The 57,073-nt window shown below is 60.8% G+C and carries 53 protein-coding genes (2 of these 53 cut by a window edge); 8 read left to right on the top strand and 45 right to left on the bottom strand.

The window, feature by feature from the left end; all coding sequences use genetic code 11:
- From aspS to OX459_RS15550, 14 genes are all read right to left on the bottom strand, one after another.
- Positions 1 to 1,675: the 5' portion of an aspartate--tRNA ligase gene (gene aspS / locus OX459_RS15485; protein ID WP_180278639.1), read on the bottom strand. The gene continues 128 nt to the left of window position 1, outside the view; 1,675 of the gene's 1,803 nt are visible here — the first part of the coding sequence; its start codon is at positions 1,673 to 1,675; the stop codon falls past the left edge of the window.
- Positions 1,676 to 1,738: 63 nt separating this feature from the next.
- Entirely contained in the window at positions 1,739 to 2,380 is a 642-nt protein-coding gene (locus OX459_RS15490) for a DUF502 domain-containing protein (protein WP_077398981.1), read from the bottom strand.
- Between the two features lie 40 nt (positions 2,381 to 2,420).
- Positions 2,421 to 2,729 (bottom strand): FmdB family zinc ribbon protein, encoded by a 309-nt coding sequence (locus OX459_RS15495; RefSeq protein ID WP_289905717.1) that lies wholly within the window; start codon positions 2,727 to 2,729, stop codon positions 2,421 to 2,423.
- 79 nt (positions 2,730 to 2,808) lie between these two features.
- Entirely contained in the window at positions 2,809 to 3,411 is a 603-nt protein-coding gene (locus OX459_RS15500) for a methyltransferase (RefSeq protein WP_289905718.1), read from the bottom strand.
- 19 nt (positions 3,412 to 3,430) lie between these two features.
- On the bottom strand, positions 3,431 to 5,002 hold the full coding sequence (gene ubiB / locus OX459_RS15505; RefSeq protein ID WP_099665676.1) for a ubiquinone biosynthesis regulatory protein kinase UbiB: 1,572 nt from the start codon (positions 5,000 to 5,002) through the stop codon (positions 3,431 to 3,433).
- Positions 4,999 to 5,637: an SCP2 sterol-binding domain-containing protein gene (locus OX459_RS15510; protein WP_251349342.1), complete on the bottom strand. Its 639-nt coding sequence runs from the start codon at positions 5,635 to 5,637 to the stop codon at positions 4,999 to 5,001. Before OX459_RS15510 ends, ubiB begins: the two co-directional genes overlap by 4 nt.
- Before the next feature lie 152 nt (positions 5,638 to 5,789).
- The gene (locus OX459_RS15515) at positions 5,790 to 6,734 is read right to left on the bottom strand and encodes a Tim44-like domain-containing protein (protein ID WP_289905719.1); all 945 of its coding nucleotides are present in this window, start codon (positions 6,732 to 6,734) and stop codon (positions 5,790 to 5,792) included.
- 42 nt (positions 6,735 to 6,776) lie between these two features.
- Positions 6,777 to 7,511, bottom strand: coding sequence for a bifunctional demethylmenaquinone methyltransferase/2-methoxy-6-polyprenyl-1,4-benzoquinol methylase UbiE (ubiE, locus tag OX459_RS15520; protein WP_034753359.1), 735 nt, complete (start codon positions 7,509 to 7,511; stop codon positions 6,777 to 6,779).
- Positions 7,512 to 7,540: 29 nt separating this feature from the next.
- Positions 7,541 to 8,782, bottom strand: a complete 1,242-nt coding sequence (locus tag OX459_RS15525; RefSeq protein WP_289905720.1) for a sigma-70 family RNA polymerase sigma factor — start codon at positions 8,780 to 8,782, stop codon at positions 7,541 to 7,543.
- Positions 8,783 to 8,784: 2 nt separating this feature from the next.
- The gene (locus tag OX459_RS15530) at positions 8,785 to 9,129 is read right to left on the bottom strand and encodes a YciI family protein (RefSeq protein ID WP_289905721.1); all 345 of its coding nucleotides are present in this window, start codon (positions 9,127 to 9,129) and stop codon (positions 8,785 to 8,787) included.
- Positions 9,130 to 9,224: 95 nt separating this feature from the next.
- Positions 9,225 to 9,677 carry a DUF971 domain-containing protein gene (locus OX459_RS15535; RefSeq protein WP_289905722.1) on the bottom strand — a complete coding sequence of 151 codons (453 nt, stop codon included), beginning with the start codon at positions 9,675 to 9,677 and terminating at the stop codon, positions 9,225 to 9,227.
- A 9-nt stretch (positions 9,678 to 9,686) separates the two neighbouring features.
- Complete coding sequence (locus OX459_RS15540; protein WP_289905723.1) at positions 9,687 to 10,136, bottom strand: HIT family protein; 450 nt, start codon at positions 10,134 to 10,136, stop codon at positions 9,687 to 9,689.
- A complete protein-coding gene (locus OX459_RS15545; RefSeq protein WP_289905724.1) occupies positions 10,136 to 14,176 on the bottom strand; it encodes a DUF3683 domain-containing protein in 4,041 nt (1,346 codons plus the stop codon). Before OX459_RS15545 ends, OX459_RS15540 begins: the two co-directional genes overlap by 1 nt.
- Positions 14,177 to 14,445: 269 nt before the next feature.
- Positions 14,446 to 14,937: a YqaA family protein gene (locus OX459_RS15550; protein WP_077398959.1), complete on the bottom strand. Its 492-nt coding sequence runs from the start codon at positions 14,935 to 14,937 to the stop codon at positions 14,446 to 14,448.
- Positions 14,938 to 15,138: 201 nt separating this feature from the next.
- On the opposite strand from OX459_RS15550, the gene ilvA reads away from it, so the two are divergent.
- From ilvA to rapZ, 5 genes are all read left to right on the top strand, one after another.
- Positions 15,139 to 16,674, top strand: a complete 1,536-nt coding sequence (ilvA, locus tag OX459_RS15555; RefSeq protein ID WP_099665685.1) for a threonine ammonia-lyase, biosynthetic — start codon at positions 15,139 to 15,141, stop codon at positions 16,672 to 16,674.
- Between the two features lie 82 nt (positions 16,675 to 16,756).
- Positions 16,757 to 17,599: an NADPH-dependent 7-cyano-7-deazaguanine reductase QueF gene (gene queF, locus OX459_RS15560; protein ID WP_289905725.1), complete on the top strand. Its 843-nt coding sequence runs from the start codon at positions 16,757 to 16,759 to the stop codon at positions 17,597 to 17,599.
- Positions 17,600 to 17,932: 333 nt separating this feature from the next.
- Positions 17,933 to 18,415 carry a PTS sugar transporter subunit IIA gene (locus OX459_RS15565; protein ID WP_096233534.1) on the top strand — a complete coding sequence of 161 codons (483 nt, stop codon included), beginning with the start codon at positions 17,933 to 17,935 and terminating at the stop codon, positions 18,413 to 18,415.
- A gap of 36 nt (positions 18,416 to 18,451) precedes the next feature.
- Positions 18,452 to 19,387: an HPr(Ser) kinase/phosphatase gene (gene hprK, locus OX459_RS15570; RefSeq protein ID WP_034753337.1), complete on the top strand. Its 936-nt coding sequence runs from the start codon at positions 18,452 to 18,454 to the stop codon at positions 19,385 to 19,387.
- Positions 19,388 to 19,607: 220 nt separating this feature from the next.
- A complete protein-coding gene (rapZ, locus tag OX459_RS15575) occupies positions 19,608 to 20,471 on the top strand; it encodes an RNase adapter RapZ (RefSeq protein ID WP_289905727.1) in 864 nt (287 codons plus the stop codon).
- Here the strand turns inward: rapZ and OX459_RS15580 are convergent, their stop codons facing one another.
- The 8 genes from OX459_RS15580 to OX459_RS15615 form a co-directional block, all read right to left on the bottom strand.
- A complete protein-coding gene (locus OX459_RS15580) occupies positions 20,472 to 21,557 on the bottom strand; it encodes an enoyl-CoA hydratase/isomerase family protein (protein WP_289905728.1) in 1,086 nt (361 codons plus the stop codon).
- Between the two features lie 128 nt (positions 21,558 to 21,685).
- Positions 21,686 to 22,048 (bottom strand): ribosome-associated translation inhibitor RaiA, encoded by a 363-nt coding sequence (gene raiA / locus OX459_RS15585; RefSeq protein ID WP_034778388.1) that lies wholly within the window; start codon positions 22,046 to 22,048, stop codon positions 21,686 to 21,688.
- 69 nt (positions 22,049 to 22,117) lie between these two features.
- Positions 22,118 to 23,596, bottom strand: coding sequence for an RNA polymerase factor sigma-54 (locus tag OX459_RS15590; protein ID WP_289905729.1), 1,479 nt, complete (start codon positions 23,594 to 23,596; stop codon positions 22,118 to 22,120).
- Positions 23,597 to 23,600: 4 nt separating this feature from the next.
- Complete coding sequence (gene lptB / locus OX459_RS15595; RefSeq protein WP_077398949.1) at positions 23,601 to 24,356, bottom strand: LPS export ABC transporter ATP-binding protein; 756 nt, start codon at positions 24,354 to 24,356, stop codon at positions 23,601 to 23,603.
- The gene (gene lptA, locus OX459_RS15600) at positions 24,356 to 24,937 is read right to left on the bottom strand and encodes a lipopolysaccharide transport periplasmic protein LptA (RefSeq protein ID WP_077398947.1); all 582 of its coding nucleotides are present in this window, start codon (positions 24,935 to 24,937) and stop codon (positions 24,356 to 24,358) included. Before lptA ends, lptB begins: the two co-directional genes overlap by 1 nt.
- A gap of 25 nt (positions 24,938 to 24,962) precedes the next feature.
- On the bottom strand, positions 24,963 to 25,574 hold the full coding sequence (gene lptC / locus OX459_RS15605) for an LPS export ABC transporter periplasmic protein LptC (protein WP_289905730.1): 612 nt from the start codon (positions 25,572 to 25,574) through the stop codon (positions 24,963 to 24,965).
- Between the two features lie 42 nt (positions 25,575 to 25,616).
- A complete protein-coding gene (locus tag OX459_RS15610; RefSeq protein ID WP_077398943.1) occupies positions 25,617 to 26,150 on the bottom strand; it encodes an HAD hydrolase family protein in 534 nt (177 codons plus the stop codon).
- Entirely contained in the window at positions 26,150 to 27,160 is a 1,011-nt protein-coding gene (locus OX459_RS15615) for a KpsF/GutQ family sugar-phosphate isomerase (RefSeq protein WP_099665691.1), read from the bottom strand. The genes OX459_RS15610 and OX459_RS15615 overlap by 1 nt, the downstream gene beginning before the upstream one ends.
- Before the next feature lie 108 nt (positions 27,161 to 27,268).
- On the opposite strand from OX459_RS15615, the gene OX459_RS15620 reads away from it, so the two are divergent.
- Positions 27,269 to 29,248 (top strand): monovalent cation:proton antiporter family protein, encoded by a 1,980-nt coding sequence (locus OX459_RS15620; RefSeq protein WP_289905731.1) that lies wholly within the window; start codon positions 27,269 to 27,271, stop codon positions 29,246 to 29,248.
- Here the strand turns inward: OX459_RS15620 and OX459_RS15625 are convergent, their stop codons facing one another.
- From OX459_RS15625 to OX459_RS15635, 3 genes are all read right to left on the bottom strand, one after another.
- The gene (locus OX459_RS15625; protein ID WP_289905732.1) at positions 29,249 to 30,409 is read right to left on the bottom strand and encodes a DUF484 family protein; all 1,161 of its coding nucleotides are present in this window, start codon (positions 30,407 to 30,409) and stop codon (positions 29,249 to 29,251) included.
- Positions 30,410 to 30,443: 34 nt separating this feature from the next.
- The gene (locus tag OX459_RS15630) at positions 30,444 to 31,295 is read right to left on the bottom strand and encodes an MOSC N-terminal beta barrel domain-containing protein (RefSeq protein ID WP_289905733.1); all 852 of its coding nucleotides are present in this window, start codon (positions 31,293 to 31,295) and stop codon (positions 30,444 to 30,446) included.
- A gap of 128 nt (positions 31,296 to 31,423) precedes the next feature.
- A complete protein-coding gene (locus OX459_RS15635; RefSeq protein WP_099665695.1) occupies positions 31,424 to 32,518 on the bottom strand; it encodes a type II asparaginase in 1,095 nt (364 codons plus the stop codon).
- Positions 32,519 to 32,651: 133 nt separating this feature from the next.
- On the opposite strand from OX459_RS15635, the gene OX459_RS15640 reads away from it, so the two are divergent.
- Together OX459_RS15640 and OX459_RS15645 are read left to right on the top strand one after the other, a co-directional pair.
- The gene (locus OX459_RS15640) at positions 32,652 to 33,146 is read left to right on the top strand and encodes a hypothetical protein (protein WP_289905734.1); all 495 of its coding nucleotides are present in this window, start codon (positions 32,652 to 32,654) and stop codon (positions 33,144 to 33,146) included.
- Positions 33,143 to 33,979, top strand: a complete 837-nt coding sequence (locus tag OX459_RS15645; RefSeq protein WP_289905735.1) for a MipA/OmpV family protein — start codon at positions 33,143 to 33,145, stop codon at positions 33,977 to 33,979. Before OX459_RS15640 ends, OX459_RS15645 begins: the two co-directional genes overlap by 4 nt.
- Before the next feature lie 12 nt (positions 33,980 to 33,991).
- Here OX459_RS15645 and OX459_RS15650 read toward each other — a convergent pair whose 3' ends face one another.
- The 20 genes from OX459_RS15650 to OX459_RS15745 all read right to left on the bottom strand — a co-directional run.
- Positions 33,992 to 36,445, bottom strand: a complete 2,454-nt coding sequence (locus tag OX459_RS15650; protein ID WP_289905736.1) for a TonB-dependent receptor — start codon at positions 36,443 to 36,445, stop codon at positions 33,992 to 33,994.
- Positions 36,446 to 36,551: 106 nt separating this feature from the next.
- On the bottom strand, positions 36,552 to 37,535 hold the full coding sequence (locus OX459_RS15655) for a siderophore ABC transporter substrate-binding protein (RefSeq protein ID WP_289905737.1): 984 nt from the start codon (positions 37,533 to 37,535) through the stop codon (positions 36,552 to 36,554).
- A 1-nt stretch (position 37,536) separates the two neighbouring features.
- Positions 37,537 to 38,307 carry an ATP-binding cassette domain-containing protein gene (locus tag OX459_RS15660; RefSeq protein ID WP_289905738.1) on the bottom strand — a complete coding sequence of 257 codons (771 nt, stop codon included), beginning with the start codon at positions 38,305 to 38,307 and terminating at the stop codon, positions 37,537 to 37,539.
- On the bottom strand, positions 38,304 to 39,254 hold the full coding sequence (locus tag OX459_RS15665; protein ID WP_289905739.1) for an iron chelate uptake ABC transporter family permease subunit: 951 nt from the start codon (positions 39,252 to 39,254) through the stop codon (positions 38,304 to 38,306). Before OX459_RS15665 ends, OX459_RS15660 begins: the two co-directional genes overlap by 4 nt.
- Positions 39,251 to 40,207, bottom strand: coding sequence for an iron chelate uptake ABC transporter family permease subunit (locus OX459_RS15670; RefSeq protein WP_289905740.1), 957 nt, complete (start codon positions 40,205 to 40,207; stop codon positions 39,251 to 39,253). Before OX459_RS15670 ends, OX459_RS15665 begins: the two co-directional genes overlap by 4 nt.
- A complete protein-coding gene (locus OX459_RS15675) occupies positions 40,204 to 41,997 on the bottom strand; it encodes an ABC transporter ATP-binding protein (RefSeq protein ID WP_289905741.1) in 1,794 nt (597 codons plus the stop codon). Before OX459_RS15675 ends, OX459_RS15670 begins: the two co-directional genes overlap by 4 nt.
- Complete coding sequence (locus OX459_RS15680) at positions 41,991 to 43,757, bottom strand: ABC transporter ATP-binding protein (RefSeq protein WP_289905742.1); 1,767 nt, start codon at positions 43,755 to 43,757, stop codon at positions 41,991 to 41,993. The genes OX459_RS15675 and OX459_RS15680 overlap by 7 nt, the downstream gene beginning before the upstream one ends.
- A gap of 103 nt (positions 43,758 to 43,860) precedes the next feature.
- Positions 43,861 to 44,841, bottom strand: a complete 981-nt coding sequence (locus OX459_RS15685) for a FecR domain-containing protein (protein WP_289905743.1) — start codon at positions 44,839 to 44,841, stop codon at positions 43,861 to 43,863.
- A gap of 3 nt (positions 44,842 to 44,844) precedes the next feature.
- Positions 44,845 to 45,363, bottom strand: a complete 519-nt coding sequence (locus tag OX459_RS15690; RefSeq protein ID WP_289905744.1) for a sigma-70 family RNA polymerase sigma factor — start codon at positions 45,361 to 45,363, stop codon at positions 44,845 to 44,847.
- A 121-nt stretch (positions 45,364 to 45,484) separates the two neighbouring features.
- The gene (locus OX459_RS15695; RefSeq protein ID WP_289905745.1) at positions 45,485 to 46,897 is read right to left on the bottom strand and encodes an oligosaccharide flippase family protein; all 1,413 of its coding nucleotides are present in this window, start codon (positions 46,895 to 46,897) and stop codon (positions 45,485 to 45,487) included.
- Between the two features lie 21 nt (positions 46,898 to 46,918).
- Entirely contained in the window at positions 46,919 to 47,470 is a 552-nt protein-coding gene (locus tag OX459_RS15700; protein ID WP_305056630.1) for a dTDP-4-dehydrorhamnose 3,5-epimerase family protein, read from the bottom strand.
- Between the two features lie 56 nt (positions 47,471 to 47,526).
- The gene (locus OX459_RS15705) at positions 47,527 to 48,555 is read right to left on the bottom strand and encodes a glycosyltransferase family 2 protein (protein WP_289905747.1); all 1,029 of its coding nucleotides are present in this window, start codon (positions 48,553 to 48,555) and stop codon (positions 47,527 to 47,529) included.
- Positions 48,556 to 49,017: 462 nt separating this feature from the next.
- Complete coding sequence (locus OX459_RS15710; RefSeq protein WP_289905748.1) at positions 49,018 to 49,950, bottom strand: DNA adenine methylase; 933 nt, start codon at positions 49,948 to 49,950, stop codon at positions 49,018 to 49,020.
- A gap of 12 nt (positions 49,951 to 49,962) precedes the next feature.
- The gene (locus OX459_RS15715; protein ID WP_289905749.1) at positions 49,963 to 51,444 is read right to left on the bottom strand and encodes a hypothetical protein; all 1,482 of its coding nucleotides are present in this window, start codon (positions 51,442 to 51,444) and stop codon (positions 49,963 to 49,965) included.
- Positions 51,445 to 51,750: 306 nt separating this feature from the next.
- Positions 51,751 to 51,978 (bottom strand): hypothetical protein, encoded by a 228-nt coding sequence (locus tag OX459_RS15720; RefSeq protein ID WP_289905750.1) that lies wholly within the window; start codon positions 51,976 to 51,978, stop codon positions 51,751 to 51,753.
- Between the two features lie 343 nt (positions 51,979 to 52,321).
- On the bottom strand, positions 52,322 to 53,635 hold the full coding sequence (locus tag OX459_RS15725) for a type II secretory pathway protein (protein ID WP_289905751.1): 1,314 nt from the start codon (positions 53,633 to 53,635) through the stop codon (positions 52,322 to 52,324).
- Between the two features lie 14 nt (positions 53,636 to 53,649).
- The gene (locus OX459_RS15730; protein ID WP_289905752.1) at positions 53,650 to 54,762 is read right to left on the bottom strand and encodes a zonular occludens toxin domain-containing protein; all 1,113 of its coding nucleotides are present in this window, start codon (positions 54,760 to 54,762) and stop codon (positions 53,650 to 53,652) included.
- A 3-nt stretch (positions 54,763 to 54,765) separates the two neighbouring features.
- On the bottom strand, positions 54,766 to 55,077 hold the full coding sequence (locus tag OX459_RS15735) for a DUF2523 family protein (RefSeq protein WP_289905753.1): 312 nt from the start codon (positions 55,075 to 55,077) through the stop codon (positions 54,766 to 54,768).
- A 7-nt stretch (positions 55,078 to 55,084) separates the two neighbouring features.
- A complete protein-coding gene (locus OX459_RS15740; protein ID WP_289905754.1) occupies positions 55,085 to 56,758 on the bottom strand; it encodes a hypothetical protein in 1,674 nt (557 codons plus the stop codon).
- A 163-nt stretch (positions 56,759 to 56,921) separates the two neighbouring features.
- A protein-coding gene (locus OX459_RS15745) for a hypothetical protein (RefSeq protein WP_289905755.1) crosses the window boundary here: on the bottom strand, positions 56,922 to 57,073 show its 3' portion. Its footprint extends 76 nt past the window's final position; only the last 152 of its 228 coding nucleotides appear in the window; its start codon lies beyond the right edge, outside the window; its stop codon occupies positions 56,922 to 56,924.

The raw sequence follows: 57,073 nt of genomic DNA on the forward strand, positions 1-57,073 counted from the left end.
CGCGGATCGATTCGGAACCCGTCATCATGGTCACGATACGGTCCAGGCCGAATGCCAGGCCGCCATGCGGTGGCGCGCCGTATTGCAGGGCGTCGAGCAGGAAGCCGAATTTCAGCTGCGCTTCTTCGGCGTCGATCTTCAACGCGCGGAAGACCTTGCTTTGCACTTCTTCGCGGTGGATACGGATCGAACCACCACCCAGTTCCCAGCCGTTCAAGACCATGTCGTAGGCCTTGGCGATGCAGGCGCCCGGATCGCTTTCCAGCATGTCTTCATGGCCGTCTTTCGGCGCCGTGAATGGATGGTGGGTCGCCGTCCAGCGGTCCGCTTCTTCGTCGTGCTCGAACATCGGGAAGTCGACCACCCACAATGGCTTCCACACGTCTTCGAACAGGCCGGCTTTCTTGCCGAACTCGCTGTGACCGATTTTCACGCGCAGCGCGCCGATGGCGTCGTTGACGACCTTGGCCTTGTCCGCGCCGAAGAAGATCAGGTCGCCGTCTTGCGCGCCCGTCTGCTCCAGGATCGTGGCCAGCACGTCGGCAGGCAGGAACTTGACGATCGGCGACTGCAAGCCTTCAGGACCCTTGGCTTTCTCGTTGACCTTGATGTAAGCCAAACCCTTGGCGCCGTAGATGGCGACGAACTGGGTGTAGGCGTCGATTTCCGAACGGGGCATGCTGCCGCCTTGCGGTACGCGCAGGGCGACCACGCGGCCGCCCTTCATGTTGGCGGCGCCGTTGAAGACCTTGAATTCGACCGACTTCATGACTTCGGTCAAGTCCGTGAAGGCCAGCTTGACGCGCATGTCCGGCTTGTCGGAGCCGTACAGGCCCATCGCTTCGGCGAAATCCATCACCGGGAACGGGTTCGGCAAGTCGATGTTCAGCGTGTTCTTGAAGACGACGCGGATCATGTCTTCGAACAGGTCGCGGATTTCCTGTTCCGTCAGGAACGAGGTTTCGCAATCGATCTGCGTGAATTCAGGCTGGCGGTCAGCGCGCAAGTCTTCGTCGCGGAAGCACTTGGTGATCTGGTAATAACGGTCGAAGTTGGCGACCATCAACAGTTGCTTGAACAACTGTGGCGATTGCGGCAAGGCGAAGAAGCTGCCCGCGTTCACGCGCGACGGCACCAGGTAGTCGCGCGCGCCTTCTGGCGTCGACTTGGTCAGCATCGGCGTTTCGATGTCGATGAAGCCCAGCGCGTCGAGGTACTTGCGCACTTCCATCGTCACCTTGTAGCGCAGGCGCAGGTTGTTTTGCATTTGCGGGCGGCGCAGGTCCAGCACGCGGTGCGTCAGACGCGTCGTTTCCGACAGGTTGTCATCGTCCAGCTGGAACGGCACGGGCACGGAAGGGTTCAGCACTTCCAGCTCCGAGCAGACCACTTCGATCTTGCCCGATTTCAAGTTGTTGTTGATCGTGCCTTCGATACGGTTGGTCACGACGCCAGTCACGCGCAGGCAGAATTCGTTGCGCACGGCTTCTGCGACCTTGAACATCTCCGCTTGTTCCGGGTTGCAAACGATTTGCACCAGGCCTTCACGGTCGCGCAAGTCGATGAAAATCAGGCTGCCGTGGTCGCGGCGGCGATGTACCCAGCCGCACAGGCTGACGGTTTGTCCCAGCATGGCTTCGGTAACGAGGCCGCAGTATTCAGTACGCATAGACATAAAATTCTCAGTTCAGGTTAGTGAGTGTTCAATCCGGCCACGTCCCGCATGGGACGCCTGCCTTTATTCTTTGGCTGCCGGGGCCGGTACAGCAACAACTTCCGCAGGCGCCACCACGCCCATCGAGACGATATATTTGAGCGCCGCATCGACGCTCATGTCGAGTTCGACGACATCGCTGCGCTTCATCATCAGGAAAAAGCCCGATGTCGGATTCGGCGTCGTCGGCACGTACACGCTGACATAGTCGCCCACCAGGTGGTTCGCCGCATCGCCGCCCGGCACACCGGTCAGGAAAGCGATGGTCCAGGAGTTCTGGTGCGGATACGGCACCAGCACGGCCTTGCGGAAGGCATTGCCCGACGGGGAAAACAGGGTATCCGACACTTGCTTGACGCTCGAATACAGGGAATTGACGATGGGTATGCGTTGCAGCAATTTTTCCCACAGTTTCACCACGTAATTGCCGACCAGGTTATTCGTCAGCAAGCCCGTGAAGAACACGATCAGTACCGTCAAGACCGTGCCCAGGCCGGGAATGGTGCTCAGCGCGGGAATCTGGCGGCCGAACCAGACGCTGGGCTGCGTACTGCCGGGCACCAGCAACAGCGACTGGTCCATTGTGCTGATGACCAGATTCAGGACCCAGGCCGTAATGGCCAGGGGTACCAAAATCAGTAATCCGGTAATAAAGTATTTACGCATCGGTTTCTCGGTAAGGGATCGTATCGGCGCGGCGCGCTTTTCAGTCCGCTTTCGGCGCAGCGGCAGCCGGGGCGGGCGCAGGGGCCGCGGCAGGCGCGTTCTCGGCGGCCGAGGCGGGTTTGGCGTTATCGGCCGGGCCCGTCGGAATGGCCGTGGTGGGCGCCGTGCCGCCGCGGAAATCGGTCGCGTACCAGCCGGTGCCCTTCAATTGGAAACCGGCGGCCGTCAATTGTTTCTTGAAACTGGGCTTGCCGCACGACAGGCACACCGTCAGTACTGGATCGGAGATCTTTTGCAAGACGTCCTTGGCAAAACCACACTCGTCACAACGGTAAGCGTAAATCGGCATCTCTACTCCGAGAAAATCATCAAAAACCCTGAATTATAAAGCTTTTCCTTTGTCGCCAGCGGAAATTGCCCCGCCCGCCTCAGTCCGCCCGGCGGCGCCAGCTCATCCAGCGCTCCTTGCCGGCGAAGACGGCGATGGAATCGTCGACGGCGTCGTCGGCCAGGCAATCGAAATGCGGCGCCAGCAATTCCTGCAGTGTCTCACGCGATATGCCGAACGGCGGCCCCTTGGCATTGTCGTCAAAGAAGAAGTAACCGGCCAGCATGGCACCGGGCGCCAGCAGCTGCGTCCAGCGGGCCGCCACTTGCGGCCACATGGCGCGCGGCATGGCGCACAGGAATGCCCGTTCATAGATCAGGTCCAGCGGCGCAACGGGTTCCCAGGCAAAGAAATCCGCTTCCACCACCCGCCCTGCCCGCTCACCCAGCTGGATGCGCGCGGCCGCCACGGCACCGGGCGAAAAATCGATGGCCGTGGCATCCCAGCCGTGTTCCAGCATGAAGACCAGCTCATACGCCGAGCCGCAGCCGGGAATCAGGCAGCGCAGCGGCACCGGGCTGCCGGCAACGAAGCTGCGCAGGCGCGCGGGCACGCCGCCGTGGTCCCAGGGCGTGAATTGCTTCTCGAAACGCTCGTCCCAGAAGGCGGGCGAGAGCGGGTCGCGGGTGTGGAAGTCAGCCATCACTTACGTCCTCAGCCAGTTAAAACGGCAGTTGATGCCAGCGCATGAACACTTGCAAGCCCAGCGCGCCGAGCGCGAAAGCGCCCACGAAGTAGACGATAAAGCTCAGCAGGCGGTTCGTCTGGCGTTGCTCCGCCAGCAAGGTTTTCATCAGTTCCACCTCGTTTTCGCGCGGTTCGCCATGCACCGTCAAGGCCTGGTGCAGCAAGCGCGGCAGTTGCGGGAAGATGTGCGCATAGCGGGGCGCCTCGGCGCGCAGGCGCTCCATGAAGCCTTGCGGCCCCACCTGGTTGCTCATCCATTTTTCCAGGTAGGGTTTGGCCGTTTGCCACAGGTCCAGTTCCGGATCCAGCTGGCGCCCCAGGCCCTCGATATTGAGCAGGGTCTTTTGCAGCAGCACCAGCTGCGGCTGCACTTCCACATTGAAGCGGCGCGAGGTCTGGAACAGGCGCAGCAACACTTGTCCAAAAGAAATATCTTTCAGCGGACGGTCGAAAATGGGCTCGCAGCAGGCGCGCACGGCCGCTTCCAGCTCATCGACGCGCGTATCCTTCGGCGCCCAGCCCGATTCGATATGCGCCTCGGCCACGCGCTTGTAGTCGCGGCGGAAGAAGGCGAGGAAGTTTTGCGACAGATAATCCTTGTCGTAGTCGTTCAGGGTACCGACGATGCCGAAGTCCAGCGCGATGTAGCGGCCGAACGATTCGGGCGCGATCGACACGAGAATATTGCCCGGATGCATGTCCGCATGGAAAAAGCCATCGCGGAACACTTGCGTGAAGAAAATCTCCACGCCATCGCTGGAGAGCTTGCGCAAATCCACGCCGGCCGCCACCAGGCGCTCCGTCTGCGACACGGGAATGCCATACATGCGCTCCATGACGATGACGCTGCTGGAACAATAATCCCAGTGCATTTCCGGCACCAGCAGCAAGTCCGAGTTGGCGAAGTTGCGGCGCAGCTGGCTGGCGTTGGCCGCCTCGCGCATCAGGTCCAGCTCGTCGTGCAGGTATTTGTCGAACTCGCCCACGACTTCCTTGGGTTTCAGGCGCTTGCTGTCGGCCCACAGGCGGCTGGTCCAGTCGGCGGCGATGTGCATCAGGGCCACGTCTTCGTCGATCAGCTTTTTCATTCCTGGACGTAAGACCTTCACGGCCACTTCGCGGCCGTCTTTCAAGGTGGCGAAGTGCACCTGGGCAATCGAGGCGGACGCCACCGGTTCGCGCTCGAAGCGGGCAAACAGCTGGTCCGGGTGTGCGCCCAGGGACTTGGTGATCTGCGCGACGGCCAGGTCGGAATCGAACGGCGGCACCCGGTCTTGCAGGCGCGCCAGCTCTTCGGCGATGTCGAGCGGCATCAGGTCGCGCCGGGTCGACAGCACCTGGCCGAATTTGACGAAAATCGGGCCCAGCTCTTCCAGCGCTAGGCGCAGGCGCAAGCCCCGTGGCGACGACAGGTCGCGCCAGAAAATCAGGGTGTCGATCAATTTGGCGGTGCGGGGAACTTGCAGACCAGAAATCGCTATCTCATCCAGGCCGTACTTGATGGAAACACGGATGATTTTAAACAGGCGCAGGAATTTCAATATCATGTAGACAAATCCGGTGAGGAGGGCTGCGGCTGGACGGCGGCGACCGCCTTTTCCAGCCGGGCAAGGCGCTTGGCCAGGCGTTCGACGTCATCGCGCACGCGCGTCACGCCAGCGGAATACTCTTGCAGGGTAGAAGGACGGATCAGCATGGGCTGTTCGTCGAGGAAATATTCGGCCACGTTTTCCGCCAGCTTTTGCTGGCCCGTGCGCACAAAGGCGGCCGCATCCTTCGCGCCGGAAACGAGGCGCGTGGCCAGCATGGGGCCGACGACCTTTTCCAGGTCGTGCTCGGCTTCCCAGCGCAAGCCCTTGCTCAATTGCGAAATCGCATTGGCAAACTCGGCATCGCCTTCGATCTTGACGTACGAAAACGCCCGCTCGCGGTTTTGCAGGATCAGCGGCACATCGGACAATTTCACGCGGATGGTGACGTTGGCCGGCATGTCGGCCGGCGCTGCTTCCAGCATGCCGGCGCTGTCGACGCGCAGGCGCAAGGCTACGGCGCCCGTGTCGATGCAGGCCAGCTTGCCGGCGTGCACGGCCAGTTGCTGGCGTGCCCACGGCTCCTGCGCCAGCAAGTGGTTGATTGTCGCGATGACGGGCGTCATCAGGGAGAGATCGGAAAGTGGTGCCATCTATATACTGCGCGCCGCGCGCGCCCCCAAAAAGAAAAAACCGCCCATCAAACAAGGTGGGCGGTTTCGATCTTACCAGTTCAGCAGGAAATATCTGTCAAGCATCATGCATTCCGCATGGACTTAAGCCATTATTCAGCAAGTTTTTACAATTAATTCAATTGCTGGATGCCTGCCAGAACCCAGCCGCTATTGCCGCTGACGGGTTTCGACATATTCCACACTTCCGCGAACGGTTCCGCTGCGGCGCCCGGCGCCGAACGGATCAGGCCCGTAAACTTCACGCTGGCCAGGTAGTCGTTGACGCTCGTTTCGATCCCCAGCAGTTCGGCATCGATGGTGACGACATCCGTAAAGTCTGGCTGCGCGCCCCGTTCCTGGATTTGCATGCGCAATTCCGCATACACTTCCGGCGACGTGAATTCGCGGATATCGTTGACGTCCGCCTTGTCCCAGGCCGCTTGCAGGCGAATGAAATTGCTTTTCGCGTGGCGCAGGAAGGCGTCCTTGTCGAAGTCGCTTGGTACGCCCCATGGCGCGGCAGCCGGAACCGGCTTATCCAGGCCTACGCCGGACGAGACGGGTTGCAGCGGCGGCAGCGGCAGGATGCGCGAACCGATGTCAGGCACGTTGCCCGCTGGCGCAGGCTGGTTGCCGCCAAAACCGGCGAACGGCGCATTGCCGCCGGCATTGTTGTCGCGTTTGCCACGTACCATGCGGTAGATGAAGAACGCCACGCCGGCCAGCAAGGCCACCATCAGCAGGGTGCTGATCATGCTGGCCAGGGCGCCGCCCAGACCAAAGTGCGACAGCAAGGCGCCCAGGCCCAGGCCCAGCAAGGCGCCGCCCAGCAAGCCCTTCCAGCGGCTCGGTGCCTTGGCGGCAGGGGCCGGCGCGGGGGCTGGCGCAGGTTGCGCCTGGCGTGGCGCGGCGGCCGGCGCCGGGGTTGGTGCCGGCGCAGGCGCCTGGCGGCCCACGTTTTGCGACTGGCGGCCAAACGAACGGCCACCGCCCATGGGACGGGCCAGCGCCTCGCCCAGCATGGATACCGTGGTCGCGGCCAGCATCATGCCGACCATAAATTTCTTCAATTTCATTCCATCTCCTAAAATCACCGGCTTGGTGAGTTACAGCTTGAATTACATCTTGATGCCGGTATGCAAAGCGGCAATGCCTGCCGTCAAATTGTAGTACTGCACGCGCTCCAGGCCCGCCGTTTCCATCATGGTCTTCAGCGTTTCCTGGTCCGGATGCATGCGGATCGATTCTGCCAGGTAGCGATAGCTTTCCGCGTCGCCGGCGATTTTCTGTCCGAACCACGGCAAGACCGAGAACGAATACAGGTCGTACGGCTTCTGCAGGGGCGCCGCCACCTTGGAAAACTCCAGCACCAGCAGCTTGCCGCCCGGTTTCAGCACGCGGCGCATTTCCGCCAGCGCCACATCCTTGTGCGTCATGTTGCGCAAGCCAAAGGCCACGCTGACCCGGTCGAAATAATTGTCGGGGAATGGCAGTTTTTCCGCGTCACACAACAAGGTGGGGGTGAGCAAGCCGCGATTCAAGAGGCGGTCGCGGCCTACGCGCAACATCGATTCATTGATATCGGTCAACCAGACTTCGCCGGTAGGGCCCGCCTGCTTGGCGAATGCCTTCGACAGGTCACCCGTGCCGCCGGCGATGTCGAGCACCTTGAAACCGGGGCGCACGCCCGCGTTGGCAATGGTAAACGTCTTCCACAGACGGTGCAGCCCGCCCGACATCAAGTCATTCATCACGTCGTATTTGGCAGCGACGGAATGGAACACCTTGGCGACTTCGCGCACTTTGTCGTCTTCTGCAACTGTTTTGTATCCGAAATGGGTCGTATTGGTCATGGTAGGCAGTCTGTTTGAACTTGGGAGCATTATACAAGCGGCAGGCGCATTTCCCCGTGACGCCGGAGAAGGTATTGCCTTTCCACTGCATTCGCAGCCAGCATGGCCGCCCGGGCATACGCCGCCAGCGCCCCCCGTCGGTCGCCCTGGCGGCGCAGCAAGTCGGCCCGGGCCGCGTGCAGATAATGCGAATTGGCAAGGCTGGGCACGGCTTCCAGGCGTTCAAGCCACGCCAGGCCGTGCTCTGCGCCATGCGCCATCGCGCAGGCGATCACGGCATTGAGCAAGATCAAGGGCTCCGGCTTGTGCCGCAACAAGGCGCCATACAGGGCGCTGATCTGGCGCCAATCCGTCTGGCTGGCCGTGACGGCCTTGGCGTGCAAGGCGGCAATGGCCGCCTGCAACTGGTATGGGCCCGGCGCGCGCGCCGGCAAGGCTCGTTCCAGCACGGCCAGCCCCTCGGCGATCAAATCTCCCTGCCACAGGCGGCGGTCCTGTTCTTCCAGGGTCAACAACTGGCCTGCGGGCGAAAGGCGGGCCGGGCCGCGCGACGCCTGCAACAGCAGCAAGGCCAATAGCCCCTGTACTTCCGGCTGGCCGGGCTGCAGGCTGTCGAGCAGCCACCCCAGGCGCAGCGCTTCCGCGCACAGGTCGGCGCGCAGCAGGCTATCGCCGCCGCTGGCGCAATAGCCTTCGCTGAACACCAGGTAAATCACGTGCTGCACTTGCGCCAGCCGTTGCGGCCAGTCTTGCGCTGGCGGCAACTCGAAAGGGATGCGCGCTTCGGCGATCTTGCGCCTGGCGCGCAAGAGCCGCTGCGACAGGGCAGCTTCCGCCACGCCGAAGGCGCGCGCGATCTCGCCCGTAGACAGGCCACACAGGGTGCGCAAGGCCAGCGCCACCTGCGCCTCGGGCGCCAGCGCGGGATGGCAGCAGATGAACAGCAGGCGCAGGCGGTCGTCCTCGATGGCTTGCGTTTCATCAAGCATGGCCGCCGGCAGGCAGGACAGCACGGCCTCGGCCTCGCTGACGCTCTTGCCCGCGCGGCGCACGTGATCGAGGCCAGCGTTGCGCGCCACCGAGCTGAGCCAGGCCGCGGGATTGGACGGGATGCCCGTCTGCGGCCACAGTTCCAGCGCCTTGCGGCACGCCTCCTGCAACACATCTTCCGCCAGGCCCAGGTCGCCGAAACGCCGCATCAGGCCGGCCAGCACCCTGCCCTTTTCCTGGCGAAAGACGTGTTCGACGGCCGCAATGGCGTCACTGGCCATGTTTATGCCGTGACAGGCCGCACTTCGATGGTGCCCAGGGAAGCCGCCGGACAACGCCCGGCCCAGGCCAGCGCCTCGTCCAGGTGGGCGCAGTCCAGCAGGTAATAGCCGCCCAGCTGCTCCTTGGTTTCCGCGAACGGCCCATCCGTGATGACAGGCTTGCCGTTTTGCACACGCACGCTGGTGGCGCTGCGCACGGGCGCCAGCTCGGCGCCGCCGCGCATCACGCCCGCCGCCTCCAGGTCCTGCGTATAGCGGGCAAAGTCGGCCATCAGGCTGGCCATCTGGCCCTCTTCCATGGCGGCATAGCGCGCCTCGTCGGCGTAGATCAGGATCATGTATTCCATAGTCTCTTCTCCAAAAGAAAAATGCCCGCAAGCGCGGGCATCCATACGACGAACGGGGCGGCGGCAATCCGACAAGATTACCGCATTATTTTTAATTAATGCTTATGACCGCAACTGGGTCCATGAACATGACCGCCGGAAGATTGCTTGACCGTCATGTCCGCCTTGGCATCCCGGCCGCTGTCACCCGGGTAGCCGGCGGCTGCCAGGCGATCCAGGTAATCCTGCCACAGGGTCGCTTGCTCGGCGCCCAGCTTGTACAGATAGGCCCAGGTGTACAGGCCGGAATTGTGGCCATCGCTGAAGGTGGGCTGCACGGCGTAGTTGCCGACCGGCTCCAGACCCGTGATGCCGACCAGACGCTTACCTAATTGCAAGGTTTCCTGGCCCTTGCCATGGCCCTGCACTTCGGCCGACGGCGAGTACACGCGCAGGTATTCGAACGGCAAGGCAAATTCGCTGCCGTCGTCGAACGCCACGTCGAGCACGCGCGACTGGTTGTGCACGGTCAAGCCGGTGGGTTGGGGTGTTGCTGCTTTTTCAGTCATGACAATACTTTATGCGGATAAACGTTGAAGGATGGCGTCGCGCAAGGCCGGCAGCAGGGCGCGGCGCGCGGCCAGCACCTGGGGCGCCGTTTCGCGCTGGATCACCGCCCAGCTGGGGTTCGGGAAATGCGCGTCGTCGCGGTAGCGGGGAATCACGTGCCAGTGCACGTGCGGCGTCATGTTGCCGAAACTGGCGACATTCACCTTTTCCGGCTGCATCACTTCGCGCACGGCCAGTTCAACTTGCCACACGACTTCCATGACGTAATTGCGCTCGCCCGGCGTCAGGTCCGTCATTTCCTTGATGTGCTTGTTCCAGATCACGCGGCAAAAGCCGGGGTAGCTTGGGTCGTCGACGGCCACGACGGACAGGCGCTCGCTGCGCCACAGCAAGGTCTCCAGACCCTGCTTGTTGGCGTAGCCGTCCAGCAAGTTGCACAGATCGCAACTCGTGGACATCACACGAGCACCCGTTCGATGCCGCCGTCATTGGCGCGTTTCACGTAATCCGGCATCCAGTTCTCTCCCAGCAAGTGTTTGGCGATCTCGACGACGATGTAGTCGGCCGTCGTGCCCGAATCGTCATTGTAGCGCGACAAGCCTTGCAGGCACGACGGGCAGCTGGTGAGGATTTTCACGTCGCCCGTGAAACCGTCGCCGCGCAGCTTGTCGGCGCCCTTGACCATCTCTTCTTCCTTGCGGAAACGCACTTGCGTGGAAATGTCCGGGCGCGTGACGGCCAGCGAACCCGATTCGCCGCAGCAACGGTCATTCTTCTCGATCTTCACGTTGTCTACCGTGCTGATCAGGGAATTGATGGTCTTGCCCGACTCCTGCAGCTTCATCGGATTGTGGCATGGCTCGTGGTACATATAGCGCGCGCCGTTGACGCCTTCCAGCTTGACGTTTTTCTCCAGCAAATATTCATGGATATCCATGATGCGGCAGCCAGGGAAAATCTTTTCAAACTGATACGTGGCCAACTGGTCGTAGCAAGTGCCGCACGACACGAGCACCGTCTTGATGTCCAGGTAATTGAGCGTGTTGGCCATGCGGTGGAACAGGACGCGATTATCCGTCATCATCTTCTCGGCCTTGTCGAACTCGCCCGCACCCCGTTGCGGATAACCGCAGCACAAATAGCCCGGCGGCAAGACCGTCTGCACGCCCACTTCCCACAGCATCGCTTGCGTGGCCAGACCCACTTGCGAGAACAAACGTTCCGAACCGCAACCGGGGAAGTAGAACACGGCTTCCGTATCGGCCGTCGTCGTCTTCGGATTGCGGATGATCGGAATGACCTTGTCGTCTTCGATGTCGAGCAGCGCGCGTGCCGATTTCTTCGGCAGATTGCCCGGCATCTTTTTGTTAATAAAATGAATCACCTGCGCCTTGACGGGCGGCTTGCCCGTCGATGGCGGCGGTGCCTTGGTTTGCTTCTTGGCAAATTTCTTCAGCAAGTCATGGCCCAAGCGCTGCGCCTTGTAGCCCCAGCCGATCATGACCTTGCGCGTGGCGTTGATGGTCACGGGATCGGTGGCGTTGAGGAACATCATCGTGGCCTTGGTGCCAGGATTAAAGCTCTTCTTGTCCATCTTGCGCAACAAATTGCGCATGTTCATCGACACATCGCCAAAGTCGATATTCACCGGGCAAGGCGTCACGCATTTATGGCATACCGTGCAGTGGTCGGCCACGTCCTCGAACTCTTCCCAATGCTTGATGGAAATACCGCGGCGCGTCTGCTCTTCGTACAGGAAGGCTTCGATCAGGGACGAGGTCGCCAAGATCTTGTCGCGCGGCGAGTACAGCAAATTGGCGCGCGGCACGTGGGTCGAGCACACGGGTTTGCACTTGCCGCAACGCAAGCAATCCTTGACGCTGTCGGCGATGGCGCCGATATCGCTTTGCTGCATGATCAAGGACTCATGCCCCATCAGGCCGAACGATGGCGTGTAGGCATTGCGCAAGTCCGCGCCCATGCCCGGCAGGTTCAGCAATTTTCCCTTGTTGAAACGGCCCTCCGGATCGATGCGCTGCTTGTAGCTGCGGAATTCGCCGATCTCTTCTTCCGTCAAGAATTCCAGCTTGGTGATGCCGATACCGTGTTCGCCGGAAATCACACCATTGAGCGAGCGGGCCAAAATCATGATACGGCCCACGGCTTCGTGGGCGTCCTGCAGCATTTCGTAATTGTCCGAGTTGACGGGCAAGTTCGTGTGCACGTTGCCATCGCCCGCATGCATGTGCAGCGCGACGAACACGCGCGAACGCAGGATGCGCGCGTGGATGGCGGTGGCCTCGTCGAGGATCAGCTTGAACGCGGCGCCGTTGAAGATCTGGCGCAGCTGGGCGCGGATCTCTTGCTTCCAGGTAATGCGCACGGTGCGGTCCTGCACCACGTCGAACAGGGTGGCGTCCGGCTGCGTTTCCAGGCGCGCATCGAACACGGGCAGCAAGCGTTCCATGCCCAGTTCGGCCAATTCACCCTTCACGTCCGCCAACGGACGATCCAGCTGGGCCAGCAGATAGGTCCAACGGCTCGTCACTTGCGCCAACAGCTGCTGCGCCTGCTCGGCGCGGTCGCCCAGCATTTCCGCATCGTCGACCCGGTCGTCGGACGCATCATCGCTCTTGCCTACTGGCAAATTACCCTTGCCAAAGAATTCGCTGAGGGCCTCGGCCAATTGCAGTTTATTCTTGATCGACAACTCGATATTGATGCGTTCGATACCATCCGTGTATTCACCCATGCGATTGAGCGGGATCACGACATCTTCATTGATCTTGAACGCATTCGTGTGCTTGGCGATCGCCGCCGTGCGAGCACGGTCGAGCCAGAATTTCTTGCGCGCTTCCGGGCTGACGGCGACAAAGCCTTCGCCCACGCGGGTGTTGGCGATGCGCACCACTTCCGACGCCGCTTGCGCGACAGCATTTTCATCGTCGCCGACGATGTCGCCGAACAGGGCCATCTTCGGCAGCACGCCCCGCTTCGACTTGGTGGCGTAACCGACGGCGCGCAGGTAGCGCTCGTCCAGGTGTTCCAGGCCCGCCAGGCGGATGGTCGTGTATTGCTCGCCTTTCGCCGGCAAGCCGTCGAGGTAATCCTTGATTTCCACGATCGACGGGATCGCGTCGCGCGCCTGGCCGAAGAACTCCAGGCAGACGGTGCGGGCGAACTTCGGCATCTTGTGCAGAATCCAGCGCGCCGACGTGATCAGGCCGTCGCAGCCTTCCTTCTGGATACCCGGCAAGCCGGCGAGGAATTTATCGGTGACGTCCTTGCCCAGGCCTTCCTTGCGGAACTTGCGGCCAGGAATTTCCAGGATTTCCGTCTTGAACGGCGCGTTCGGTTTCGTCGCGTCGCGCGTGCTCGGGTGACGCCATTCCAGCTGGAAACGTGCCAGTGCGATATCGTGGATCTTGCCCAGGTTATGGTCGAGGCGCGTGACGTCGAGCCAGTCGCCATTCGGGTCGACCATGCGCCACGAGGCCAGGTTGTCCAGCGCCGTGCCCCACAGCACGGCTTTCTTGCCGCCCGCATTCATGGCGACGTTGCCGCCGATGCAAGAGGCGTGCGCCGACGTCGGGTCGACGGCAAACACGAAACCGGCCTTTTCCGCCGCTTCCGACACTTTATTCGTGATCACGCCGGCGCCCGAATTGATGGTCGCGTATTCGTGCGTGAGGCCCGGCAAGACCGTCATTTCCACGGCGCCCAGGGTGATGAGTTTTTCCGTGTTGATGACGGCCGACATCGGCGTCAGGGGAATCGCGCCGCCCGTGTAGCCGGTGCCGCCGCCGCGCGGGATGATGGTCAGCCCCAGCTCGATGCAGCCCTTCACCAGGCCGGCCATTTCCTCTTCCGTGTCGGGCGTGAGCACGACGAACGGGTATTCCACGCGCCAGTCGGTGGCGTCCGTCACGTGCGACACGCGCGTCATGCCGTCGAAGCGCACATTATGCTTTTCCGTATAGCGTCCCAGTACCTTGACCGTGCGCTTGCGCAAGTCGTAGGTCTTGCGGAATTCGTCGCCAAAGTCGGCCACGGCCTTGCTGGCCGCTTTCAGCAGCAGCTCCACATTGGCGCTGCGCGCTTGCGCCACTTCGGGCGCTTCGCCGCTGGCGGCCACGTCGCCGCCGGCCGCGTCGATGGACAGGCGGCGCTTGTCGACTTCGGCCAGGCGGTGATGCAAGGCATCGATCAAGCCCTGGCGGCGCTTCGGATTGTCGAGCAAGTCATCCTGCAGGTAGGGATTGCGGCGCACGACCCAGATGTCGCCCAGCACCTCGTACAGCATGCGGGCCGAACGGCCCGTCTGGCGGGCGCCGCGCAGCTCGTCGAGCAGGCGCCAGGAGTCCTCCCCCAACAGGCGTATGACGATCTCGCGATCGGAAAACGACGTGTAGTTATACGGGATTTCGCGCAGGCGGCTTGCTGCGGGACCATTCGGCGTTTCTGCCAGTAAAGCTTGGATATGTGCGGGAGCGTTCATGGAGTGTGGTGACGATGTGGACTGGACCCTAAAGGCCCATTTTATCTTATTGCGCCGCACCATGCGGGAACAGCCTTATGCCGCCCAAGGTTTAAGCACCGCATCCGTCACCATAGCAAATACGGAAAAGCCCTATTTTGCATGAATAAAAAACCAGTGCTGATCATTTTTTGACGCAAAAATGCCAAGAATCAGAGTCTGCTGCAAACTATCGAACTGCCCAAAAATGGGGCAAAACGGCGTTGCATTACGCCCCGTTTGCGCCCACTTTACGCCAGCATTTGTCCAATCCGGTGCCATACGCCATCGGGCACATACAGCAGCAAGCCCGTCATGGTCAGGTAGCGCGCGCACTTGCCGACGGCCATGTAGGCCACGCTGGGCCAGAACGGCAGCTTGAGCCAGCCGGCCAGGGTGCACAGCGGGTCGCCCACGATGGGCAGCCAGGCCAGCAGCATGGTCTTGGCGCCATAGCGGGCCAGCCAGCGGAACCAGCGCGTATCGCGTTCCTTGGCAAACGCCTGCTTGGCCCGGTAGCCCATCCAGTAGTCGACGACGCCGCCCAGGGTGTTGCCCAGGGTGGCGACGCCGATGGTGGCCCAGAACAGCGCGGGGTTGGCCTTGATGACGGCAAACACGGCCGGTTCCGAGCCGAGCGGCAAGAGGGTGGCGGAAATAAAGCTGATCAGAAAGACCGATGTCAGCCCGACTTCCGGTGCTGCGATCAGCTGCAGCAGCCAGGCGATTGCGGATTCGATCATGGAACACTTCGCGATGCAGTAAGGCTCTCCATTATAATGAAGAGCAGCTTGCGCGCCGCACAATCCGCGCCGGCCGGCAAAGGCCTACCCGCCCGCAGTTCCACAGAGCATTATTGTCGCCAGGCTATCCGCCGCGGCGCCGCCGCTATCGCCCGACACGCTCCAGACCCTTTCTGGCCCAGAATCACTTGCTTGCAGACTATGAACATCGACTACCTCAAGAAAATCCTGACCGCCCGCGTCTATGACGTCGCTACCGAAACGCCGCTGGAACTGGCCCCTGCCCTGTCGCAGCGCCTGAACAACCAGATTTACTTCAAGCGCGAAGACATGCAAAGCGTGTTCAGTTTCAAGATTCGTGGCGCCTACAACAAGATGTCCAAGCTCAGCGAAGCGGACCGCAAACGGGGCGTGATTTGCGCCTCGGCGGGCAACCACGCCCAGGGCGTAGCCCTGTCGGCCGCGCGCATGGGTTGCCGCGCCGTCATCGTCATGCCGACCACCACGCCGCTGGTGAAGGTCGAGGCGGTCAAGGGACGCGGCGGCGTGCACGTGGAAGTGGTGCTGCACGGCGAGTCGTACACGGATGCCTACAACCATGCGCTGACCCTGGAAAAAGAACAGAAGCTGACCTTCGTGCACCCGTTCGACGATCCGGACGTGATCGCCGGCCAGGGCACGATCGGCATGGAAATCCTGCGCCAGCACGCCGGCCCCATCCACGCCATCTTCGCGCCCATCGGCGGCGGCGGCTTGATCGCCGGCATTGCCGCCTACGTGAAACAGATTCGTCCCGACATCAAGATCATCGGCGTACAAAGCGTCGATTCGAACGCCATGGCCCGTTCGCTGAAAGCGGGCGAGCGCGTGACCCTGAACGACGTGGGCCTGTTTGCCGACGGCACGGCCGTGCGCCTGGCCGGCGAGGAAACCTTCCGCCTCGTGCAGGCGTATGTCGATGAAATCATCACCGTCGACACGGACGCCATCTGCGCCGCCATCAAGGATGTGTTTACGGATACGCGCAGCATCCTGGAGCCGTCCGGCGCGCTGGCCATCGCCGGCGCCAAGGCCTATGTGGAACGGGCCAGCCTGACCAAGCACCCCGTCAACAATGAAACCCTGGTCACCATCGCCAGCGGCGCGAACATGAATTTCGACCGTTTGCGCTTTGTCGCGGAACGGGCCGAACTGGGCGAATTCCGCGAAGCCGTGTTTGCCGTCACCATGCGCGAACAGCGGGGCAGTTTCAAACGTTTCTGCTCGCTCATCGGCGCGCGCAACGTGACGGAATTTAACTACCGCATCAGCGATGAAAAGGCCGCGCACGTGTTCGTCGGCATTCAAATTGCCGACCGACATGAATCAAGCGTGCTGGCGAAGACTTTCGAGGAACACGAATTCAAGACCCTGGACCTGACCCACGACGAGCTGGCCAAGTCGCACATCCGCCACCTGGTGGGCGGCAAGAGCCGGCTGGCGCAGGACGAGCTGCTGTACCGCTTCGAGTTCCCCGAGCGCCCGGGCGCCCTGATGCGCTTCCTCGACAGCATGGCGCCGAACTGGAATATTTCCCTATGCCACTACCGCAGCCAGGGCGGCGACGTGGGGCGCATCCTGATCGGCCTGCAGGTGCCGCCCGATGAAATGGGAGAATTCGCCCGCTTCCTCGATACCCTGGGCTACCGTTACTGGGATGAAAGCAGCAATCCCGTCTATAAGCTGTTCCTGGGGTAAGCATCACCTCCCGGCGGCGGCTACTCGCCGTCGGGAGAATTAGGCTACCATGCGTGCTTGACTGAATTCACGCCACACGACCATGACCACCACCAACGACCTCGCCGAACAATCCCCGCTGGGCAAAAGCTCCGCCTACCGCACCGATTACGCGCCGGAACTGCTGTTTCCCATTCCCCGCCAGGGCAAGCGCGACGAGCTGGAATTGCGCGGTACATTACCGTTCTTCGGCCTCGATATCTGGAATGCCTATGAGCTGTCGTGGCTGAACCAGCGCGGCAAGCCGCAAGTGGCCATTGCCAAGGTCAGCGCGCCGGCCGATTCGCCGAACATCATCGAATCGAAATCGTTCAAGCTCTACCTGAATTCGTTCAACCAGACCAGGCTGGACAGCCCAGATGCGCTGCTGGCCCTGCTCAAGCAGGACTTATCGAAGGGTTTCGGCGCGCCCGTGCAAGTGGAACTGACTTTGCAGGAAGATTTCGGCAAGCTGAAAATGGGCGAATTCGACGGCGTGCTGCTCGACCGCCTGGACCTGGAAATCACGCAATACACGCCCTCGCCGCTGCTCTTGAAGGCGGCGCTCGATGAAGCGCCGGTGGAAGAAAAACTCGTCTCACATCTGTTGAAATCGAATTGCCTGGTGACGGGCCAGCCCGACTGGGGCAGCGTGCAGATCGAGTATGCGGGACCGCAGATCGACCAGGAAAGCCTGTTGCGCTACCTGATCGGTTTCCGCGAGCACAATGAATTCCACGAGCAATGCGTGGAACGCATCTTTGTCGATATCTTGCGTCAGTGCAAGCCGCAAAAACTGTCCGTGTATGCGCGCTATACGCGCCGCGGCGGCCTCGATATCAATCCTTGGCGCAGCAACTTCAGCACGGGAGCGATGCCGGGCAATCTGCGCAACGCGCGCCAGTAACGCCAAACAACACCCCGCAACCATGCCAACAGGAATGTTGGCTGTGTTTTAAAACAACGTTGCAGTAGTGCTGCAGAGCATGTCAAAGACGCTGAAAAATCGGAAAATCGGCATTCGGCGGCGGAAAAACCGGCGCACTGCGTGTTTTTAATCAAGAAATAGCCGATACACGCCGATGTTATTTTTTTGCTAAAATGATGACCACGTGGGCTGTAGCGCCCACTGCGCCCGCAGCGGGCGTATACTGTTGAGAATTGGCGTTACAGGCCGCCGAAACAGGCCTATAATTCGGCTCGCAAGCCCTCTGCGCATTGCACCATTTCATTGAGTGTCATGACTAATCTTAGCAAAATATTATCCCTCGAAAACGTCCTGCTGGACCTGGAAGTCTCCAGTAAAAAGCGCGCCTTCGAGCAAGCCGGCCTGATCTTCGAAAACAATTACGGCATCGCCCGCTCTACCGTCTCGGACAATCTGTTTGCCCGCGAACGCCTGGGCTCGACCGGCCTGGGTCATGGCGTGGCCGTGCCGCATGGCAGGGTCAAGGGCAGCAAAACCTTGAAAGCGCCCCTGGGCGCCTTCGTGCGCCTGGCCGAGCCGATTCCATTCGAATCGCCCGATGGCAAGCCCGTCAATCTGCTGTTTTTCCTGCTGATTCCAGATCATGTCACCCAGCAACATCTGGAAATCCTGTCGGAAATCGCCGAAATGTTTTCCGATGACGCCTTCCGCACGGCCTTGGCCACGGATCCGGAACCGAAATCCGTGCATTCGCGCATCGTCAATTGGCAACCCAGTCTGCAAGCGACAGGTTAAACTTCAGGTATTCCTCCACTCCTGAAGAAGACTGCCATGTTGCAAACGCCGCTGACGATACAACGCCTGTACGACGATAATCGTGAAAGTCTGCAACTGGGCTGGTTCGCCGGCTTCCCCGGCGGCGAGCGCCTGATCTCGGGCGACGTCTCGTCGGCCGCCGACCAGGTGGGCCACTTGAACCTGATCCATCCGGGCCGCATCCAGGTCTTCGGCCACCAGGAAATCAATTATTACCAACGCCTGAAGGTCAACACGCGCACCCACGTGATCGGCGAACTGATCGCCGGCGGTCCGCCCGCGCTGATCATCGCGCAAGGGCTGGAAACGCCGCCCGACATCCTCGCCATCTGCGACGAACAAAACATTCCCCTGTTCTCCACCCCGCTGCCGGCCGCGCAAGTGATCGACTTCCTGCGCGTCTACCTGTCGAAAAAGTTGGCGCAGCGCATCATCATGCATGGCGTGTTCATGGACGTGCTGGGCGTGGGCGTGCTGATCACGGGCGACTCGGGCCTGGGCAAGAGCGAGCTGGGACTGGAACTGATCTCGCGCAGCCACGGCCTGGTGGCCGACGATGCCGTCGAATTCTCGCGCATCGCGCCCAACATGATCGAAGGCCGCTGCCCGCCCCTGCTGCAAAACCTGCTGGAAGTGCGGGGACTGGGCTTGCTCGATATCAAGGCCATCTTTGGCGAAACGGCCGTGCGCCGCAAGATGCGCCTGAAGCTGATCGTGCACCTGGTGCGCCGCAACGCGCTGGAAGAAGAAGTCGAGCGCCTGCCTTTCCTGTTCCCCACGGAAGACGTGCTGGGCTTGCCCGTACGCAAGGTGGTCATCCCCGTCGCCGCCGGCCGCAACATCGCCGTGCTGCTGGAGGCGGCCGTGCGCAATACGATTTTGCAACTGCGCGGCATCGATACCCTGCAGGAGTTCATGGAACGGCAGAGATTAGCAATGAGTGGTGACTAGTCTGCAATGGAGTTCGCCCTTGCAAGGGCGAACCGTTGCGCAGGCACGCAGCAGTGCTGCGTGAATTCCCTGCTTCACCAACGACTCGCCATGAGTGGCGACTAGCGTTGCAAGAAGCACGCCCTCTTTTGTTTAACCAATACTACAGTCCAAATTGCAATAATTTGTAAAGATAGTTGCCTTGGGAGCGGAGCGCCGGTCTTTATTGTATGATCGGGTTATGCATATCGTCCTTATCACCGGAATATCCGGCTCCGGTAAATCCGTCGCGCTCAATGTGCTGGAAGATACCGGTTACTATTGTGTCGACAACCTGCCACCGGCCTTGCTGCCCAGCCTGGCGCAGACCCTGCTCGACGAAGGTACACCGCAACTGGCCGTCGCCGTCGATGCGCGCAGCGCCGAGTCGCTGACCAGCCTGCCGCACAATGTGGCCCTGCTGCGCGACCAGGGGCACGACGTCAAGGTCATGTTCCTGACAGCCACCACGCATTCGCTGGTGGCCCGCTTCTCGGAAACGCGGCGCAGCCATCCGCTGTCGCATGAATTGCGTCCGAACCAGAATCCGGCCAGCCGCCGCACCCTGATCGAGTGCATTTCGGAAGAGCGCGAACGCCTGTCGACCATCGAACAGCTGGGCCATGTGATCGACACCTCGGAACTGAGCGCCAACAAGCTGCGTGCCTGGATCAAGGATATCGTCGCCTCCGAACGCGCGCCGCTGACCCTGTTCTTCGAATCGTTCGCCTTCAAGCTGGGCGTGCCGCTGGACGCCGATTTCGTCTTCGACGTGCGGGCCTTGCCGAACCCCTATTACGACCTGGCCTTGCGCCCCCTCGACGGACGCGACGCGCCCGTGATCGCCTTCCTCGACGCGCAGCCCAGCGCGCTGGAACTGCTGGCCGACATCCGCGCCTTCATCGAGAAATGGTTGCCGTCATTCAAGTCCGACAACCGCAGCTACCTGACGGTAGCCCTCGGCTGCACGGGCGGCCAGCACCGCTCCGTGTACATGGCGGAGCGGCTGGCGCAATATTTCGGCCCCAACGAGCGCGTGGTTCTACGCCACCGCGAGCGCAGCTAGTTAATCGAGGTGGCGCAGCGGATGCGCCGCAGCCGGCCAGACGGGCGTAAAGAAGTGAGCCACCATGGCCGAGTCGACTTCGTCCAGGCTGGCGGGGTTCCAGCGAGGGGCATTATCCTTGTCGACCACCAGCGCGCGCACGCCCTCGAGCACTTCGCCATGTTCGAAATTGTGGCGCACGACTGTGCGCTCCAGGCGCAGGCAATCGGCCACGCCCAGGTGGGCGCCCCGCTGCAGCAACTCCAGGGTCACCGACATCATCAAGGGCGAACGCAGGCGCATGGCCGCCAGCGCCTTGGCGGCGAACGCGCCGTCGTCCTGCGCCAGCGAAGCCATGATGGCCGCCACCGAACCGGCGCTGAAATGGCGGTCCAGCGCCGCGCGCGCCGTGGCCAGGGGAGATACCCCCGCCTCGGCCTGGAATGGCGCCGCCAGCGCCTTGATGGCCACAGGCAAGGCCTCGCCCGGCGTCGATTGAAACAGGTCCAGCAGCGCCCCCATCTGCGCTTCGGGCAGGTAGACATCGGCCAGGCCCGTGTACAGGGCGTCGGCCGCGTTGATCGTCAAGCCCGTCAAGCCCAGGTACAGGCCCAGCTGGCCGGCCAAGCGGGACAGGAAATAACTGCCGCCCACGTCCGGAAACAGGCCGATATTGACTTCCGGCATGGCCATGCGCGTGCGGCCCGTCACGATGCGCAAGCGGTTGCCTGGCCCGGCTTGCGCCACACCCATGCCGCCGCCCATCACCACGCCATCCATCACGGCGATATACGGTTTCGGGTAGAAATGAATTAAATGATTTAAAGCATATTCTTCCGTAAAGAAATCTTCCAGCAGGGCGCTGCCGCCTTGCGGCGTGGCCAGACCCGCATCGTAAAAGAAACGGATGTCGCCACCGGCGCACAGGGCCTTATCGCTGCTGGAGCGGATCACGACGGCGTCCACCTGCGGATCGTCGCGCCAGGCCAGCAGGGCCGCGCTCAGGGCGCGCACCATCTCCAGCGACAGGGAATTCAAGGCTTTCGGACGGTCGAGCACGATGTGCCCGGTGCGGTTGCGGATGGAAGTCTGGACGAAGTCGCTCATGGCAGGCTAGAAAGAAGTGAAAGTGCGAATATTCTAATACCTGCGCGGGGAACATTGCGTTCCGCTGGGCGCAAAAAAGGGCGCAATGTGCGCCCTTAGTTGATCACAACTGCTGGAAGCGGGTGGCCTTAGACGGCGACGACGGCTTCTTCCTCGGAGTTGTCTGGCAGATGCTTGATCGCCTCTTTACCGTGCCCTTGCACTTTGGTTTTGTATTTCATCACTTGCCTATCGAGCTTGTCGATCAGGGTATCGATCGCGGCGTACAGGTCGTGCGCCAAGCTTTCCACATAGACAGTCTTGCCGCTCAAACGCAGGTTGACTTCAGCCTTTTGACGTTTTTCTTTCTCTTTGAGGTTATCCACGGTCAGAATCACGGCGATATCGATGACTTGATCGAAATGACGTTTCACGCGCTCCAGCTTCGTTTGTACGTATTCACGGATGGCTGGTGTCACTTCGAGATGATGTCCGCTGATGGTGAGATTCATACACACTCCTAAAGATGATCGGGTTCGTGCGGTCCATCCTATCCGGCCCGCAGAGGAACCGAAAAAAACTTACAAACACTTACGCAGGCTCACTGGCGGAATTTTTAATGCTTCCCGGTATTTGGCAACAGTACGTCGCGCAATCACCATGCCTTGTTCCCCCAGCATGTCCGCAATCTTACTGTCGGATAAAGGATTTTTAGGGTCTTCTGCTCCTGTCAGTTGCACGATCAATGCCCGTATCGCCGTCGATGACGCTTCGCCCCCCGCTTCGGTGGCGACGTGGCTACCAAAGAAATATTTCAACTCGAACATGCCGTGCGGGGTCAGCATGTACTTTTGAGTTGTTACCCGCGAGATAGTACTCTCGTGTAAACCCAGTGTATCAGCTATTTCACGGAGCACAAGGGGGCGCATGGCAACGGCCCCATGCGAGAAAAAGTTCTTTTGTCTTTCTACTATCGCCTGCGCCACACGCAGGATCGTGTCGAAGCGCTGGCGCATATTCTTGATCAGCCACTTGGCTTCCTGCAACTGTGCGCCCATGGCGCCCTCCCCCTTGCCCTGCTTGAGCAAGTTGGCGTACATGGCGTTGACGCGCAGGCGCGGCATGACGTCGTTGTTCAGGGTGACTTGCCAGCCATTGCGCGCGCGCTTGACGACGACGTCGGGCACCACGTAATCGGAGACGTCCGAGGCGAACACGGCGCCCGGATGCGGATTGCACTGGCGAATCACCGTCTGCGCTTCGCGCAAGTCTTCATCGTCGCAATCGAGGGCTTTTTTCAGCTTGTTGAAATCGCGCTGGGCAAACCAGGCCAGGTGCTTTTCCACGATCACGAGGGCCATGCGCCGCGTCACCATGGCGATGTGCGGCAAGCGCTTGATTTGCAGGGCCAGGCATTCGGACGCGTTGCGCGCGCCCACGCCCGGCGGATCGAAACTTTGCAGCAGCGACAAGGCCGTGCGCATCTCGTCGGCGTCGATTTCCAGCTCTTCCGGCAGGCGCGCCAGGATGTCGTCGAGCGACTCTTCCAGGTAGCCATTGTCGTCGAGCGCGTCGATGATCAGCTCGACCAGCGCGCGGTCGCGCAATTCGAGCACCGTCACGCGCATCTGCTCCATCAGGTGTTCGCGCAGCGTGCAGTGATGAGCCTCCAATTGCGGACGCGAATCTTCGTCGTCGGGCGCCTTGCCCCGGCTCGCCTCGCTCCAGTCGCTGTCGCCGCCATCCGCGGCGGCCGGGCTGTCGCCACCCTCGCCGTCAAACGCTTCCGCTTCGGCCGGCGCTGCGGGCGCCTCCTGGCCTGGTGGCTGGGGCGGCCCTTCGGCCGGTGCGGCCGTGGAGCTCAAGGCCCCGTCGGACAGCAGGCGCAGCGAACGGTCGAGCGGATCGTCGAGGCGTTCGAGCAAGGGATTGTCCGTCAGCAATTGCTCTAATTCCTGGTGCAATTCCAGGGTAGACAATTGCAACAGGCGTATCGATTGCTGCAACTGCGGCGTCAGTGCCAGGTGCTGCGAAGTGCGCAGCTGCAATGATTGTTTCATTGGCTTACATGCGGAAGTGTTCGCCCAGATAGACCCGGCGTACCGACTCGTTCGCGATGATGTCGTCGGGGCGTCCCGACGCCAGCACCGAGCCCTGGTTAATGATGTAGGCACGGTCGCAAATACCCAGCGTCTCGCGCACATTATGATCGGTAATCAGCACGCCGATATTGCGCTCCTTCAAGAAACGCACGATGCGCTGGATCTCGATCACGGCGATCGGATCGACGCCGGCGAACGGCTCGTCGAGCAGCACGAAACGAGGATCGGTGGCCAGCGCGCGGGCGATTTCCACGCGGCGGCGTTCGCCACCGGACAGGGACAGCGCCTGGTTCTCGCGCAGCTTTTCAATCTGCAAGTCGGCCAGCAATTTATCCAGCCGTTCCTCGATCTCGGCCTTCGTCAGCGGACGGCCTTCGACGGTCTGGATTTCCAGCACGGCGCGGATATTGTCTTCCACCGTCAGCTTGCGGAAGACGGACGCTTCCTGCGGCAGGTAGGACAGGCCCATCTGCGCACGGCGGTGGATCGGCAGGCTGGAGATATCCACGCCGCTGATATCGATGCTGCCGCCATCGGACGGCACCAGGCCGACGATCATGTAGAACGAGGTGGTCTTGCCGGCGCCGTTCGGGCCCAGCAAGCCGACCACTTCGCCGCATTCGACTTGCAGCGAAACATCATGCACGACTTGCCGCTTGCCATAGGTTTTTTGCAGCCCGCGAACGATCAGGGTGCTGCCGCAACGTGTATTTTCCATTATTTCTTTCCTGGCGCGGGCGTGGCCGGCGCTTTCTCCGCTGCCGGCGCCTTGGTCTTCGGCTGGATCACCATGCGCACGCTGCCGCCATCCGCAGTGCTGGTGCCGCTGTTGGAATTTTCCATCGCAAATTCTTCCTTGCGGCTGTCATACGAGATGAAGGCGCCGTTGGCCACATCGGTGACTTTCGCGCCTTCCAGGCGCGTCAGCTTGGCTCTGGAAAACAGTTTCACCACTTCCGTCTTGTTGTCGTATTCCACGCGCTCCGCTTCGCCTTCGACCCACAGGTCGCCCGCGCCATCGCGCTTCTGGCGGAAGGTCGCGAGCTTGCCGGGATCGGCCCAGAAGGTGATGAACTGGTAGCCTTGCGGATCTTCCGTGATCAGGGCCCGGCCCGCCTTCATGGTCAGGGTACCCTTGACCAGCACGACGTCACCCGTCAGGGTGCGCACCTGCTTGATGTCATCGACGTGGCCGCTGCGTGCCGTGATGACGGCTTCCTTCTCGGAATCGGCCTTCTCGGCATGCGCCACGCCCATGATGGCCAGCGAAAATACGGTCAACAGCAAGATGTTCTTCATAATATGGTTTCCTTGTTTCATTCTGTCATTTTGCCGCCGCGGCCGGGCGCGGTTTCGGCGGGAGGACCATGCGCAGCGCATTCTGCACTTCCACGACGCCGGTGGCGTTATTCGCCTTCATGCCGACGCCATTGATGCGCGAGGCGCCCGTCAGGATATCGACAGGCACATCCGTTTCCATTCTTTCCTCGTCCGGAAACACCGTCAGCGCTTCCGTCTTGACCGTCAGGTTCTGCGCCTTCGGACTGGCCACGCGGTCGATCACGACCTTGCGGTGCAGTTGCAGCCGGGTATTATCCTGGTCGATATGCGCCAGTTCCGCATTCATGTTCATCGGCGGCATGCCTGGCGTGAGCTTGCGCACGAAGGGCTGGTCGATATCGGACGAGTCGTCCAGCGGATAATGCGTGAGCTTGGTGCCCGACACGATATAGCTGGGCTTGCCCGTCAAATCCATGCGCACCAGGCTGAAATTGGTGATGAAATAGTCGGGCTCATCCAGATGCTTGCTGGCAGTGATGTCCTGGCCATTCTTGTTCATCACCTCGAGCAGCCAAAAGCTGCCCAGCGCGACGACAACCGCGCCCAGCACGGTAAAAATCATGCGCCAGCGATGGGCGCCTCCTGGCTTACGCATAGGGCTTCACTCTTTCAAAGGTCACTGGCGAGGCGGCGCGCCTCACTCCAGGAACGGCGCCATGACGCGCGCATAGTTGTCCTGGGCGCGCAGCAGGAATTCGCAGATCTCGCGCACCGCGCCGCGACCGCCGCCTGCCTGCGTCACATGGTGCGCCAGGCCCTGCGCCTCCGGACGCCCGCCCGGCACGCTGACGGCAAAGCCCACGCGTTTCAGGATGGGCGCGTCGATGACGTCGTCGCCGATATAGCCGCATTGCTCTTCCGTCAAGCCCGTCAGCGCCAGCAATTCGCGAAACGGCGTCAGCTTGTCGTGGCCGCCCTGGTGCACATGGGTAATGCCCAGGTCTTGCGCGCGGCGCGCCGTGATGGCCGAGCGGCGCGCGCTGATGATGGCCGTCTGCACGCCCGATTCCTGCAGCAGCTTGATGCCCAGGCCATCATACACATTAAACGTTTTCATCATCTCGCCGTCCGGGCCGAAATGCAGGCTGCCGTCGGTGAGCACGCCATCGACGTCAAAGATCATCAGTTTGACCTTGGCCGCCCGCGCCAGGTTGTCCGCTACGCTGTCCATCAGATCACCTTCGCTTGCGTCAGATCATGGATATGCAGCGCGCCCACCAGCTTGCCGTCGGCATCGACGACCAGCATCTGGTTGATGCGGAACTGCTCCATCACGGCCACGGCGTCGACGGCCAGGCGTTCGGGCGCGATACTGCGCGGCTGCGCATGCATGACGTCGCGGATCGCCACTTGCGTGAAATCCTGCACGCGCTCGAACATGCGGCGCAGATCGCCATCCGTAAACACGCCCACGGGACGGTTGTCCGCGTCGACGACGGCCGTCATGCCCATGCCTTTCTTCGTCATTTCCTCCAGCGCCTGCAGCAAGGAAGCGTCCACGGGCACCTTGGGTACGCGTTCGCCGCTGCGCATGACGTCATGCACGTGCGTGAGCAAACGGCGACCCAGGGCGCCGCCCGGATGTGAGCGGGCGAAATCTTCTTCCTTGAAGCCGCGCAAGTCGAGCAAGGCCACGGCGATCGCGTCGCCCAGGGCCAGGGTGACGGTGGTGCTGGCCGTCGGCGCCAGGTTCAGCGGACAGGCTTCTTTCTCAACAGAAATATCCAGGTGCACGTCGGCCAATTGCGCCAGGCTCGAATTGGGCTTGCCCGTCATGGAAATCAGCACGCCGCCCATGCGCTTGACGACGGGCATGATGGCCATCAATTCCGACGATTCGCCGGAGTACGATATTGCAATAAAAGCATCGTCCGAGGTGACCATGCCCAAGTCGCCATGGGCCGCTTCGGCCGGATGCACGAACAGGGCCGGCGTGCCGGTGGAAGCGAGGGTGGCGGCAATCTTGCGCGCGATGTGACCGGATTTGCCGATGCCGGAGACGACGACACGTCCCTTGCATTGCAGCAACATCGCCACGGCGCGGCCCACGCTGTCGTCCGTGGCCAGGCGCGCATGCAGCGCAACGATGGCGTCGGACTCGATCTGCAAGGTGGTGCGGGCCAGCGCGACAGCGCGCTCGGTCGTCGCTTGCATGTCAATTCGATCAAAAGCTTTCAGCATTGTTTTTTCATGGGTTACACTCATGCCCAAAGTATAAACGAATTAGGAAAGCAAAAAACTTGCCAGTCACAACAAACAACGATTTCCATTGACCGTACCGGGCAACCCATGTTTTCCTCGCTTGAACTGACCCTGATGTTACTCGGCAGCGCCGTGCTGGGCGTGGTCGCTTTCAGAATGTTGCATTTGCCGCCCATGCTGGGCTACCTGGCCGTCGGCATCGTCATCGGCCCCCACGCGCTGGGCCTGGCGGCGGAAAACGAGGCTAGCCACACCTTGGCCGAGTTCGGCGTCGTCTTCCTGATGTTTTCCATCGGGCTCGAATTTTCTCTTCCCAAATTCCTCGCCATGCGGCGCATCGTCTTCGGCCTCGGCATGGCGCAGGTGGTCACCACCATCATCGCCACCGTCGTCTTCGGCTGGTTTGTCGCCCGTTACCTGTCCGCCTACATCCACCTGAGCTGGCAAGCCGCCTTCGCCCTGGGCGGCGCGCTGGCCATGTCGTCGACGGCCATCGTCTCGAAAATGCTCACGGAGCGGCTGGAACTGGAAAGCGAACACGGCCGCAAGATCATCGGTATCCTGCTGTTCCAGGACCTGGCCGTCGTGCCCCTGCTGATCCTGATTCCCGCCCTCACCCGCGATTCGGACAACCTGGCCGAAACCCTGGCCTGGGCCGGCGGCAAGGCCCTCGTCGTGCTCATTTTGCTGCTGTTCATCGGCCAGAAGATGGTGCGCGGCTGGCTGACCATCGTCGCCAAGCGCCGCTCGCAAGAGTTGTTCATGCTCAACCTGCTGCTGATTACCCTGGGGGCGGCGTGGATCACGGAACGGGCAGGCTTGTCGCTGGCCCTGGGGGCCTTTGTTGCCGGCATGCTCATTTCCGAGACGGAATTCAAGCACCAGGTGGAAGAGGATATCAAGCCTTTCCGCGACGTGCTGCTGGGCCTATTCTTCATCACCGTCGGCATGCTGCTCAATATCCGCGTGGTGCTCGACAACTGGTGGCTCGTGCTGCTCTTGCTGTGCGGCCCCGTGCTGCTGAAATTCGCCCTGATCGCGGGCCTGGCCCGGCTGTTCGGCTCCAGCAACGGCGTGGCCTTGCGCACGGGGCTGGGCCTGGCGCAGGCGGGCGAATTCGGCTTCGTGCTGCTGAACCTGGCCGGCGGCATCAAGCTGATGGACCCGTTCGTCGTGCAGGTGGTGCTGGCGTCGATGGTGCTGTCGATGCTGGTGGCGCCCTTCCTCATCGCCAAGTCCGACGCCATCGTCATGAAACTGGCGGCCAACGACTGGATGATGCAATCCTTGGCGTTGACGAAGATCGCCACGCGCACCATGGCGTCGCAGAAACACGTGCTGATTGCCGGCTTCGGACGCAGCGGGCAAAGCCTGGCCACCCTGCTGGCGGAAGAAAAGATCGAATACCACGCGCTGGACCTGGACCCGGAACGGGTGCAGGAAGCGCAGCTGGCCGGCGCCCACGTGTCGTATGGCGACGCGGGCCGGCGCGAAAGCCTGGTGGCGGCCGGTATCTACCGGGCCAGCGCCGTGGTGATCACGTATGCCAACACGCCTTCGGCACTGAAATTATTGCATTTACTCAACGAAATGGCGCCCACCTTGCCCGTCATCGTGCGCAGCCACGACGATACCGACCTCGACCAGCTGAAGAAGGCAGGCGCGGCCGAAGTGGTGCCGGAATTGATGGAAGGCAGCCTGATGCTCGCTTCGCACGCGCTGATCATGATGGGCGTGCCCCTGCGCCGCGTGGTTCACCGGGTGCAGGCCGCGCGCGAGGAGCGTTATGCCTCGCTGCGCGGCTATTTCCACGGTTCCAGCGACGCGGGCGACGATGCCGAGCTGGAACGCCTGCATACGGTCACCGTCAGCGACGGTGCGCATTGCGTGGACTTGCCCTTGAGTGCGATCGACGTGGCCGGCTGCGGCGCGTTTGTCACAGCCATCCGCCGCGGCCGCGGCCGCCTCGACGTCACCCCCGAGACGCAGCTGGCCAGCGGCGACGTGGTGGTGCTGCGCGGCACGGCCGACGCCGTGGCCAAGGCGGAAACATTGCTATTGAAATAATTAGCTAGGTTGTGCCTGCCAGCTGATGACCTTGTTGCGGCCATCGGCCTTGGCCTGGTACAGGGCCTGGTCGGCGTGCGCCACCAGCTGCTGCGCCACCGTTTCGATCGGCAGCAGCGCCGCGTCCGCTTCCAGGCTGGCCACGCCGATCGAGACGCTGACCCACGCTTGCGCGCTGCCCGGCAAGTCGAACATGGTGCCGGCGATGCTGGCGCGGATGCGTTCGGCAACGAACGTCGCACTGTCGAGGTCGGCGTCGATCAGCAGCACGACGAATTCCTCGCCGCCGAAGCGGCCCAGCGCATCGGAGCGGCGCAATTCCGTGCGGATGCGCGTGGCCACTTCGCGCAGCACTTCATCGCCGCCCTGGTGGCCATAGGTGTCATTGACCAGCTTGAAATGGTCGATATCGATATACATGCATGAAATGCAATAATTCTGGCGCCGCGCGCGGGCGATTTCTTCCAGCAGCCGGCGGTCGATATAACGGCGGTTGTAGACGCCCGTCAAGGAATCGGTCAAGCCGATGTATTTCAGCATTTCATTGCTGATCACGTTTTCCAGGCAAATGGCGATGATGGAAGCCATGTGCTTGATGAAATCCGTGCCCAGCACGGGCGTAAAGCGCGTCACGTCGCTGCTGGCCAGGTTCAGGCTGCCAATCAGGCGCTTGTTGCGCAGCAAGGGCACCAGCGCCACGCTGCGCAGGGGCGAGTCGATGCCCGGGAAACGCGGGCCATGCACGGCGGCATCGAAGGCGCCCAGCAGCGGCAGCGGCGGCAAGGCCGCTTCGCCTTCGGCCACGGGCGCCGACGGGGCAAAACCCAGCTCCGCCACGGCATGCACGAACAGCAACTGCGGGAAGGCGCTGAAATCGACGCCCAGCTTTTCCATCACCAGCACGATATCGTCATCCTCGTCGAGCAGGCTCAAAGTGACGCCGTCGAGGTCGGAAATCACGGGCAAGGTGCGGAAAATGGTGCCGATCAGTTCGGGAAACGTGGACGCGCCGACGATTTCCAGGTCGAACGCCTGGTGGCGGCACATGATGTCGTGGTTGCGCTCGACCTGTTCCAACAGGAAAGCCATGCGCGCCCGCAAGGCCTGGTTTTCGGCTTCGAGGCTGGCAATGCGCGGGTCCGGCGGTATTGCTTGATTCATAGAAACCTTAAACCCTTCTGTGCGGGCGCCATGCTTAAAATGCCAGTTCGAAACCGATGTCCTGCCCCACTACGATACGCTCATCGCCGCCTTCGGTAACGATGGCGTTCATGCCGAAGCAGATGGCGCCGTCAAGCTCGGGCTTGGCGCGGTAGCCATGCATGACGTCGAGCGGGTCCGGTCCGGGCACACCCGTGGCCTGGTCCACCGACGGAATCGGGCAGCGCGAGCACGGCTTGACGGGTTTTAACACGGTCGCGCCGAATTGCAGGAAGTCGGCGTAGTCTTCCTCGAAGGCGCCGATATCGCCGATGACGAGATTGGGACGGAAACGGTTCATCGGCAAGGCCTCGCGGCCGGCGGCGCGCAGCTTGTCATTGACGTCGGCTAGCGAGGCGCTGCCGGCGATCAGCACCGGATAGCCATCGGCAAACATGGTCGAGGCGGCCACGCCATCCGTCCACTTCGTGCTAGTGGCGCGCACCACGTCCGGGTGAAAGCGCACCAGGCGGCACGGCACGCCGACGGCGTTGGTAAACCAGGTGGCCGTGACGTCGTCGCAATCGTAGGCGCGCACAGTATCGTCCCACACTTGCACGTCCAGCATGGGCGCCAGTTGCGGATGCGGCAAGCCCAGCTCGATTTCCAGCCGCAACATGCCCGGCGCGCGTAATTCCAGGGTGGTGGCCTTGATGGACGGCACGATCAGCGCCATGCGCGGATGTTCGCGCTGCGTCAGGAAGCGGCCGTGCTCGTCCACCACCATCCATTCACGGTCGAACACGTGCTCGCTCATCAGCCCTGAGCGCGTCAGGACCGCCTCGCGCAAATGGATGCCGGCGCACGATTTGATCGGATACAGGATGATGTCGGACAGGATAGCCATGGACAGGGGAGAAGGAACAGTGTTGCTGCTTCAGCCAGGAAGTTATTCAAAAACGAAGTATGGCAGCAAAGCGGGCAAGCGTAAATCCGCCAAGCCCAGCCGCAGTGGCCGGGCCGGCGTGACGGCGATCAATACGTGTAGAAAATACGCTGGATTTCTTGCGTACTATTGGTTTTGGTCAAGGCCAGCATCAGCAGGATGCGGGCTTTTTGCGGGTTCAGGGTATCGGATACGACACTGTCGAGTTCATCGTCGTTGGCTTCGCCATTGCGCGCCACGATGCCCTGGCCAACGCGGCTCGAACGCACGATCAGCACGCCCTTCTGGCGCGCTTCCACCAGGGCCGGCTTCATTTGCGCGGCCACGCTGCCGTCGCCCACGCCCGCGTGGATGATGCCCTTGGCGCCGGCGGCGATGAAGGCGTCCATGCCGACGCGGTTCATGTTGGCGTAGCCGTAGACGATGTCCACTTGCGGCAAGGCATCGAGCTTGCTGATGTCAAATTCCGACTCCAGCGTGTGCTTGCGCGTCGACTGGCGGTAGAAAAAGGCCTTGCTGCCCTGGATGTAGCCGAGCATGCCCAGTTCCGGCGACTTGAAGGTGTCGGTGGTCGAGGTGTTGGTTTTGGTCACTTCGCGCGCGGCGTTGATCTGGTCGTTCAAGGCCACCAAGACGCCCTTGCCCACGGCTTCCTTGCTGCCCGCCAGCATCACGGCGTTGTACAGGTTGATGGGGCCGTCAGCCGAGATGGCCGTCGACGGACGCATGGCGCCCACCACCACCACCGGTTTATGGCTCTTCACGGTCAGATTCAGGAAATACGCCGTTTCCTCGATGGTGTCGGTGCCGTGCGTGACGACCACGCCATCGACATCGCTCGAGGCCAGCAGCACGTTGATGCGCTTGGCCAGGGCCAGCCAGTGGCTATTGCCCATGCTTTCGCTGGCGATCTGGAACACTTGCTCGCCTTTCACGTTCGCCACTTTTTTCAATTCCGGCACGGCCGCGATCAGGCGCTCGACACCCACGGTGGCCGAGGTGTAGCCGACGGTGGTGGTGCTGTCGGCGCCGCTGCCGGCGATGGTGCCGCCCGTGGCCAGGATCACCACATTCGGCAATTTGACGGCCGCCTGCTGCGCGCGCGCGGGGGAAGCGGCGATAAAGCCCATCAGCATGGTAGCCAGCATCAGCTGTGCACAAGAATGGAATTTGCGTGAAAACATGGTGCTCCCGTGAGGTGTACTGTCAAAAATAACAAAGTCGTGTGCAAATTATATGTCATCCATGCCGGGGCAAATCCCGAATTCATGCGTATCGCGCAAACGTGCGCGCCTTCCCTTGCGCTACAGTGGCGCCATGTCCACACTGCCGCCCATCCGGTCTTGCCTCCTGCTGCCGCTCGTCTTGATGGCGCTCAATGCCTGCGCCACGCAAATCGAACTGCGCACGGCGGCGCAACAGGAACAATGGGGGCGAGAAGCGGCCAGCCAGGGCGACTGGACACAAGCCATGCGCAACTACGCGGACGCCGTCGGGAATGTCGAACTGGGCCACGGCGATCTCGCTTGGCAAGCACGGCTGCACCACCAGGCGGGACGCGCCGCCAGCGGGGCCTGCCGCTACGATGCGGCCGAATTTCATTTCCGCCAGGCCATCGCGCTGGCGAAACGCAGCAAACAATCGAGCGCCCTCGGCTACAAGGCGCTGATCGATCTGTATGAACGCCAGGGCAAGGCGGCGGAAGCCTTGGCCGTGCGCAATGAACTGGAGTTTCATCAATCGTGGGCACTGGGCGCCTTTGCCGACCTGGAATCGCTGCCGGCGGGCAAACCTTGCGGAGTTGCTCGATGAATATCGCACGCCCCTTGCTGGCCGCCTCCAGCCTCCTCGCCGCCATGGCGCCGGCGCGCGCCGTCGAAGCACCGCTGCCCTTATGGGAAGCGGGCGTGTTTGGCGGCACGGCCGTCACGCCCGCCTATCCGGGCGCCAGCGAACGCTCGACGCGCAGCCTGGCCCTGCCCTATCTGATTTATCGTGGGAAAGTCTTGCGCGCCGACCGCTCCGGCGTGGGTGCGCGCCTGTTCAATACGGAGCGATTCGATTTCGACATCGGTTTTGCCCTGTCCCTGCCGGCCAGGTCCAGCGACGTGCCGGCCCGGCGCGGCATGCCGGACCTGGGTACCCTGGTGGAATTTGGCCCGCGCCTGAAAATCAGGCTGGCCGAGCCGACGCAGCACAGCCGCCTGGGGCTGGAGCTGCCCTTGCGCGCCGTCATCGAAGCGCGCGGCGGCCTGCGCCGCCAAGGCACCACCTTCGAGCCGCGCCTCGTCTTCGCGCTGCAAGACGGGCAGCAGGCATGGCATGTGGATGCCAGCCTGGGCGCCGTGCTGGGCAATGCCGCCATCAACGATTACTTGTATGGCGTCAGTCCCGCGTTTGCCACCGGCCAGCGCCCCGCGTATGCGGCAAAAAGCGGGCTGATGCTCACGCGGCTGGGCCTGGGCGGTTCGTACCGGCTACACCCGGACTGGCGCGCCTTTGCCTTTGTACGCTACGACACTTACACAGGCGCCGCCAACCGCGCCAGTCCCCTGCTGCGCCAGAACAGCGGCACCTCGGCCGGCATCGGCCTGATGTGGACGTGGCAACGTTCCAGCAGCCTGGCGCGTGGCCCGGACGACTAGCGGCTAGACGGCTTAAAACTCCGTCGTGGCCGACAGCATGACCGTGCGCGGCGCACCCAGGCCCAGGCTGGTCCATTGCGGCAGCGCCCAGTACGCCCTGTTGCCGACGTTCGTCACGCTGGCGCGCACGGTCAGGGGCCGACCCGCCGCCTTCGTCGCATAGCGGGCGCCCAGGTCAAACACGGTGCGGCCCGGCACGGACATCGAATTGTCGGCATTGATGTATTGCTTCGATGCCGCCGTCGCGTTCGCCGTCAGGGTCACGCCAGGGATGGCGGGCGTATCCCACTCGACGCCCAGCTTGGCTTGCAGCTTGGGCACGCCCGTCGCCTGCTTGCCCTGGTTGGCGCCGCCCATGGTCTTGCTCAAGACCGGGTCGACATACGCCACGCCGCCCATCAGGCGCACGTCGCGCAGGGGCGAGCCGAAGAAGCCCCAGTCGATGCCGCGGTTGCGTTGTTCTCCGCCAAAGGAAAAGATATTGCTGACGGGATCGACATAGCTGCTGGGCCGCTTGATTTCATACACGCTGACCGTATGCGCGAACTCGCCCAGGTCGACCTTGACGCCAAGCTCCGCCTGCTTCGATTTGTACGGCGCAAAGACCTCGCCCGAGTTGGCGGCCGTCAACGGCGCCGTGGCGCCCTGGCTCAAGCCTTCGATGTAGTTGCCGTACAGGGAGACCGTTTTGCTCGCCTTGACCAGCAGGGCGACGGCGGGCGTGGTGGCGCTTTCGTCATAGCGCGAGGTGCGCGCGCCCGTCTTGATGTTGAAGTTATCGCTGAGCACTTCCTGGCGGCGCAAGCCCACCGTCAGCTGCACGGTGTCTTGCGCAAAGGAAAGTGTATCGACCAGGCCAAAGCTGGCCAGGCGCAGTTCCGCCTTGGAAATTTGCGGCGCATCGAAGCGCGTCGCCGGGCCCCAGACGGGATTGTAGATATTCGTGATCCAGTCTTTCGCCAGGGTATTGCGGCGGCCGTACTGCTTGTCCGTGTGGTGATAATACGTGGCGTTGACGGCCCATTGATGGCCGATGTCACCCGTGCGCAACTTGCCCCGCAAACCCGCCTCGGCCGACTGTTTTTCCACGTCGAAGCCCAGGTCGGCGACGTTGGTGCGGTAATCGCCGGCCGTGTTGAATACCTGGATCAGATACGCGCCCGTCGACTGGTAGTCGGCCCGGCTGGCGCCCACGGCCGCGTACGCCATCACTTGCGCGTTCAAGTCCAGTTCGCCGCGCAGCATGGCGCCCTTGTCCTTGGTGTCGTAAAACGCCCAGCTGGGATTGAGCAGGGTTTCCGCTTTCGGCGGACGCGGCACGGGCAAGCCGGGGGCCAGGTTGACGCCCCGGTTCAAGCCGTCGGCGCGGTCCTCGCTGTGATACAGATCGGCGGACAGGCGCGCGCCATTGCCACGCCAGTCCAGGCCGACCGAGACGAGCCGGGTCTTCTTTTTCTGGTGGTCGATGGCGCCGTCGCCGTCGCGGTAGACGCCGTTGACCCGGATGCCGAATTGCTGATTCTCGCCAAAACGTTGACCCAGATCAATATGCCCTCCCCATTGCGAATCCGACATGTACGACGCCGTCACGCGCGCCAGCGGCGCATCGCCCGCGCGCTTGGGCACGAGGTTGATGCTGCCGCCCACGGAACCGCCCGGTGGCATGCCGTTGAGCAAGGCCGATGGCCCCTTCAGCACCTCGATACGCTCGAACATTTCAGGCGACGTACGGTAATAGGGAGAGATGCCGTACAGTCCGCCAAACGCGACATCGCCGATATTCGAGCTGAAGCCCCGTATCGAGTAATTCTCGCCGATGATGCCCGTCATGCCGCTGCTGAAGACCGTAGGGTCGGCGGCGGAAATCACGTCGGTGATGTCGCGCGCCTGCCGGTCTTCGATGAATTTATCCGTATAGCTGATGGTGTTGAACGGCGTTTCCATGAAATCCTTGTCGCCAAGAAATCCCACGCGGCCGCCGGACGCCACTTGTCCGCCTGCATAGGCATCCGTCACGCTGTTGCCCTTGCCCCACACCGTTACGGCCGGCATAGTGGCGGCGGCTTCGGCGGCGGCGCTGTGCGCCGGTTCGCGGCGCACCGTGTAGCTGCCATTGCCCTCGCGCACGGCTTGCAAGCCATGGCCGCGCAGCAATTCGTAAAAGCCTTCGGGCACGCTGTAGCTGCCGGACAGGCCGGCGCTGTTCTTGCCTTGCAGCAAGCTAGCCTCGACCGTCAATTCGACGCCCGCCTCGGCCGCGAAAGTGTTGAGCGCCAGGCCCAGCGTACCGGCCGGCACGCTGAACGCTTGCCGGGCCTGGCCCGCCCCCGCTTGCGCATAGGCTGGCGGGGCCGCCACGCCCAGCGCCCCCACGGTCAAGCCCGTGATGAGCGCCAGTTGCACGGCGGTGGCGATACGGCTCAGGTTCAAGGCGGGAAGATGGCGGGTTGCCATGCGTTGGGTCATAAAGTAAATCCTTTCAGAAGGGATGATTGCTTGTTCTCACCCTATCTCCCGAACGAAAAGGCAAAACCCTCAATGCAAATACGACTCATTACGAAAATAATTTATCTCACTGATAACCCTTGAGCACGTCGTCGATCACCCGCTTCAGAGACGTCACGCTGGCCGCCGTGATGTACCAGGCGTCCGCATCGACGAAGACCACGCGGCCGTTCTTCCAGGCATTCGTCTGGCGCAACAGCGGATTGGCCATCTGTTCGGCCGTCATGACGGGACGGTGTTCCATCACGGCCGTGCGGTCCACCACATAGATGATGTCGGGATTGGCTTGCTGGATGAATTCGCTGGAAATGGGCTGGCCATGCAAGCCCGCCTCGATGGCCGAGCTGGCAGGCTTCACGCCCAGCGCATCGAAAACAAAACCGTAGCGCGACCGCACGCCAAAGGAACTGAAGGCGCCGTTGTTATGCAGCACGATGAGCGCCTTCTCGGGACGCTCCTGCGTCACCTTGCGCGCATCCGCCACCTTCGCGTCGAGCTCCGCGGCTTTCCGGTTGGCAATGTCTTCCTTGCCAAAGATGCGTCCCAGTGTCAGCAAGTGTTGCTTGACCACCTCGATGTGCTTGCTCTCACTGTTCTGGTAATCCACGTCGAAATGCAAGGTGGGCGCGATCTGGCTCAGTTCCTTGTAATGGTTGGCCTGGATCGACGTCATCAGTATCAAATCGGGCTGGAGCGCGTGGATATGCTCGAGATTCGGCTGCACGATGGCGCCCAGGTCGCGGATGCCCTGGTCTTCCTTGTAGCGGGTGAGGAAATGCGGCACGTAATCCTTCACCATGCCGGCCACGGGCACGCCCAGCTGGTCGAGGAAATCGACTTCGTTCATGTCGAGCACGGCTACCCTCTGGGGACGCTGCTTGAGCACCGTCGTGCCCAGCTTGTGCTCGATGGTGATGGGCGCAAACGCCTGCGGTGGCGCGGAGGCGGCAGGCGATGGCGGCGTCGTGGCTGCCTTGTCGGTGCAGCCTTGTAGGGCGGCCATGGCGGCGAGCAGCACGGCCAGCGCGCGGCGGGATTTGTTCCAGATCATCTCAAGCTCCTGTGGGGGTAAAGTAATTGCAGACGCAGCCGCGCTCGTTGCGCACGATGTGAAAATCGATGTCGTACAGCGCGCGCAAGCGCTCTTCCGTCACGACCTCGTGCGAGGGGCCGGAAAAGCGCACGGCGCCGCCCTGCATGGCGACGATGTGGTCCGAATAGTTGGCGGCGAAATTGATGTCGTGGATCACCAGGATCACCGTGCGGCCCTGCTCGTCGCACAGGCGCCGCAGCGCGCGCATGATTTGCACGGCATGCTTCATGTCGAGGTTGTTGAGCGGCTCGTCGAGCAGCAGAATATCGGTCTGCTGGGCGATTGTCATGGCCAGGAAGGCCATCTGCCGCTGGCCGCCGCTCAACTCATCGACGTACGCCAGGCGCAGATGCTCCAACGACAGGAAGGCGATGGCGTCATCGATGGCTTGCCGGTCCTGTTCGGTCAACGCGCCACGGCTGTAGGGAAAGCGGCCGAAGGCGACCAGCTCTTCCACCGTCAGGCGCAAGTGAAAATCGGGCGACTGGCGCAGGGTGGCCACGAGTCGTGCATAGTCCCGGATCTGGATGGCTGCAATGCTGCGCCCGTCTATCGTAATCTCGCCGCCATGCGCTTCCTGCAGGCGCGCGATGAGCATCAGCAAGGTCGTCTTGCCGGCGCCGTTCGGGCCGATCAAGGATGTCACTTTCCCCCTGGGAAACTGCGCGCTGACCTTGGCCAGCACGCGCTTTTCGCCGTAGTTTTTTTCAATCTGTTTGACGTGGATCATGCTGTACCTCGGGTGCGGACCATGAGCGCGAGGAAGTACGCGCCACACACCAGGTTGACGAGGATGCCAACCGTGGTCCGGTAATTGAAAACGTGTTCGACCAGCAACTGGGCGGCCAGGAAGATGGCGATGGCGATGGCGCAGCCCAGCGGCAAGGTGACGCGATGGCGCGCCGTGCGGGCCAGGGCGTAAGTCGTGTTCGCTACAAAGATGCCCATGAAGGCCGTCGGTCCCAGCAAGCTCGTCGACACCGCCACCAGCACGGCGATCAGCGCCAGCTGCAGCCGCACCATGCGCCGGTAATCGATACCGAGCGAGATGGCCTGTTCGCGTCCCAGCGCCAGCACGTCGAGCGCCGGCAAGGTTTTCAACACGGCCACGCAAGCGGCGCTCGCCAGCACGGCCGAGTACAGCAACTGCACGGGCTGCGCCTTGTTGAACGAGGCCTGGCTGAATCCTTGCAAGATGGCAAATTCACCGGGACTGATGCGCAACTGGATGAACTGGGTAAATGTGCCGATCACCATCGTCAGCACGAATCCCAGCAGCAACAGGAAATACACGTTGTTCTTTCCATCACGAAACAGCCAATAGTGGATGGCCCAGGAATACGCAAGCATCAGCGCGATCGACACGACAAAATTGCCGTTCTGCCCCAGCAGCACGACGCTGTGCATGCCCATCGCGAGGATCAGCAGCGATTGCAGCAGCAAATACACGGCTTCGTAACCCATGACGGCCGGCGTCAGGATGCGGTTGCCGGCGATGGTCTGGAACACAATCGACGACACGGCCACGCAAACGCCGCCGATGACGATGGCGGCCAGGCGCGACATGCGCTTGGGAATGACGTAATCGAAATCCAGATTTGCGCCGATGAAGAGGAAAGCGAGCGCCAGGGCCAACGCGGCCAGCCAGAGCATGCGCTGGTTCAAACGGCGCCTCATCGCCGCCCCCGGATGATCAACATGAGGAACAGCACGCCCCCCACGCCCCCTGCCGTCAGGCCGATGGGCACTTCGAATGGATAGATCAACAAGCGCCCGGCGATGTCGCAGGCCAGCAGCAGCGACGCGCCGCCCAGCGCGACGATGGGCAGGGTGCGGTCCAGCTTGTCGCCGTAGCGCAAGGCCACCAGGTTGGGAATGGCCAGCCCGACAAACGGGATCGCCCCCACCGTGATCACCGTGGCCGCCACCGTGACGGCCACCAGCATCAGGCCCAGCGCCACCGTGCCCCCGTAGTTCAAGCCCAGGCTGGTAGCCATGCCCTCGCCCATGCCCAATACCGTGAAACGCTGCGCATACAGATACGTGAGGGCAACGATGGGCAGGATCAGATAAATGATTTCATAGTTACCCTGCACGATCTTCGAGAAATCGCCCAGCAGCCAGCCCTGCATGCTTTGCAGGATGTTGTTGCGGTAAGCATAAAACTCGGCCACGGCGCTCAGCACGCCGCCATACACGAGGCCGATGACGGGGACGAGTATCGTATTCTTGAAGCGGATGCGGCGGATCAGGGCCACATACACGAGGCTGGCGGCAAAACAGAAGGCCAGCGCGAACGCCATCTTGCCGGCCGTGCCCGCCGCGGGCGCCACGGTGAGCGCCACGAGAATGCCCAGCTTGGCCGCGTCGAGACCGCCCGACGTGGCCGGCTCGACGAATTTGTTGCGCACGATGTGCTGCAGGATGACGCCGCACACGGACAGGCCCACGCCCGTCAGCACGAGCGCCGCCAGGCGGGGCAGCCGACTGGCCGTCAGGGTCAGCCAAGCGTCGGCGGACAGCGCGTCGGACGAGGACAACAACTGCGCCCACTCCATCTGCCGCGCACCGACCAGCAAGGACGTGCAGCACAGCAGGAAGAAGACGAAAAACAGACGCGCGCGTGTCAAATGCGGGACTCCGTTCCAGCCTGGCGGGCGGGCGCGGCGATGCGCCAGCCCTTGGCCGCCTGGCGCTGGGCCAGGAAGTGCGCGTACAGGCCGCCTTGCGCGCGCAAGGTGGCTGGCGCGCCTTGCTCGCGGATCACGCCACCGTCCAGCACGACGATCTGGTCGGCCATGGCCACCGTCGACAACTGGTGGGCGATGACGATCACCGTGCGCTTGCCGCGCAGCCGCGCCAGCGCTTCGGCGATGGCCGCCTGGTTTTCCGCGTCGAGCGCGGCTGTCGCCTCATCGACCAGCAAAATCGGCGCATCCTTGACCAGGGCGCGGGCAATCGCGATGCGCTGGCGTTCGCCGCCGGACAGGCGCGCGCCGCCCTCGCCGACCAGGGTATCGAGTCCCTGCGGCAGGCGGGCGATGATCTCGGCCACGCCCGCCTGGCGCGCCGCTTCCCGCACCTCGGCATCTGTGGCGCCGGGCTTGCCGATGCGAATGTTGTCGCCGATGCTGCCCTGGAACAGATAACTGTCCTGGAATATCTGGCTGATCTGGCCAGCCAATTGCTCGCTGGACATATCGCGCACATCGACGCCGCCCACCAGCACCGCGCCTGCGCTGGCGTCAAAGAAGCGCGCAATCAGGCGCACCAGGGTCGTCTTGCCGGAGCCGGACGCGCCGATCAGCGCCGTCATGCTGCCCGGCGCAATGCGCAGGTTGATATCCGTCAAGACGTCGGCCTGATCCTGTGCATAGCGGAAAGCCACGCCGCGCAATTCGACGGCGCCATCGCGCGGCGCCTGCGGCTTGTCTGCTTCCGGCAGCGGCTGCACGGCGAAAATATCGCGCGCCGCGTCGAGCGGACCGCGCGCGCCGCGCAACACTTCGCCATAGCTGGCCACTTCCTGCAGCGGGTCGACAAAGCGCACCACCAGCAGCAAGGCAACGATGACGGCGATGGCGTCGCCCGCGCCGGCAGCACCGCCCGCCAGGCTGTCAAGCCACAGCGCGGCGGCGGCCAGCAAGGCGGCGAAAATGGCTTGCACGGTCCAGGCGTTGAGCACGGACGACAGCGCAGACAGGTAAATGAGCCGCGTGCCCGCCTGGCGCTGCGCATCGATCGCTTGCTGCAGGAAACGCGTGCCGCCGTCAGCTGCACCACTGCCGTTGCCATTGAATGCGCGCAAGACGGATTGCGCTTGCGCAAACTCAACGAGGCGCTGGCTGGTCTGGGCAAAATGGTGGTGATAGGCATCGTCGGCACGCTGGCCCAGGTACGCGGTGAGCCGCAAGGCGCCGGCCAGCAGCGGCAGCGCCAGCAGCGCGACGAGACCCAGCTGCCAGTGCAGCGCGAACAGCGCGATGACCATCACGACGGGCGTGACGGCGCCGCAGATGACGGGCGTCAACACGTGGGCGGGCAGCTGGGCCACATTCATCATGCCTTGCGTGATGACGTGGCCCAGTTTTGCCGTGTTGTCCGGCGTGAACCAGCCCACGGGCAGGCGCGCGACGTGGTCGCCCAGGCGCTGGCGCGCCCCTTGCAGCACCGTCACGCCCACGCGCACGCCGGCTTTTTCCACCTGGCGCCGCCAGGCCCAGCAGGCGACCAGCCCGGCCAGCAGCACCAGCAGCCACAGGGCCGCGCCGCCCACGTCGCCGCCCAACAGGCGGCCCAGGGCCAGCACCAGCGCCGTGATGGTCAGCCCGCTGAGCACGCCATACGCGAGCGCCATGGCACAGTAGCGGCGGAACACGGGCGCGTCATCGCCCAGCAGTTGAATGAATGTTTTCAGCATGGGAGCACCGCGTCTTCCTGGAAATCCGGATAGCCGCCCAGCGCCCACAGTTGCGCATAGCGGCCCTTGTCGGCGAGCAAGCCGGCATGGCTGCCCTGTTCGACGATGGCGCCGTTCTCGACGACGACGATGTTGTCGGCATGCATTACCGTGTCGAGCCGGTGCGCAATGATGAGCAGGGTGCGGTCCCGGGCAAAGCGCGACAGCGCGTCCTGGATCGCCACCTCGTTTTCCGCATCGGCCGCGGCCGTCGCTTCATCGAGCACCAGCACGGACGGATCGAGCAGCACGGCGCGGGCGATGCTTACGCGCTGCAACTCGCCGCCGGACAATTGCGCATCTTCGCCGATGACGGAATCGTAGCCGCGCGGCAAGGCCAGGAGGCGTTCATGGATGTTCGCCAGGCGCGCCGCCTGTTCGATCTCTTGCATGCTGGCCGATGGCCGGCCCAGCGCGATGTTCTCGCGCACGCTGGCGTGGATCAGGCGCACTTCCTGCAGCACGAAACCGATGCGCCGGTACAGCTCGGGCGTGGCGATGTGCCGCAGGTCGACGCCGCCCAGGGTGATGCGCCCCTCGGTCGGGTCGAAAAAGCGCAGCAGCAGCCGCGCCAGGGTCGACTTGCCGGAACCGGAAGCGCCGACGATGGCCGTCACCGTGCCGGGCTGCAAGGTGAGCGTGATATCCGACAGCACCTTGTTGTGTCCATCGTAGGCATAGCCGACGCCTTCCAGGCGGATCTCCGTGCCGTCGGGCAACTGCTGCTGCTCCGGCGCGGGCTGCACCAGTACGGGCGTATCGAGCAAGGCTTGCACGCGCTGGGCCGCCCCCGTGGCGTTGTTGAGGTCATGCGTCAGGTAATGCAGCAGCAGCATGGGCGCGGAAATGCCGGGCGCCACGAGGGCGAACGGCAGGATATCGACGGGCGCCATCCAGCCCAGGGCCACGAAAGCCGTACCGGCAAGCACCACCACGCCCAGCACGGCGACGGGCGCGATCAGCGCGTTGGCGTTGGCCATGGAACCGACCAGCGGACGGGTAAACGCGGCAAACGCCTCGGCAAACGCATCGACGGCCGTGCGGTAGTTGCCGTGCGCGCGTCCCGTGGCGCCGAACGCCTTGACCACGGGAATGCCGTTGACGAATTCCACCACGGCATTGTTGATGCGCCCCATGCCGGCGACGAATTGCTCCATGTTGCCGCCGCTGGCTTTCATGGCGCGGCCGAAGAACAGGAAGAAGCCGGGAAACGGCAGGATGGCGATGAGGGCCAGGCGCCAATCCATGGCGAATAGATACACGACGGAGATGGCGATGGCGCCCACGGCGCGCCCCGTTGTCGTATAGAAGTGCGCCGTGAGGCTGTGCAGGGTATTGATGTCGTCCTGCATCGCCTGCTTGACCTCGCCCGAGGCCCGGCTGGTGAACCAGCCCAGCGGCACCTGTCCCAGGCGCTGCATGGCTTGCAGGCGCAATCGATGCGTGAGGCGGTTGTCGGCCAGGTGCGCGGCCAGTTCTCCCAGCGACATCAGGGCCATGCCGAGGAACAGGCAGGCGACGCTGGCGACGATGATCTGCCACACAGCGCCCGGCGCCAGCGCGGGGGCCATGGCGATTTGCGCGATCTGCGCGATGCCCGCCAAGGGCACCAGGGTGAGCATGGACCCCGTGCCGGCCAGCACGGCGGCGGCGATCAGGCGTCCGCGGATGGGGTGCAGTATCCGACTGATCGGGCCGGGCTCGCGGCGTTGGCTACGCATGGGAAAAACGGGAAAAAACGTGCATAAGGTCAATGAATAAGGGTGGCTCTCACCCTATATCCCGAACGAGAATGCAAAACCCTCAATCGGGCCCGGAAAATTGTCAGGCAGCGGCCTGCGGTATGGCTTGCACCGTCACCCAGTAGCGCGTGCGCGCGAGGATTTGTACGGGCAAGGCCAGCGCCAGGTTGTGCAGCGCGCGGTCCGTGTCTCGCAGGGAAAACACGCCGTTGACGCTCAGGCTGGCGACGGCCGGGTCGCAGCGCAGCAAGCCGGGGCGATAGCGGGCCAGTTCCGCCAGCAGCTCGTCCAGGCGCATGCTGTCGGCCACCAGCACACCCTTCGTCCAGGCCGCCGCGCTGGCCGGCATGGGTGCTGCCGATTGCACGATGTCGGCCGAGAAGATGGCGCTGTAGCCCGTGGCGATGCCCACGGCGTGGCCGGGCGCATGCGCGAGGCGTATTTCGACGGCGCCCTCGAAGACGGCCACGCGCGACGTGTGTTCGTCTTGTCGCAAGGTAAAACGCGTGCCCAGCGCCTGCACCGTGCCGTGGCGGCCCTGCACGCGGAACGGCCGCTGTGCCGGGTCCGGGTCGTGCGCCGTGGTGACGAGGATTTCGCCGCTGCGCAGGATCAGCAAGCGCTCGCTGGCGTCGAAGCGCACGTCGATGGCGGAAGCGGAAGCGAGCATCACGCGCGTACCATCAGGCAAGGTAATCTCGCGGATCTCGCCCGTGGCCGTGCCGTGGCCGGCCGTGGCCACTTGCCAGGCATCCGTGCCGCGCAGCATGTACGCCATGCCGCCCACGGGCAGCAGCACGGCCAGCAGCTTCAGGGCACGACGGCGGTTCAGGTAGGCGGCCGGCGCCGGTTCGCGCAGCGCGTGCCGGGCCGCATCGCGCGGCACGCTGTGCAGCTTGCCCTCGAACGCTTGCAAACGCTGCCAGGCGATGGCGTGATGCGGATGGGCCGCGCACCAGCGGGCACAGGCAGCCCGGTCTTCGTCGCTGGCGTCATCAGACCACAGGCGCGCCATCCACTGGGCAGCCTGCTGCACGACGGCGGGCGCAATCACCACCTCCATGGCTCAGGCGTCCGACGCGTGCATGGCCTGGTAGCAGGCCAGCAAACCGGCGGCGATGTATTTTTCGACGGACGAGACGGACACCTGCAATTCGGCGGCGATGTCGCGATAGCTGAGGCCATCGAGTTTGCACAGCAGCAATGCCTTGCGCGCCTTGGCGGGCAACTGGTGCAGCACCGCATCGATTTCCGTCAGCGCCTCGATCACCAGCGCGCGCTCTTCCTCGGACGGTGCCAGCGCCTCGGGCACCAGGGCCAGCACTTCCAGGTAGGCAGCCTCGATCTGGCGGCGGCGGTACAGGTCGATGACCATGCCGTTGGCGATCTGCGTCAGGTGACGGCGCGACTCCCCGGCCGGCGGCATGCGCCCCGTCTTCATCAGGTGCAGGTACACATCGTGCGCCAGGTCGGCCGCATCGAAGGCATTGCCGAGTTTACGGCGCAGCAAGCCACGCAGCCAGTGATGGTGGTCGGTGTACAGACTGCTGACTTGCTGCTGAAGCGCTAACTCGGCGGTGCTCACGATACCCTTCCTGTCGCCAACGGCCGGCAAGAACAGGCGCATCGGATTATAAATGAGAATTATTCTCATTGTACGCGGAGTGACGAGGAAAACGCAATACGGCAACGAGCAGCAAATGCCCTCAGCCCTGCTGCCGGACGGGCCTGAACAGCCTGAAAGCGGCCCACAGCGAAGGCCGGTAGACGTGCAGTGCGGCAGCGAGCAGCACGCCCCACGCCAGCGGAGCAAGCACCCCCAGGCGCTGGGCAAAAACCGCGTGGCCCGCTGCCAGCAGCGACAGCAGGACGGTGCTCAGGTACAGCGAACGGCGCGGCAGCGGACGCCAGACGCGCATGCCCAGCTCTGTCTTGACGACGAAATACACGAGGAAGCCCAGCAGTTGAGACACGGCGGCGCCCGTGGCGCCATGGCGCGGCACCAGCACGGCGCCCGCCAGCAAGGTGCCCAGCAAGCCGGCCGCAAAGGCGGCGATGGAAAATGCCGGACGGCGGGCCAGATTGATGCCGACGCCGGTCACTTCCGCCAGGGCATACAACAGCGGCTGGCCGACGGTGGCCACCGCCAGGTACGCGACGCCATGATAGTTGGAAGGCAAGACCCAGCCGATCAGCCAGGCCAGGGCGCCCGCCAGGCAAAAGCCCACCACCACGATGGCCTGCGCATGGCGGCAAATGGCCGCAATATTCGACAGGCCGCCGCCGGCCGCCGCCCATTTGTGTACTTGCGGTACCCAGACAATCGTAAAAATCGATTGCACCAGCCAGGCGCCGGCGGCCACGCGCGTGGCCAGCGCATAAATGCCGAGCTCGTCAAAGCCGGCAAAGAAACGCAGCAAGCCCATGCCAGCCGACAACATGAACATATAAAAAATCCCGCTCACCAGCAGTGGCGCCGCCTCGGAAAGCAGGCGCCGCAGCAGCACCCGGTCCACGGCGGTGTTCCAGGCTTGCGCCAGCGATACGCGCGCATGCCACAACAGCCATAGCGTGACCAGCCAGGTAGTGGCCACGACCAAGCTTGCCAGGTGCACGAAATTGCGCTGCGGATCCCACCACAGGACAGGCAGCAGCAACAGCAGCGACATTTTCGGCAATACCTGCGCCAGGCTGAATACCCAGGCGCGCTCCTGCATGCGGAACAGCTGCGCGATCAGGCGATTGGCCAGGGCGCTCAGCATACCGGCAGCGAACAGGACAGCCAGTGCCGGTTGCGCCACATCAAATAACAGTTGCGCTACGGGCGCGGCAAACACGAGTATCACGGCCAGCGCCACTGGCGCGAGCAACACGGCCGGCAGCAGGCACGCTTTCAGCAAGCCGCTACGCGCGGTGCTGTAATGGTATTCATGCAGGAAAGCCTTATCCAGCCCCAGCGACAGCAACAAACCGGCCACCGTGCATGCGGTCATGAAGAAATCCAGCTTGCCGATGTCGGCAGGTGGAAACAGCCAGGCCACGGCAGGAACGGTGGCCAGGCTGCACAGCAGCGACAAGATGGGGCCGGCTGAAAAACCCGCGAGACGGTTCAGGCGCATCGTTCAGCCGGGCCGGGCATCTCAGCCATGCCTGTCGTTGGAGAAGCGATAGGGTACCGTGTCCGAATCGGCCGGTACGCGCCAGTGGTCCGGCGCATCATAGCGATACGCATGGTCCACCGCATTGACGAGGATGGCAGGAGTGCTGCAGTAATTTTGCACGCCATGCCAGACGCGCGGCGGCACGACGAGCAGGCCGGGACGCCTGGTGCCCAGCTTGAATTCGTTGAGCATGCCAAAGGTGGGCGAATCCTCGCGCGCGTCGTACAGCACCACGCGCATCTGGCCCGCCGCCACGAACAGGCGGTCCGTCGTGATGGCATGCGCATGCCAGGCGCTCAGTCCGCCCGGCTCCAGGGTCGAGGCGAATATCTGGCCAATCTGCGCTGTTGCATCAGGCACCCATTCGGTGCGAAAAATTTCAGTCAGGCTACCGTACGCCGTCAAGACAGGCTTGATTTCCTGAAAGATCACGCCATCGATCAAAGAAGGCGTTGTCGGCTTCCATTCCTTAGTAATACTGACACCATCCTGCTTCGCGCCAACCAACAACCAGTTATCTTTCTCAACCACCAGATTTACCCCTAGAATTTTTATTAAAATGCTCTTATGTATTGCAACCGTATTATCTATCGCTGCGACATGTCCTTCAATCCCCGGCGGCGGCGTAATTCACGTAAAAACGATCCCTTACGCCAATGCTTGAGCCAATAACTCGGTTGTGGCGGCCATAATTGCAGCCATAAAAAGATACGCCGTGCCACCGCCTTCAAGGTGTCCACGGCACAATGGGAGGGCGAGATGTGCCTTTCATGGATCCGCGCGCCATAAAGTGCTGCAACCACGTGCAGAATATTCGCCTGATTCTGCATCTGCTCCCACCAATAATCATGCTCGCTGTGTTGGCGGTCCAGATAAGAATTGCTGCGTCCGCCGGACTGGATCAGGATGGCGCCCAAGCGCGGATTCGCAACCAGTTGCCGTCTCGCACGATAGGCGCGATGCAGCCAGGCTTGCGATGGCCAGCAGCGCAATTCCCACGACGGCTGCCATGGCCCGGTCTGCAGCGCCAGTTCGCGTCGCATGACCCACAGGCTGGCTGGGACATCCATCCACGGCCGGTACGGCTGCAGCTCGCCAGCCAGGGCACCGACGATATGATTCCAGGTTGACTGGATCACCAGCCCTTGATCAAAGACCAGGTCGGCCCCAGTACGCTCGAGGACCTCAATACTGCTTTGCAAATGATCGGGCAACCACAGGTCGTCGTGGTTCAGGAATGCCAGATAGGTGCCGCGTGCCAGGCTGAGGCCGAGATTGTTGGGCCCCGTCTGTTCGCCGTAATTGGTTTCCAGATTCACAAAGCGGATGCGTGCGTCGCCGAACGCGGCGACCACCTCGGCGGTATCGTCGGTGCAGCAATCGCCGACAATAATCAGTTCCCAATCCTGCACGGTGCTGGCGAGTGCCGACTGAATAGCGTACCCGAGGATATTGCTCCGGTTATACGTGGCCATGACAATGGAAACGAGCGGTTGTTTCTCCGGCTGCATGGCAGGCCTTTTCAAATAGACAAACAAAAAATGCCGCTCAAATACATTGAGCGGCATTTCGCAATGGACGAATGCAGTATGTTGCTGGCGCTCGCCAGCAAGCATCTGTCCTTAGACGTTAAACCAGAAATTGCCATGAAGATCGTTGTTTTTATTAAACAATTCCTCACAAAGTCAACTTTATACTCATCAGTGTACCCACTTTCATCGTCCCTACCAGAACAAGTCAAAATGTCATCGCGAAGTGCGGTTGGGGAGATCGACAGCTTGTGGCCGGATTCGCAGACCTTCACCGGGATACGGAGTTGGCCGCATACGGCCAAGGCTTACCAGCCCGGCTCCTACCGGCTCACCCCTTACGGGGCTTCGGGCACCTGCTCCCCGTGAACGCCAGCCGAAACCCAGCGCCCTCTCGGGACGCTGCGGCTGCCTCAAAAAGGGTCAGCAAACGTTCAGAATATCGGCTGCCAAACCACACTAAACGATCCATTACATACTGGAGGTACATTCAGTACGTAATGCTCATTGATAGTGGCTCGACAACTCGAACCTTGCACATGTCCTAGGCTAACGTTGTCTAGCAGCTTGACGGGCAATTTCGGCCGGCTGGTGAAGCTTACGCGTATTTGCCTTAAGTGCCGTCGCTATATACGGAAGTGCTGAATTTCGGGGAACGACAACATTGTTAGAAAAGATGAAAACTTCATTACCCTTATAGGCACGGGCAGCATTGTACTGAAGTTCGTACAAGAATTTTCGACTGCGACCATAGTACCCTAGGATTTGATCGACAGCATCATAAGAAACGATCCACTTTCGTCCTTCTTGGGCCTGTATGATTTCAGCAATACGTTCGTGGTCACCTGGCGCATAATGGTTCAAATACAGTCTACTGGCCTTTTCAAAATAGGGTGGATCACAGTAGACCAACGTGTTTTCCGGCAAGGTAGGAATGTACTCCGTAATGAACCGTTCGGCGTCCCAATTTCGCAACGTAATCGAGTCACGAAATGTTCCTATGAGTTCAATGCGCCTAATCAGATCATTTCGTGGAAATCGCGCATCCATTTTCCACTTCCCTGTTTGATCCAGTCCACCAATCACGCCCCCGGAAAGCACTCCGGACCTGTTCGTTCGGTTCAAATAGAATGTAGCGAAGCCAACATCCAGCTCCGGATGAGCAGTAGGATTACGCATAACGTCACGTTGAAATTTCCACTCCTCTACGGTAACAAGCGCACGTGATATCCGTTGGCAAAACTCATCTGTATGGTTAAGAATCGAATTCCAGAATGCATAGATAGGAACCGAAGAGTCGTTAAGATGAACATGGGCGATGTGTCCATCCACAAGCAACTCCATTGCTACACCTGCTCCTCCCGCGTATGGCTCAACATAGTGCCCCCCATCAAGTCCATTAGCTGCGATAATTTCGCGTACGAACGGGGTCAATCGTTGTTTTCCGCCCGGATAGCGAAGCGGAGTGCGGTTCTGTGCCATAAAAAATCCTTGCTATTTATTCATCTCTTGAAGCAACGGAAATACGTTTCCGAACAGCGAACAAATATCACTTTCCGTAATTGTAAACGATGGGTTATGCACCAATTGGTTCATCGACGTGACTGACAGAATTCCGTCAGGCTTAGCAAGCTGCGTCAAGGCTCCGTGCAACACCTTAAGCATGGCTTGATCGCTACTGTTTTGAGTCAAATGGGTTGTAATATCACGTAGTAGACTGAGTAGTGATTTGTCTACGCCTCCTTTTTTAGCAGTAGGTCCCCCGTTTGCAGCATGATCCTCACAATAGGCTTTGCCAGCGATCTCGAACATACTTCGCAGCACAAAGCAAAACGCAATTGGATTATCCTTCAGCTTGAGTTTGCCAGCTTCGATCCGCAAAGTAGCGAGCTTTGCACGATTCTGCCCGCTAATTTTCAATGCCTTCAATGCTCGCCGTACGGATTTTTCATCGTTTATGGGCGTCGTGCTGACCTTCCCGTTTCCTGGAGTCGGCACCGTGGGCGTAGCTGCGCCAGGTGAAGGTGGCAGACCCGAGACATCCGGTTGTGCCGTGCCTCCACCTGCTGCCTGTCCACCCTGTGTTCCTGGTGCTGGAGCAGGGGCTGGCGTTGGCCCACCTGAAACGGGGCCACCTTGAGGTGAGACGCTTGGGTCAGGCTCCCCCGGAAGTGGTGTGGGTGTTGGCGCAGGCATTCCGTAGTCAAGCGTGAAATCTGTGATTGCTCGTATCTTTTTGAAGCCTAAGGTCTTCAGCCCAATAGCCAAAATAATGTCATCAAGGACAATCTTGTACTGAATTGATGGATAAATCTTAGCAAGATCCGGACTATTTAATGCGCCAAAACGACCCGCGACTTTCTTAATTGCCTCGTCTAAAACCGACAAGCTGTAATCACCACTCCATCGTTCGACTTGCTGCTGAGTATGATTCGTCGCATGCTTAAAGTATTTTTCCAAAAGATCAAGTGCAGGTTCACTCCCGCTATTCATATCTCGGTTGTGGCGAGCGCGCGCAACTGTATTCCACTGATCTCGTCCAGCCTTCTCACCTTTGCCATGGGTCAGAGTTACGATTCTATCCACAGTATCCGCCTCTGTGAACGGATAAATTGCGCAGGGAACTTCCAGATTTTCCGCCTTCCACTGAGCAGAAAGCGATGCAATTCGACTAAGAATCGTGGTGGGAAAGCTCAAGGACGAGACACTGATAAGTCCATGAATAATTTTTAGTGCCGCAATACGCCGGTTTCCTTCCTTGACCAGTCGGGTCGTCTCGTTTACTTGCAGAACAATGATGTTCTCAGTAGGAAGGTAGCCATCTTGTATCAAGCTGTCCATGAGTCCCCAGAAGTAGTCTGGACTAACAGCAATCATTGCTTGTACAGCTTCGCTTTCGTTTTCCTGCTCAACAGTGCGAAAATTCTTCAAGTCAAGCACAAGATCGCTAATGGATACTGCTTGCGTAAGGGGCATATTGGTCACTCCAGGTAGGGATAGCGAAGTTTGCGCCATCGCAGACAAACTTGCGACAGATCAATTGTTCAAGATTTATTAATGGTAGCAAATAAATCAATTTCTCCCTAGCAATTCCCGCCCGCTGCCGGCCATCGTAATACTCGGTAGATCACTCTGAGTAACCGCCACACGGCATATGATATTCAACGTCCCATTGACGGATGTACCGAGGAATTTTTACGCATAAACACTCAGATCTCTAGAGCCGCTCGGGTTTGACACTCAAGGGCAACTCGACGTCAGTGCCAACATCAAACAATATAATCATGCGCGCAACCCAAGTCGGCGCAACTCAAATTTCAAGGCGACCTGCTGGCCCGACATCAAAACATGCTCACCCTCGCGCCAATCGCCGCAAGACACATCGTCAGCAGTTACACCAGCGGCGTGTAGCTCATGAGCCAAGTCAAGCAAATCGAAACGCTCGAAGCAACGCCCATCTTTCATCTTGGCAATGAAACCAGCGTCAGTCAGGTGAACATATGTTTTCATTGATTTTCCTTGGGTCCTTGGGCCGGATCAACGATTTCCAATAGTCTGAGTCGCTTTGATGTCAACACGAACAGTTAGCTTTTCGCAATACATCGTCGTTGACGAACCCGGCAAAGGTCCTCAAAGTTCCTTAACGGACGAAGCCGAGAATATTCACGCATAAACACTCAGATTCCTAGGGGCACTAGGGATTGAGCCGATTTTCCATCCTCGTTTCGTTGAGCCATTCGTCACTCAACCGTTCCATGATAATCCCACATTCGCCACGACATACTGCGGCGAAACGCCCGTTCTTCATTGTGCGCCGAAGGACGTTTTTTTCCAGCTCCGAAGTTATAGCGAATTACAAAACCAACTTAGATACCTGCAAGAGCAACAAAATTTCGGTGCGGCTATCACTTTCACTTGCTGTCCGCATGAATTTAGGGAGGAAAGATAGGCCCGAAGTGCTGGTACTATTCTTGTTCTGCATCAACCCGCCGAGGACAATCAGCTCCCCGTCGCTCGCCGTTACTGTCGTAGACAAAGAACGCTTTGTCAGCGTTGGCGAATTATTGACCCCTGTCTCAGTGCGAGCGAAGTCGCTAATCTGCTGGTCCACCACCACTTCCACGGAAGACTCACGCACTGTCGGGGACAGCGAAAGAATCACGCCAGAGGAACGGTAATCCACAGACTGGATGGGTTGAGCACCGCCTTGCGGCACAGTGACCGCGCCCAGCGTAGGCACGTCAGCGCCAACAACCAAACGGGCCTGCTGACCAGATTTGACCCGCACTCGTGGACTGCTAACGGCCTTAAAACGGGAGTCAGCAGCCAGCGCCGAGAACGCGGCCTCAAAATTTGCGCTGCGAAACGTCAAGGCGTTGGCCAACTGTTCTATTGAACCGAGCGAGACACCAAACTTGCCACCCAATACATTTGCCGCCAACGAAAAGGCCGTGGCATCAGACTGCCCGGTCGTGACCTCGTACACTACAGCCTTGATAATCACTTCACCAGCCGCTATATCAAGCTTCGGCAGTAACTTCTCCAGTACGGCAATTTCCTTCGAAGTACCATTGAAAATGAGTGTGTCACTCTCCTGATCGATCAACGACGCCGCCGAATGCGACGGAATAGAGCTGGCACTCGTCGAGCCAATATTGATCCTATCGCCGACCAGAGCACGCACCGAACGATTGAGGGCAAAACCGCCAGGTTGAAACAGTGGTGAAAGCATCTCGACAAGGTACGCGGTAGACCTGTACTTGGTACGATAGATAAACGGTTCCAGTTGCGGCTCAGCATCCTTATGCTCAACGACACGCTTCATTGCCACGTAGTCAACGCCACCACGTACCGTCACCTCCATGCCCATCGCATCAAGAAAATCGAGCCAGAAACGCTTTATATCGCCCTTCGCACCATCGAAGCGCAGCGACACCGCACGCTCATCCTTCAACACGGCCGAATCAATCACGTACGGCTGTAACATAATCTCACCATACACCACCGCAACCACCTGCGACACGCTCAAACCACTGAAATCCACCTTAACTGGCTTGACGATATCACGCACCGGCTGGGTACCAAGCGGAATCATCTGATCGGGGGGCGGCGCCATCCTAGCGGGAGAAACAGCACTGACAGAAAACGGCAATATCAGTGCGCACACACACAGTAAGCTCCTCACCTCGACACCTCCGGCAAAACGCGTACAGTAGGCGAAGACTGCGTAGCTACGCCGTTCTTGATAGCAACAGCACCAGTCCAGCGAGCCACACGTTCACCATCAATATCTCCAATGACTGACAAACCCATACCATGAAACGCCGAAGGCGATTCGACGCGCACCCGGCCAGCTGGATCAGCAACCAGCACCCAGTACTCTCCTTCGGACGAAAACTCACCAACATAACGCCACTTGTCCGAGAAGACCGCCTCAGGTGATGTATGCGCAACCGACTGTACCTGACCAATCGTGGACTGCTCCATCATGCCAGGGGCCTGCTGCTGCGTAACTGGTGCCTTAGCGCTGGACGAATCGCGATGAAAGAAGTTCCATGCAGACCAACCGCCAACCGTCATGCATAAGACGGTGCCAATCGCATAAAACCACAATGTCTTATTGCCGAGTATATTCTGCCGCTTGTCGATAGCGGCTTCCATACCTTTGCCACCGGTATAGCTCTGATATAGCGGAAAAATCTCGGTTTTATAACGTTTCTGGCGATCGTCAATACGCGTCTTCGCGTTGAGCTTCCAGCCCTCGTATATTTCAACGCGGTAACGGGACGTGAAGCCCAGCGATTTGTGCTTTTGCATACGGAAAGCAAACTCGATAACATTCTTCACCGAGCGGTGCAAACCAGTGATGTCCTGCGTCATAAGCACAACATCACATGCAATAGCCGTGTCTGGATGCACGTAATGTCGATGCATGCGGAAAAATTGCATATGTTCATGAGACAGCTTACCTCCGTCCGTCCCCCAAAACCGCCAAGCTTCGTCCACCGCCACCAAATCTCCGCCACGCACCACGGTCTCAAGTTCGGGTCTATCCTCGTCGGGGAAAAAATATGGCTCCATGATGCGCTCATTCGACACATGCACGATACTACCCAACTTAGCGGGATTTGCTTCGCGCGAGTTGACCAAGTACTCATGTACACGATCCTCGTTAATACCCGCCACGTTAGTGATGACACGACGACCAGTCATCACGGCATCGAGCATTGGACCGGAAACAAACTCGTAAGATTTCCCTGAACCTTGCAGGCCCACGTACGCATTAATCGACATGGATTATCCAATCACAGGAATACGACGGATGATGAACCGTGTCGCGTAGGCCGAAATGACGGTAGATAACCCGGTCGATATCGAAAATAAATCGAGAAAGTACCACACCGACTCAGGGATACCGGACAACGCTGAGGACAAGGCAGATACCTGAGTAGCTCCTGGATAAAGGTTGCTACTGACAAGCACATTTACCAGCTCCTTGACAACAAAGAAGAGCGCAAAGAACACAACGAACTTGATGACGAGGGACCTGAACACAAATCCCAAAGCAGTACGGAGAGCCGACAGGAAAATCCCAAACAAGACGGGCATAAGAACCTCACGCAGAAAGGAGAATAAACAGGCCAACCAGCATCCAGACGGCCATCATGAGCGCCGCCAGAGCAGTACGGTTCTGCTCCGCTAAAGTGCAATGACTATCCATCACGATGGTCTTGCCGAACACATCAAACACTGGCTTCGGACACGCCCCGATATGCTGAGGTGTTTGATAGGAACGAAGCTCCGGGAACAAACTTGTAAGAGGCTGAAGAATCTGCGCGCCTGTCGGGGGATTCTCTAATGCTGGATCGGCTACACCGGGATCTGTGCCGAAATCCACCTTTACAGTATTCACAACGTTTACATTCGGGGTATTGATAACATTAACATTGCCGTTCGGTACGGTTGTTCCTGGAGTGGTGCCTGGAGAGGTCCCTGGCGTTGAGGGAACATAAACTACCGTTGTCGAAATCGGCACACCATCAGGGTAGGTTGTGGGATTACTAGCAGGACGCAATAGGTCATCAAGTTTAGGGGCGTCGGCCGGATGAGCTTGAGTCCAAGTAGTAGCGTCGTACGCTGTTACAGGATACGCGGCACTGTAAGGATGTCCTTGGTAATCTGGCTGCGCTGCAGCCCTGCGCCATGCAGCATCCGTAAGCTTCGCCAATGTCTGCGAACTGACGGGTTGCGACAAAGCCTCCGGCGTCAATACTGATACAACATCTGAAAGATTGGACGCAACAAACGGCTTCTCTGCTTCGTCAACAACAATACCGGTAATCTCGACTGCGGGACCGCCACCTTGGCTACTAGGATAAGTGCTATCTACAGGATTGTCTGGCGTAGCCCAGAAAGAAATGCGCCTTGATCCGACCAAACGGCCAACACCTACACCGTTGAATTCCCAACGAGGTTCAACGTCCCAGCTTGACATACGTGACAACGTGCACGTACCAATGGTTTTGACATCTTCATAACACTTACCCCTCAACATCTCCGAACTATTATCGAACACCTCATCACTCATCATATCTGCTAGATAAAATCGCTTAAAACTTGCAAAATCATAAGCCACAGTCCATAACTTACCCCATTGACCGCCATCGAAAGGGCGCGGCCTCCAACGATAGGGGAATTTGACATTCGATGGCAGAAGGGGGAAATACATACAAATGGTTTCCGACGTAAAGCAAGATGCGTCTCGGTAAACCTGAGAACCCAACTTCATTGATCCAATGTCGGCCAAGCCCGTAGAGTATGGTTGAGGGGTGATTGCTATTGATGGCTGTGTAACGCGCAATTGATTAATGGCCCCATTCGTGATCACCTCGATCTTCGTATTACCTGCGACCAAAGCGGCACCAACCGCCAGCACGCCCAGACTCGCGGCAATGGTCAACCACACTGGCGCACCGGCCACGGCCAGGCCGACTCCCAATACGGTAGAAGCAACGTTAGCCGTTGTCATTGTTCGACTAACACCCATCATCGTGGCTTTATATACTGGATCATTTACGGCTGTCGCTAACCACGCAGCATCATTCGCGGCAACACCTCTCGCTGCTGCAATTCTGTTAGCAATGATGCCCCCCACAGCCCTGTTGACCACATAGTTCTCCACAGGGGCCAAAACAGCTTGAGCATAGGCATGTTGTTGCATTAGCAGCATACAGAACACACAAACCAACGCTACGTAAGCACGCACCTTACGCTTAAACGAATCACCCACGATCGCATCCCTCATTTGTTGTCGATGCCTTTAATGACCGCCCAGCCGCAGGCGATGCCCCAAGCGAAAATAATCAGATACCAAAGGTCATTGATCGTCATGCCAACCGCCATAAAAAAGGGGAAGCGCTAAGGCTCCCCCAACTAGAAAAAATAGTGCCGGGTTAGCGGCCGCGAATCATGCCCAGCACAGTCTTTGCACCGCGCATGGCGACGAACAGACCAGCCAGGGTCGCAGCAATCGCGAGGATCGCAGTAATTACACTGCTCATGTCCACTGCGCCGGTCAGCGCGGTGTAATCAGTCGGTGCAGCAA

The sequence above is a fragment of the Janthinobacterium sp. SUN026 genome, from assembly GCF_030397625.1.
Classification (GTDB): Bacteria; Pseudomonadota; Gammaproteobacteria; order Burkholderiales; family Burkholderiaceae_D; genus Janthinobacterium; species Janthinobacterium kumbetense.

What these genes read in the sequence shown, in the direction of transcription:
- OX459_RS15735 (WP_289905753.1), bottom strand. Translation starts at nt 55,077, where the DNA reads ATGCCCGTCTTGTTTGGGATTTTCCTGTCGGCTCTCCGTACTGCTTTG.
- OX459_RS15705 (WP_289905747.1), bottom strand. Translation starts at nt 48,555, where the DNA reads ATGCTTGCTGGCGAGCGCCAGCAACATACTGCATTCGTCCATTGCGAA.
- OX459_RS15675 (WP_289905741.1), bottom strand. Translation starts at nt 41,997, where the DNA reads ATGCTGAAAACATTCATTCAACTGCTGGGCGATGACGCGCCCGTGTTC.
- OX459_RS15655 (WP_289905737.1), bottom strand. Translation starts at nt 37,535, where the DNA reads ATGATCTGGAACAAATCCCGCCGCGCGCTGGCCGTGCTGCTCGCCGCC.
- OX459_RS15645 (WP_289905735.1), top strand. Translation starts at nt 33,143, where the DNA reads ATGAATATCGCACGCCCCTTGCTGGCCGCCTCCAGCCTCCTCGCCGCC.
- OX459_RS15695 (WP_289905745.1), bottom strand. Translation starts at nt 46,897, where the DNA reads ATGCGCCTGAACCGTCTCGCGGGTTTTTCAGCCGGCCCCATCTTGTCG.
- OX459_RS15510 (WP_251349342.1), bottom strand. Translation starts at nt 5,637, where the DNA reads ATGGCACCACTTTCCGATCTCTCCCTGATGACGCCCGTCATCGCGACA.
- OX459_RS15530 (WP_289905721.1), bottom strand. Translation starts at nt 9,129, where the DNA reads ATGGAATACATGATCCTGATCTACGCCGACGAGGCGCGCTATGCCGCC.
- OX459_RS15565 (WP_096233534.1), top strand. Translation starts at nt 17,933, where the DNA reads ATGACTAATCTTAGCAAAATATTATCCCTCGAAAACGTCCTGCTGGAC.
- OX459_RS15495 (WP_289905717.1), bottom strand. Translation starts at nt 2,729, where the DNA reads ATGCCGATTTACGCTTACCGTTGTGACGAGTGTGGTTTTGCCAAGGAC.
- lptC (WP_289905730.1), bottom strand. Translation starts at nt 25,574, where the DNA reads ATGCGTAAGCCAGGAGGCGCCCATCGCTGGCGCATGATTTTTACCGTG.
- ilvA (WP_099665685.1), top strand. Translation starts at nt 15,139, where the DNA reads ATGAACATCGACTACCTCAAGAAAATCCTGACCGCCCGCGTCTATGAC.
- OX459_RS15550 (WP_077398959.1), bottom strand. Translation starts at nt 14,937, where the DNA reads ATGATCGAATCCGCAATCGCCTGGCTGCTGCAGCTGATCGCAGCACCG.
- hprK (WP_034753337.1), top strand. Translation starts at nt 18,452, where the DNA reads ATGTTGCAAACGCCGCTGACGATACAACGCCTGTACGACGATAATCGT.
- OX459_RS15515 (WP_289905719.1), bottom strand. Translation starts at nt 6,734, where the DNA reads ATGAAATTGAAGAAATTTATGGTCGGCATGATGCTGGCCGCGACCACG.
- OX459_RS15720 (WP_289905750.1), bottom strand. Translation starts at nt 51,978, where the DNA reads ATGAAAACATATGTTCACCTGACTGACGCTGGTTTCATTGCCAAGATG.
- OX459_RS15710 (WP_289905748.1), bottom strand. Translation starts at nt 49,950, where the DNA reads ATGGCACAGAACCGCACTCCGCTTCGCTATCCGGGCGGAAAACAACGA.
- OX459_RS15630 (WP_289905733.1), bottom strand. Translation starts at nt 31,295, where the DNA reads ATGGCTATCCTGTCCGACATCATCCTGTATCCGATCAAATCGTGCGCC.
- OX459_RS15680 (WP_289905742.1), bottom strand. Translation starts at nt 43,757, where the DNA reads ATGCGTAGCCAACGCCGCGAGCCCGGCCCGATCAGTCGGATACTGCAC.
- OX459_RS15615 (WP_099665691.1), bottom strand. Translation starts at nt 27,160, where the DNA reads ATGCTGAAAGCTTTTGATCGAATTGACATGCAAGCGACGACCGAGCGC.
- OX459_RS15730 (WP_289905752.1), bottom strand. Translation starts at nt 54,762, where the DNA reads ATGTCGATTAATGCGTACGTGGGCCTGCAAGGTTCAGGGAAATCTTAC.
- raiA (WP_034778388.1), bottom strand. Translation starts at nt 22,048, where the DNA reads ATGAATCTCACCATCAGCGGACATCATCTCGAAGTGACACCAGCCATC.
- OX459_RS15540 (WP_289905723.1), bottom strand. Translation starts at nt 10,136, where the DNA reads ATGTCCACGAGTTGCGATCTGTGCAACTTGCTGGACGGCTACGCCAAC.
- OX459_RS15545 (WP_289905724.1), bottom strand. Translation starts at nt 14,176, where the DNA reads ATGAACGCTCCCGCACATATCCAAGCTTTACTGGCAGAAACGCCGAAT.
- OX459_RS15535 (WP_289905722.1), bottom strand. Translation starts at nt 9,677, where the DNA reads ATGACTGAAAAAGCAGCAACACCCCAACCCACCGGCTTGACCGTGCAC.
- ubiB (WP_099665676.1), bottom strand. Translation starts at nt 5,002, where the DNA reads ATGATATTGAAATTCCTGCGCCTGTTTAAAATCATCCGTGTTTCCATC.
- OX459_RS15635 (WP_099665695.1), bottom strand. Translation starts at nt 32,518, where the DNA reads ATGTTTTCACGCAAATTCCATTCTTGTGCACAGCTGATGCTGGCTACC.
- ubiE (WP_034753359.1), bottom strand. Translation starts at nt 7,511, where the DNA reads ATGACCAATACGACCCATTTCGGATACAAAACAGTTGCAGAAGACGAC.
- OX459_RS15620 (WP_289905731.1), top strand. Translation starts at nt 27,269, where the DNA reads ATGTTTTCCTCGCTTGAACTGACCCTGATGTTACTCGGCAGCGCCGTG.
- OX459_RS15625 (WP_289905732.1), bottom strand. Translation starts at nt 30,409, where the DNA reads ATGAATCAAGCAATACCGCCGGACCCGCGCATTGCCAGCCTCGAAGCC.
- OX459_RS15685 (WP_289905743.1), bottom strand. Translation starts at nt 44,841, where the DNA reads ATGGAGGTGGTGATTGCGCCCGCCGTCGTGCAGCAGGCTGCCCAGTGG.
- queF (WP_289905725.1), top strand. Translation starts at nt 16,757, where the DNA reads ATGACCACCACCAACGACCTCGCCGAACAATCCCCGCTGGGCAAAAGC.
- OX459_RS15650 (WP_289905736.1), bottom strand. Translation starts at nt 36,445, where the DNA reads ATGACCCAACGCATGGCAACCCGCCATCTTCCCGCCTTGAACCTGAGC.
- OX459_RS15490 (WP_077398981.1), bottom strand. Translation starts at nt 2,380, where the DNA reads ATGCGTAAATACTTTATTACCGGATTACTGATTTTGGTACCCCTGGCC.
- OX459_RS15665 (WP_289905739.1), bottom strand. Translation starts at nt 39,254, where the DNA reads ATGAGGCGCCGTTTGAACCAGCGCATGCTCTGGCTGGCCGCGTTGGCC.
- OX459_RS15660 (WP_289905738.1), bottom strand. Translation starts at nt 38,307, where the DNA reads ATGATCCACGTCAAACAGATTGAAAAAAACTACGGCGAAAAGCGCGTG.
- rapZ (WP_289905727.1), top strand. Translation starts at nt 19,608, where the DNA reads ATGCATATCGTCCTTATCACCGGAATATCCGGCTCCGGTAAATCCGTC.
- lptA (WP_077398947.1), bottom strand. Translation starts at nt 24,937, where the DNA reads ATGAAGAACATCTTGCTGTTGACCGTATTTTCGCTGGCCATCATGGGC.
- OX459_RS15580 (WP_289905728.1), bottom strand. Translation starts at nt 21,557, where the DNA reads ATGAGCGACTTCGTCCAGACTTCCATCCGCAACCGCACCGGGCACATC.
- OX459_RS15525 (WP_289905720.1), bottom strand. Translation starts at nt 8,782, where the DNA reads ATGGCCAGTGACGCCATTGCGGCCGTCGAACACGTCTTTCGCCAGGAA.
- OX459_RS15500 (WP_289905718.1), bottom strand. Translation starts at nt 3,411, where the DNA reads ATGGCTGACTTCCACACCCGCGACCCGCTCTCGCCCGCCTTCTGGGAC.
- OX459_RS15590 (WP_289905729.1), bottom strand. Translation starts at nt 23,596, where the DNA reads ATGAAACAATCATTGCAGCTGCGCACTTCGCAGCACCTGGCACTGACG.
- OX459_RS15610 (WP_077398943.1), bottom strand. Translation starts at nt 26,150, where the DNA reads ATGGACAGCGTAGCGGACAACCTGGCGCGGGCGGCCAAGGTCAAACTG.
- lptB (WP_077398949.1), bottom strand. Translation starts at nt 24,356, where the DNA reads ATGGAAAATACACGTTGCGGCAGCACCCTGATCGTTCGCGGGCTGCAA.
- OX459_RS15715 (WP_289905749.1), bottom strand. Translation starts at nt 51,444, where the DNA reads ATGCCCCTTACGCAAGCAGTATCCATTAGCGATCTTGTGCTTGACTTG.
- OX459_RS15640 (WP_289905734.1), top strand. Translation starts at nt 32,652, where the DNA reads ATGTCCACACTGCCGCCCATCCGGTCTTGCCTCCTGCTGCCGCTCGTC.